Raw genomic sequence first — 56725 nt, forward strand, 5'->3', positions numbered from 1 at the left:
CCAGCCGGCATCGCCGATGTCGTCGTCGTGGAAATGGATCGCGCCCCAGAGTTTTGGCTCTTCCGTCCAGCGATGCGTCATCCCGCCGGTCCAGCGCGAGCCGGTCATCGCCCGCGTCGGCAGATTGACGCAGGTGCCGTGCGCCCTGGCGGGCCCGATATCGGTCGCAATGTCGGTCGGGATGCCGATGGAGAAATCCCATTCGGCGATTGCAGGCGACGCCGCACCAGAGGCCTGCGACGCGATGAGGCCGTCGAGGCCAGCGCCCCCCTCGGTGATGCGCGGCCGCTCGATCTTGCCGTTGAAATGGTGGACCACACGCTGGCCTTCGCGTCCCGCCGCAATCGCGGCCGTACCCGTACCGGCCAACGCGGCGCGCGGCGCGCTCGTCGATTTGGTCGCACGCTCGTCGTGGTCGAGCCTGATCTTGCGCGGCGCCTGGGCGATCGACAAAACTCCGCTCGCCGGATCGAACAGGCAGGCGATGTCGTGCCAGCCCCGCTCGGTGAGCGCGATGCCGGTTTCGACCTCGACGGTTCCCTCGCCGGTCGCAAGGCGCGCGAAAGCGCCCCTTTCGCCGACGCCAAGCATGAGCGAGCCGCCCGCGCCCGCCCAGTTCAGCACGGCCTGCTTGCCCGCGGCGAGCAAGGTCGGCCACACCGTCGCGGCAAAGCCGACCGGGCCGCCCGGCAGCGCGAGCGCCGGCACATCGACCCAAGATCCCTTCGCGATGGTCTGCTCGATCCCGTCGTGCTGGCCCTCAAGATCCCACTTGACCGGAATCTCGCGATAGCCGGGTCCCCTTGGGTTCGGATCACCGCAGATCACGCGGGCGATCCGCGCCGAATAGCGGCCGCCGCCCTTGACGGCGATCATGAAGCTGATGTCGTCGCCCTGGCGCACGCTCCAGCGGTCGGCGTAGCCGGTGATCGCAAGCATCGACAATTCCCTTCAGGCCCGACGCACGTTCCAGAACAGGGGCAGGCCCTTGAGCATGCCGGTCAGGTTCTTCTTGTAGGCCGTCGGCTGGTAAAACACACCCAGAGGCACATAGGGAACATCGATAAAACACTGCTTCTGCATCTCGACGCCAATCCTGGACTGCGCGGCGGCATCGGGCGCGGCAAACCAGGCATCGCGCAACTGCTCGAGCTTCTCGCTCTTGGCCCAGCCGAAGGTCGCCTTGTCGCCGCTGCCGCGAATGAAATTGTGCGCAGACGGATTGAGTTGCGTGACGCCGGCGGAATAGGTGCAGAAGGCGCTGTATCCGCCCTTGTCCGGTGTATCTCGGTTGCCCATACGCCGCAGCATCGAGCCCCAGTCCATCACCGCATAGTCGAGATTGAAGCCGAGCTTGCGGAACAAATCGGCAGTGACCTCGCTCATCTGGCCGATCACAGGGAAATCGCCCGGCGCGATCAGGACCACTTTCTCGCCCTTGTAGCCGGCGTCCTTGATCGACTTGACGGCAGCAGCGATGTCCCGGGGACCGGTGAGCGCCTCTATGCCGGCATCGTTGGCCATGTTGCCGCCCGGCGCGAAGTAGCCGATCTTGTCCCGCCAGAGACTGGTGTCCTCTCCCGCGATCGCGGACATGAAATCCTTCTGGTTGATGGCGGAGAGCACGGCCCGGCGGATCGCCGGATTGTCGAACGGCGGCTGGGTGTGGTTGAAGCGCAGCACGCCGACATTGCCGATCGGATCGAGCAGCTCGACATTGAGCGCCTTGTTGGCTTTCAGCGTCGGCAAGAGATCAACGATAGGCTGATCCCACCAGTCGATCTCGCCCTGCTGAAGTGCCGCCGCAGCCGTTGCGGGATCCGGGATCACCTGCCACTCCACCCTGTCGAAATTGGCGATCTTCGGACCGGCAAGCTGGCTCGGCGTTCCCTCCGGGCGCGGCACGTAACCATCGAAGCGCGTGTAGACCAGACGTGCGCCCGGCACGTGCTGATCGGCCTGGAATTTGAACGGGCCGGACCCGATCAACTCCTTGACCGGCGTGACGCTGTCCGTCTGCGCAAGACGTTCCGGCATGATGAAGGCGACGATGGCGCCGACCTTGCCGAGCGCTTCCGGCAACAGCGGGAACGGCGCTTTCAGACGCCAGCGCACGGTCTTGTCATCCGGCGCCGAGAGCTCGTCCACCAGATTGAAGAGCGAATTGCCGAAGGCATCGCGCGAGGCCCAGCGCTTCAGGCTTGCCACCACGTCGCGTCCGCGCACGGGCTCGCCGTCGTGGAATTTCAAGCCGTCGCGCAATGTCATGGTCCATAGCTTGCCGTCGTTCTCGATCGTGTGGCCGGCGACCATCTGCGGCTGAACTTGGAATTTCTCGTCAACGCCGTAGAGCGTGTCCCAGATCAGGAAGCCGTGGTTGCGATTGACGAGCCCGGTGGTGATCATCGGATCGAGGATCGCCGCATCGGCCTGCGGCACGAAGCGCAGCACGCGCGAACCTTGCGCGCTGGCGAGCCGCGGCATCGCGAGGGTCGACCCCAAGGCGGCGCCGAGACCGGCGCCCAGTGTGGAACGAAGCAGGTCTCGACGGCGCATGCTATAGTCTCCTCAGGGGTTACGCAGGTAGACGGTTCTCGGTGAGCCTGGTCTCGACGCTGAGCAAGGTTCGCGCGAAAAGATCGAGCGCCTCGTCGACCCCGGCTTCGTCGATGATCAGCGGTGGGCAGAACCCGATGGTGTCGCCCATGGCGCGGATGATCAGGCCGTTGTCGATCGCGAGCGCGTCGAACATCGCGCCGACCTTCAGCGCGGGACCGAACGCTTGTCGTGTCGCAGGATCGGCGACCAGCTCGACGCCGATCATCAGACCCTCGCCGCGCACCTGACCCACGATGCGCGAGTCGCGCGCGATCTGGTCGAGCCCGGCGCGGAGCCGACCGCCCATGCGGCGGACATGCGGCACCACATCCATCTCGTGATAGATCTTCAGTGTTTCGAGCGCGATCGCAGCGCCAACCGGGTGGCCGGAATTGGTGAAGCCGTGGCCGAACAGTTCCCCGCCTTTGTTCATCTCGGCGAGCGCGTCCCGGATCGGACGTCCGAGCAACACGGCCGACATCGGGAAATAGGACGAGGTGATGCCCTTGGCGAGCGCCACCATGTCCGGTGTCATGCCGACCGTCTGGCAGCCGAACCAATTGCCGGTGCGGCCGAAACCGCAGACGACCTCATCGCCAAGCACAAGGATGTCGTGACGGCGCAGCACTGCCTCGATCTTGGCAAAGTAGCCCTTGGGCGGCACGACGATGCCGCCGCCGGCATTGATCGGCTCGGCGATGAAGCCTGCGATGGTGTCGGGTCCCTCGGCCATGATCAGCGCTTCGAGATCGGCGGCGAGGCGGTCGACGAAGGCGGCCTCGCTCTCGCCCGGAAAACTGCCGCGATAGGCATCCGGGCAATGCGTGTGCAGGAAGCCATCGAGCGGAAGGCCGAATTCGCGGTGCATGCGCGGCAGGCCGCACATCGACGCCGCAACGATGGTCGAGCCGTGGAAACCGCGATCGCGGGCGATGATCTTGCGCTTGCCGGGCCTGCCGCGGACGGCGTGATAGACCCAGGCGAGCTTCACCATCGTCTCGGTGGCCTCCGAGCCGGACGTGGCGAAATAGGCCTGTGCATCCGGGATCGGCGAGATCTCGACCAGCTTCTCGGCGAGGTCGACCGTGTTGTCGGGCGTCTTGTGATTGAAGCTGTGATAGAAGCCGAACTTGTCGTAGGCCGCCGCCGCTGCCGCTTTCAGCCTCTGCTCGGAAAAGCCGAGCGAGGTGCACCACAGTCCGGCCATCGCTTCCAGATAACGCTTGCCGCCTGCGTCGTAGACATGGACGCCCTCGCCGCGCGCCATGATCAACGGTCCGATTTCTGCATGACGCTGAGGGTTGGTTTGCGAATGCAGGTGGAATGCGATGTCGCGCGCCTCGGCTGAATTCAGTCGTCTGTCGGACACGTGCGGACGCTCCGTCTTCCTGTCCCGGAGGCCATATGAGGCACCGGGCACCCAGATTGGTCAGTCCAAATTGGTATGACCAATTTGCCTTTGGCGCTGCGGCTTGTCAAACTCAAAAAAAGAGCTGATGAGCATCGCAATGTTGCCAGATCCCTCAAAGCCCGAACGCAGCTTCGAGATCGTCGCCCGGCGCATCGCCGCAATGGTCCAGGCGAGCTACGGAATCGGCCAACGCCTGCCGGCCGAACGCGACCTCGCCAAAACCTTTGGCGTGTCGCGGCCGACGGTGCGCGAAGCCATCCTGTCGCTGGCGATGGCCGGGATGCTGAAGGTGCGCAGCAACAGCGGCGTTTACGTGATCAGCCGTCAGGAAGCCCCGGACGTGCATGCCCTCGAAGGTTTCGGACCGTTCGAGAACCTTGAGGCGCGCCAGCTCATCGAGCCGCAGATCGCGGCGATCGCCGCGCAACGCGGGTCGGAGATGAGCTTTGCGCAGCTCGCCGAAGCGCTCGCCATGATGCGCTGGGAACACGCGCAGGGACGCGAGGCCGACACGTCAGACCACCGGTTCCACGTGGTGCTGGCCGAAGCGACGGGGAACGGCACGCTGGTGTCGATTTGCGATTCCCTGTGGCGCGCGCAGACCGAGTCCGGCATCTGGCAGGAGATCCACAACCACATGCAGATGGAAGATTATCGTCCCACGTGGCTCCGGGATCACGAGGCCATCTTTGATGCCGTCCAGGCGCGGAACCCGCGCAAGGCGAGCAGTGCGATGACGCGCCACCTCAACAATATCAGGGATGCATTGATGGGGGCTTCGAATGCCAAATCGATGGCGATGACCAAGTCGTCCGCGACGTCTGCCAAGAAGATCCGGTGAGACTTTCTGCGATCGAGGAAAGCTTTCGCAAACTCTGCGCTGCGAGACCGCACCAGCAACATCATCGAGTCAAATTGCCGCCGCATTGCTGATCGACCTTGGCACAGTCGATATTCGCCGCGTGGGGACAAATCGCGGTGAATACTCGAAGTGGGGTGTTCCGAGTAAAAACAATTGGCCGTCGGGTGTGCAGTGCGCACAACGATGAGTCACGCCCAAGTCTAGGGAGAAAACGGCATGAAGGAAGCCACCAAGGGGGCGGCCTCGGAAGCGCTCGCGCATATGCTGGCGGTGACGGCGATGCTCGTCATCGCCAGCATATTGTTCTACGGGCGGTAGTTAGAGTTTTAGAGCTTTCGTCATTCCGGGGTGGCTCTCGCACAGGCCAGGCCCAGAATACCCGTTCCAGGCTCGGTCCTTTGGACCGCCCCCGAATGACGGATCCGCTACTTTCCCTTCGTGAAGAACGGCACCAGCCTTCCAGCAAAGAGCTTGAAGCTCGCGGTGACCGCATCGCCGATGGCGAGATCGTTCTCACCATGGGCCATCATGCGAAAACCCTCGGCGCAATCGACCAGCAGGATGTTGTAGGGCACGTGGGCCCGCGTCTCCGGTGTAGCGGCGCGGCAGACCAGCGAGGTCGCATAGACCCTGCCCTTGCCGCTGGCGCGCGCCTCGCGCGGATTACTTGTTCCACAGGCGGCGCAGAAGGCGCGCCGGAAATACTGCACATGGCCGCATGCGGTGCAGGTCTGAAACGTGATCGCCTGCTCGCCTTTGGTCCAGTCTGCGATTCGTTCGCTCATCGCACACGCTCCAGAAACATGCTGACGTGGGACGACAACACGCCACCGTCGCCGTGCAGGAGCGCGATCGAGGCGTCGCGCACCTGACGATTCGCAGCGCGCTCCGTCATCTGCAAATGCGCCTCGACCAGATGCGCCATCGCGCCGCCGACGCCGCAATGGCCGTAGCTGAGCAACCCGCCATGGGTGTTGAGCGGCATCGCGCCGTCGCGGCTAAAATGGCCGGCACGCACGCGGGCCGCCGCCTCGCCGCGGCGGGCAAGGCCGAGATCTTCCAGCAGCATCGCGAGCGTGATGGTGAAACTGTCGTAGATCGCGGCGTAGCGCACATCGGAGATCGCCAGGCCCGTGACCTCCTTGGCGCGTGCGATGGAGATTTCCGCGCCGAGCTCACTCAATGCTGGCGCAGCCGTGACATGCTGGTGGGTGTGTGCCTGCGCGCAGCCGCGAATGCGCACGCCGGCCTCGCCCGTTCGTTCCCGGCTGATGACGAAGGCGGCGCCGCCGTCTGACACCGGACAGCAGTCGAGCAGCTTGAGCGGCATCGCCACCGGCTTCGAGGCCATGACGTCAGCAACGGTGATGGGATCGTGGAATTGCGCGCCGGGGTGGGAGCAGGCGTGCGCCCGCATCAGCACCGCGAATTCGGCGAGGTCCTCTTCGGTCACACCGTATTCGTGCATGTAGCGCGTGGCGACGAGGCCGTAATAGGCGGGAATGGTGGCGCCGAGCGGCACCTCGTAATCGGGATGGCCGACCTGCGCCAAAGCCTGTATCGAGGCATCGCGGCTCTGCCCGGTGAGGCGGTTCTCACCGGCCACCACGAGCACGTTGCGCGCGACGCCGGCGTCGACGAGATGATGCGCGAGCATGGTCATCGCGAGGCCGGTGGCGCCACCGACCTGAACGGCGTGGGCGTAAGACGGGCGGATGCCAAAATGCTCGGCGAAGACGGTCGCCAGCATGATGTGCGGCGAGACGGTGGAGTAGCCGCAGAGGATGCCGTCGATCTCGGAACGCTTCAGTCCGGCATCGTCGAGCGCGGCTCGCGCCGCTCTGCTCATCAGGTCGAGCGAGGACGAACCTTCGTGCTTGCCATAGGGCGTGAGGCCAACGCCGGTGATGAAGCTCATGGGGCCCTCCCTACTCCAGCGCCGAACGCGTGACGCCGTCGCGGACCATGGCCGCGATCTCGTCTGCGGAGTAGCCAATCTCGCGCAGGATCTCCGCGCCGTGCTCGTTGAGTCGCGGGGCGAGACGCACCGGCTCTGCTTCGGTCTCCGACCAGCTCGCGGTGACCTTCATGCTGCGGATCGGGCCCTCGGTCGGATGGTTTACGACCGGGAAGAAGTTGGTCGCCTCCAGATGTTCGTCGTGCAGGATCGACGCGAGATCGTGCATCGGCATGACCGGCACGTCGGCCTTGGTGAGGAGCTCGATCCATTCCGCCGTGGTGCGCGTCTCGAAGATGCGGGCGAGCTCGGCATAGACGACGTCGATGTTGGCGGCGCGGCCGGCGAAGGTCGCGAATTTGGGATCGGCGCGCAGATCGGCGCGTCTCGTCGCGTTGAAGAAGTTTTCCCATTGCTTGTCATTGTAGACGATGACGCTGAGATAACCGTCAGAGGTCTTGTAGGGCCTGCGATCGCGCGAGAGATGGCGGGCATAGCCGCCCTTGTCGAGCGGCGGCTCGTAGGTGAGCCCGCCCATGTGGTCGCCCATGACAAAGCCGGCCATGGTCTCGAACATCGGGATGTCGACGCGCTGGCCGCGCCCGGTGCGGTCGCGATGCACGAGGCTGGCGCAGATCGCGCCGACGGCAGTGAGGCCGACGATGCGGTCGACCAGCGCGTTCGGCACGTAGCGCGGCACGCCGTCGCCGGTCTGCGCCATCAGCGCGGGCAGCGCGGTGGCGCCCTGGATCAGGTCGTCATAGGCGGGCTTTGCGGCGTAGGGGCCGTCCTGGCCGAAGCCGAACACGCCGGCATAGACGAGGCGCGGATTGATTTTCGAGACGACGTCATAGCCGAGCTGGAGCCGCGCCATCGCCTGTGGACGGACGTTGTAGACGAGAACGTCGGCGTCCTTCAGCAGCCGCAACACGGCCTCGCGCCCCGCCGGCTTCTTCAGATCGAGGCAGATCGAGCGCTTGCTGCGATTGGTGTTGAGGAACACCGGACCCATGCCGGCGTGACGGGTCGGGCCGATCAGGCGGGTGACGTCGCCATCGAGCGATTCGACCTTGATGACGTCTGCGCCGTAATCGCCGAGCATCTGGGTCGCATAAGGCCCCATCAGCACGGTGGTCATGTCGATGACCTTGATGCCCTTCAGCGGCCCCATTCGTTCGCTCCCGATTGCGCGGGCTCGCATTGGCCCGCGATTTCGGTCCAGCTAAAGGCAGTGACGCCGCGCACGCAAGGGCGGCCAGCGTATGGCCGCATGCGCAGGCCGATGCTTGCTGCTATTTCTTCTGGCGGGATTCACGGACCTTGAGGAGACGGTCGAGCTCTTCGTTCTGCTGGTTGATGCGGTCGGCGATCCGCGACTCGTTCTGCTCGCCGGAGGCGGCCGCGGCCTGCTCGATGAGCTGGCGGATATTGTCCTCGAGGATCGCGATGCGATCGTTGAGGGCTTCCATGGAGAGTGAATCTTCGTAATCATTGCTCATGATGCATCCCCTGCAAATCAAAGAGCAGTAAGGTGGGCAAAGCGAAACGTACCCACCATGATCCAACGCAAAGAAAAAGGTGGGCACGGCGCATAGCGCCTTTGCCCACCCTACAAGGCTTACTTCAACGGCTCCAGAACGGAAACGTAGTTGGCCACCGCGGCACCGCCCATGTTGAAGATGCCGCCGAGCTTTGCGTTCTTCAGCTGCATGCCCTCGGGCGCTTGCCCTGCCAGCTGCATCGCGGTCATCACATGCATGGAGACGCCGGTGGCGCCGATCGGATGGCCCTTGGCCTTCAGGCCGCCGGACGGATTGACCGGCAGCTTGCCGTCCTTGAGCGTCCAGCCTTCCTTGATGGCGCGGGCGCCCTGCCCCCGCGGCGTCAGGCCCATCGCTTCGTACTCGATCAGCTCGGCGACGGTGAAGCAGTCGTGGGTCTCGACAAAGGAGAGATCGGTGAGCGCGACGCCGGCCTTCTCCAGCGCGCGCTGCCAGGCGACCGTGCAGCCCTCGAACTGGAGGATGTCGCGCTTGCTCATCGGCAGGAAGTCCTGGGCGTGCGCGGTGGCGCGGAAGCCGATCGACTTGCCCATGCCCTTGGCGATCTCGGCATCGGCCAGCACCAGCGCGGCGGCGCCGTCGGAGACCAGCGAGCAGTCGGTCCGCTTCAGGGGGCCGGCGACATAGGGGTTCTTCTCGCTCTCGGCGCGGCAGAACTCGAAGCCGAAATCCTTGCGCATCTGGGCGAAGGGATTGGCGACGCCGTTCTTGTGGTTCTTGGCCGCGATCAGCGCCAGCGCATCGGACTGGTCGCCGTATTTCTGGAAATAGGAGCTGGCGATCTTGCCGAACACGCCGGCGAAACCGCCGACCGTGTCGCCGTCCTCGGGCAAATAGGATGCCTTGAGCAGGTTCCTGCCGATCTCGGCGCTTGGCGTGCGGGTCATCTGCTCGACGCCGACCACCAGCACGATCTTGGCCGCACCGGCGTCGATCGCGCGCAGGCCCTGATGCACGGCGGCAGATCCCGTGGCGCAGGCGTTCTCGACGCGGGTGGTCGGCTTGAAGCGCAGCTTCGGGTCGGCCTGAAGCACCAGCGAGGCGGTAAAGTCCTGCGGCGAGAAGCCGGCGTTGAAATGGCCTAGCACGATCTCGTCAACATCGCCGGCCGATATGCCGGCGTCGGTCATCGCCTCGTTGGCGACGCGGGTGACGAGGCTTTCGACGGTTTCGGTGTCGAACTTGCCGAACGGCGTATGCGCCCATCCGACGATGCTGGCGGTCATGGTCATTCTCCCTAGTCTTGTCTGGCTCAAGTCTTAGCCCATAGATAACGAGACTTCACCCGGCTTTCAGGGCCTGGAGGGTGCGCTGGCAGATGGCAGTTATGCCGGCCCAGTTCCCGGCCCTGATCTCCGCCGTCGGGCACAGCCAGGACCCGCCGACCGCGACCACGTTGGGTTCGGCGAGCCAGGTCGCCGCATTGGCCTCGCCGACCCCGCCGGTCGGGCAGAACCGCACGTTCGGAAACGGCCCGCCAAGCGAACGCAGGCCTTTGATGCCGCCGGCCTGCTCGGCCGGGAAGAATTTTGCGACATCGAAGCCATAGGACAGCGCCATCATCAGCTCGGACGCCGTGGCAATGCCCGGCGCGAACGGCAAGGCGCTGTCGGCGGCGGCTTTGAGCAAATCGGGGGTCAGGCCCGGGCTGATGCCGAAGGCGACACCGAGCTTCTCGACACGGATGAAGTCGGCCGGGTTGATAATGGTGCCGATGCCAACGACCGCCTCGGGCACCTCGGCCATCATCGCCCGCGCGGCCTCGATCGCAACAGGGGTGCGCAGCGTCACCTCCAGCGTGCGGACCCCGCCGGCAACCAGCGCCCGCGCCAGCGGCACGGCATCCTGGATGCGCTCGATGGTGAGGACGGGAATGACGGTCGCGGCCTTGAACAGCGCGACGAGGTGGTTCTGTTGGGCAGTGGTGGTCATCTTGGCTTTCGTTTCACTTGGTCGCTTGACGCGTGGTCGCCGGCCGGTGCCGCTTCTTCGGCGGCATGGCATAGCCCGGAATGATGGCGCCGGGATAGCAGATCACGAGGCTCGCCAGCCGATGCCCGGCCTGGGCGGCCTCGACCGGATCGGAACCGGCGAGCCGGGCGGCGATATAGGCCGCGGCAAAGCTGTCGCCGGCCGCCGTGGTGTCAACCACGGGTTTGGTCATTGGTTCGGCGCGGACCTCGCGGGTCCCGCCCGGGAAACGCAGCAGGCTCACCGGCTCGGCCAGCCGGAACACCAGTTCGGGCGTCGGGATGCGCGCCATCAACTGGTCATGGCTCTCGCCGGGATAGAGCGCGTGCAGATCCTCGGTCGAGGTCAGCACGATGTCGGCGACCGCGAAGGCTACGGCAAACACCTCGCGCGCGACATCGCGGTCGGGCCAGCCGCGGGCGCGGAAATTGGTGTCAAAGACAAAGCGCGTGCCGAGCAGGCGCGCGCGCTTGATCGCCGCGAACAGGCGCTCGCGCCCGGCCGCATCGTAGATCGAGAGCGTGATGGCGGAGAGATAGACGATGTCGTAGCTCATCAGCGAGTTGAGCAGCTCGTCCGTCTCCGGCAGGCTCATCAGCTGGCGCGCCGCCGCACTGTCGCGCCAGTGGAAGAACTGGCGCTCGCCATTCGCGTCCGTCTGGATCATGTAGAGGCCGGGCAGCTTGCCCGGCAGACGTACCACGCGCCTTGTGCCGACGCCTTCCGCATGCCAGGCCGCGATCATCTCATCGCTCAAGGCATCGTCGCCGAGCGCGGTGAGATAATCGACCTTGACCTCGAGCCGCGCCAGATACACCGCCGTGTTGAGGGTGTCGCCGCCGAAGCCGCGCGAGTAGAGGCCACCGCCCTGCCCGGCCTGCCCACCTTGGGCCTGCCGGAGCTCGACCATACATTCACCGATGCAAGCGACGCTCGCCATCGTCCTATCCACGCTGTTCATCTGGTACGTCAGGCGACGAAATTGCCGCCGAGCTCGTCGTCGATGTGAATACGGATGATATCGTCAAACGTCTTCTCGGCGGTGGTGAAGCCGAGCTCGAGCGACCGCTTGGCGTTGAAATTGCGCGGCCAGCCGCCGACGATGCCGACGATGAAGGGATCGGGCTCCCGCTTGATGCGGGCTGCGACCTTCTCGCCCGCGACACGCTTCAGCGCCGCGATCTGCTCGCCCACCGTTGCGGAGAGGCCCGGCATGGTCAGGTTGCGGCGCGGGCCGACGGTCGCGAGATCCATGGTACCGGCGTGGAGCAGGAAGCCGACGGCGGAGCGCGGCGTGGCGTGCCAGTGGCGGACGTCCTCGGACACCGGCAGGACCGCTTCCTTGCCGGCCAGCGGCTCGCGCAGGATGTTGGAGAAGAAGCCCGATGCCGCCTTGTTGGGCAGGCCCGGCCGGATGCAGATGGTCGGCAGGCGGATGCCGATGCCGTCGAGAAAGCCGCGGCGCGAATAGTCGGCGAGCAGCAATTCGCCGATCGACTTCTGGGTGCCGTAGCTGAGCAGCGGCGTGTGGAAGAACTCATCTCCAATCGCCTCCGGGAACGGCGCGCCGAACACCGCGATCGAGGACGTGAAGACCACACGCGGCTTGTAGCCGCCGCCGGCGAGCCTGACAGCATCGAGCAGCATTCGCGTGCCGTCGAGATTGATGCGGTAGCCTTTGTCGAAATCGAGCTCGGCCTCGCCCGAGACGATCGCGGCGAGATGGAAGATCACGTCGGGACGGCCGGCGATCAGCTTTTCGGCGGCGCCGGCGACAGCGAAATCGCCCGACACGGTTTCGACGGCGAAACCGGCCTTCTCCGGCTTCTTGGGCTCGACCACGTCATGCATGGTCAGCTTGGTGATGTCGCTCTTGCCGAGCCGGCCGTCGCGCAAGAGACGTTCACACAATTTGCGGCCGACCATGCCGGCAGCGCCCAGAACCAGAATGTGCAAGAGCCTACTCCTTGTTGTTGTCGGAGCGCCTCAGGCCTTGACGTTCTCCCGGGCGCTCTCATGGCGGCCCGTGATCACTCCTTCACGGCGCCGGTCATTGCCGACACATAGTACTCTACGAAGAAGGAATAAAGGATAACTACGGGGACCGAGCCGGTCAGGGCCGCCGCCATCAGGGCGCCCCAATGGTAGACGTCTCCATTGACGAGCTCGGTGATGGCGCCGACCGGAATGGTCTTGTTCTCCGACGAGGAGATGAAGGTCAGCGCGTAGATGAACTCGTTCCAGGACAACGTGAAGGCGAAAATGCCGGCCGAGATCACGCCGGGAAGCGACAGCGGCAGCGTGATCTTGGTCAGGATCTGGAGCCGCGTCGCGCCATCGATCAGGGCGCACTCCTCGAGCTCATAGGGGATGGTGCGGAAATAGCCCATCAAGAGCCAGGTGCAGAACGGGATCAGGAAGGTCGGATAGGTCAGGATCAGCGCCAGATTGCCGTCGAACAGGCCGAGCTGGAACACGATCGCCGCCAGCGGAATGAACAGGATCGAGGGCGGCACCAGATAGCCGAGGAAGATCGCGAGCCCGACATAGCGCGAGCCCTTGTAGCGCAGACGCTCGATCGCATAGGCCGCGCAGACGCTCGCAAACAGCGAGATGAAGGTCGAGGACACCGAGACGATCACGGTGTTCCACATCCACAGCGGATAATCGGTGTCGAAGAACAGCTTCTTGATGTGCTCCAGCGTCGGATGCGCGATCAGGAACGGATTGTATTTCTCGTAATCGTACATCTCCGCATCCGGCTTGAACGTCGTCACCGCCATCCAGTAGAACGGGAACAGCAGGAAGACCATGATCAGGCCGAGCGGGAGATAGACGCGCAAGAATTTCCGCGGAAAGCTCTCGAGGTAGGACATGCCCTCGGTTTGGTCGATGGTCGTCATGGTCAGTCCCTCCCGCCCTGCTGCCAGCGCGAGCGCTGAAGCCCGAAGAAGCTGAGCAGGATGGCTGCGACCAGGAACGGGATCATCGCGTTCGAGATCGCCGCGCCCTCACCGAGATTGCCGCCGGTGATGGCGCGCTGGAACGACAGCGTCGCCATCAGATGCGTCGCGTTGATCGGCCCGCCCCGGGTGATGGTGTAGATCAGCTGGAAGTCGGTGAAGGTCATCAGCACCGAGAACGTCATCACCACGGCGATGATCGGCGACAGCATCGGCAGCGTGATGTGGCGGAAGCGCTGCAAATTGGTGGCGCCGTCGAGATTGGCGGCCTCGTAGAGCGACGGCGAGATCGTCTGCAATCCCGCCAGCAGCGTGATGGCGACGAAGGGCACGCCGCGCCAGATGTTGGCGATGACGACGGACCAGCGCGCGTTCCAGGGATCGCCGAGGAAATCGATGTAGTGGGTCAAGAGGCCCGCCTTGATCAGCACCCAGGAGATGATCGAGAACTGGCTGTCATAGATCCACCAGAACGCGATCGCCGAGAGCACCGTCGGCACCACGAATGGCAGCAGCACGATGGCGCGGACCATCGACTTGAATGGCAGCCGCTCGTTGAGCAGCAAAGCCAGATAGAGTCCGATCGCGAATTTCACGATGCTCGCAAACACCGTGTAGAAAATGGTGTTGAACACCGACAGCCAGAACACCGAGTCCTTCGACAGCGAGACGAAATTCCGGAAGCCGATGAAACGTCCGACGCCGCCGATCTTGGTGTCGGTCATGCCGAGCCAGAATCCGAGCGCCAGCGGATAGGCCAGAAATAGCACGAGGATGGCGATCGCCGGCACCATGAACATGGCGCCGAGAAAGTTCCGGCTTTCGAACGCCCTGGACCACAGGCTGCTGCGCTTGACGTGCGCCGCGACGGGCTCGGCGATGACCGCCATGTCGAACTCCCCTCAAAGAACAGAAGCGGCGTCCGGAGAACCGGACGCCGCGCAGATTGAAGCTGATCAGACCTGGTAGTAGCGCTTGGCGCGCTCGGCGGCGCGGGCGGCTGCTTCCTTCGGCGTGGCCGAGCCGGAGGCCGCCTCCGCGAACATGTCGACCACGACGAAGTCGCCCATGACGGCGGCCGAGGCGTAGCCGAGATCGCCGGCATAGCCGTTGTCGCGGCAGCGCTTCAGACAGTCGCGGTACGGCGTGATCTTGGGATCGGAGGTCCAGACCGGGTTGTCGTTGTAGGCCGGCAGCGGCGGCGAGACGTAGCCGTTGGAGGCGACCTCCCAGGCGTCGTAGTTCTCCTTGTCCATCATGAACTTGATGTATTCCTTGACCGCCTTCGGATACTTCGAATGCTTGTAGCCGTAGTAGACAAGCACGTTCTGCTGCTCGGTCGAGACGCCCACGGGCCCGATCGGCATCGGCGCGTGGTTCATGTCCTTGGCGATCTCCTGCTGCTTGGGATCAGGGGAGTTCTTGCCGACGGTCCAGATCGAGATGCCGTTCAGGGTCAGGCTGAGCTCGCCGTTCAGGAAGGCCTTGTTGTTGTTCGAGTCGTTCCACGACAGCACGCCGGGGATGAACGTGGCATAGAGCTGCTTGACGTATTCGATAGCGGCGATCGTCTCGGGCGAGTCGATCACGACCTCGTTCTTGTCGTTGACGACCTTGCCGCCGAACGCCCACAGCGCCCACTGGCACCAGCCGTTGGCATCGCCCGTGGCATGGCCGAGCGCAAAGCCGGCCGGCGTGTTGTTCTTCTTCAACGCTTGGCACAGCTTGAGGAAGCCGTCGGTGTCCTTGGGGAATTCGTCGAAGCCCGCGGCCTTCACGTGGCTGATGCGGTAGTTCAGGCAGCCGCCGGTCGCGCCCTGCGGAATGGCGATCCAGCTATTGCCCTTCTTCCCGTAGCGCTCGGCCACCGGATACCAGCCGCCATACTGGGCGCCGAGATAGGTGGCGACATCGGTCATGTCGATCAGCTTCTCGGGGAATTTGAAGGGATCGTCGAGCGTTCCGACGATGAGATCGGGACCCGCGCCGACATTGGCGGCGACCGCGGCCTTCGGCCGGATGTCCTCCCAGCTCTCGGCCTCGAGCTTCACCTTGATGCCGGTCTTCTCGGAGAACTTCTTGGTCTGCTCGGCGAACTTGTCGAACTCGGCCTGGATGAACTGCTTCCAGCGCAGGACGCGAATGGACGCATTCGGCTCCGGCGTGTTGGTCCACTCCGCCGCGCGGACCGGAACAATCCCCGGGCCGGCGAGCAGGGCTGCGCCGCCCAAGCCGGCTTTAAGCACACTTCGCCTGTCGAAATCGCTCATCGTTCTCTCCCTGATTTTTTAATTGTATTTGGCAGTCTTACGTCACGAAACGCCGCTAAATGCGTTTGCCTGTCGCCTCGTCGAACAAATGCACCAGCGCCGGGTCCGGCTTCAGCTTGACCTTGTCGCCCGGATTGAACTGGTGACGCTCGCGGAAGACGGCGACGACCTGCTCGCCGCCGACCTTCGCAAACACCTGCGTCTCCGAGCCGGTCGGCTCGACCACGATGATCTCGGCATCGGCGCCATCATCGGCAATGGTGAAATGCTCGGGACGGACGCCGTAGACCACCGGCTTGCCGTCGGACGCAGCCGGTGCGTTCTTGAGCGGCAGCTTGACGCCGTTCGGTCCCTCGAAGGTCGCAACGCCATTGACGCGCACATGCCCTTTCAGGAAGTTCATGGCCGGCGAGCCGATGAAGCCCGCGACGAACTGGTTCTCCGGCTTGTCGTAGAGCTCGAGCGGCGTGCCCATCTGCTCGACGATGCCGTCGTGCATGACGACGATCTTGTCGGCCATGGTCATGGCCTCGATCTGGTCGTGGGTGACGTAGACGGTCGTGGTCTTGAGCCGCTGGTGCAGCTCCTTGATCTCGGTGCGCATGGCGACGCGCAGCTTGGCGTCGAGGTTCGACAAGGGTTCGTCGAACAGGAACACCTGGGGATCGCGCACGATGGCGCGGCCCATCGCGACGCGCTGGCGCTGGCCTCCGGAGAGCTGGCGCGGATAGCGCTCGAGCAATGGCGTCAGTGCGAGGATTTCGGCGGCGCGCTTGACGCGCTTGTTGATCTCGTCGGAGCCGGCGTTGCGCAGCTTCAGCGAGAAGCCCATGTTCTCGCCGACCGTCATGTGCGGATAGAGCGCGTAGTTCTGGAACACCATCGCAATGTCCCGCTCCTTGGGCTGGACATTGTTGACGACGCGGTCGCCGATCGAGATCGTGCCGGAGGTGATGTTCTCGAGACCTGCGAGCATGCGCAGAAGCGTCGACTTGCCGCAGCCGGAGGGGCCAACCAGGACGACGAACTGGCCATCCTCGATCGGGATCGACACGCCGTGCAGGACTTCAAAATTGCCGAACGATTTCCGCACGTCGCGGATTTGCACAGACGACATCTAGCTCCCTCCTCCGACAAAAGGCGACGCACCTGTCGCGCCGCCACCGTCTTGTTTTTCTGAACTTCGCCGAACCGAAGCCCGCTGTTAGCAGGCGACATTGTCGGCAGTTTGTGCGGCTTTGGCAATTTGTCTTTGGTTAGTCGTTGCTGGTAGCGCTGTCAACGTTCCTTTGTTTGCGGGAGTGACTGTGTTAAGAGCAACAAATGGGTCGAAAGCGCACCAAGTCTGGCAAGATTCGGCTGGCAGAAGTCGCCGAGCTCGCCGGCGTCAGCCCGATCACGGCGTCCCGCTTCTTCCGTAATCCGGAGGCGCTGTCGGTCGCCAAGCGGACGCGGGTCGAGAGCGCGGCCAGGGAGCTCGGCTATGTGCCCAACCTTGCGGCACGGGCACTCGCCTCGCATCGCACCGAGGTGATCGGTGTCTTGATTCCGTCATTGACCAACAACGTGTTTTCCGACGTGCTGCGCGGCATCTATGACTCCTCCGAAGGCAGCCGCTACTCGATCCAGCTGTCCAACACCCGTTACAGCATTCTCCAGGAGGAGAAGCTGCTCCGCCTGTTTCTTGCGCAGAAGCCGGCCGGGCTGATCGTGACCGGGATCGACCAGACCGCGGAATCGCGCGCGATGCTGGAGGCGGCCGACTGCCCGATCATTCAAATCATGGAGATCGGGCCGAACCCCGTCGACATGATGATCGGCTTTTCACACTATGACGCAGCGCGTGCGGCGATTGCGCATCTGTTCGCCCAAGGCCGCCGCAGAATCGGCTTCGTCGGCGCGCGTATGGACCCGCGGGTGCAGCGCCGGCTCGACGGCTACGTCTCCGCCATGAAGGACGCCTCCCTGTTCGAGCAGCGCCTGATCGTCACGACGGCGACGCCGACCTCGGTGACGCTCGGCGGCGCGCTGTTCACCGATCTTGTGGCGCAGGTGCCGGACATCGACGCGGTGTTCTGCGCCAATGACGACCTTGCGCTCGGTGTTCTCTTCGAATGCCGCCGCCGCGAGATCGCGGTGCCCGAGCAGATCGCGATCGTCGGCTTCAATGATCTCGAATTCATGGCGTCGGCGGTCCCGACGCTGACCAGCGTGCGCACCAACCGTTACGAGATGGGCCGGACGGCCGCGACCATGCTGATCGAGGCCATCGACGGACGTCGCCCAGAGCGGCCGGTGCTCGACCTTGGCTTCAAGGTGATGGAGCGCCAGAGTTCGTCGCAGCATCGTTCGGACAGCAGGCCAGCCGTTTCCGGCGCCGGTGCATCGAACAAAATGATAGCGTTACCAAGTGGCCATGACTAGTATCGCACTTGTGAGGAAACGACCCGCCAACGGGCAGGCAGACCATCGCTCACGCCGTTGGGCATCGCACAAGCCGACAACCAAGACCTACGCCGGTGACCGACGCCAGTGCGTTTGCATTGCAGGAGAAACCAATGACAAAAAAGCCAACCAATGGGCATGCGCCCGCCGGTAACGGCACCCGCCGCCACCTTCGCTCGCAGGAATGGTTCAACAACCCGCACAATCCGGGCATGACCGCGCTCTATATGGAGCGCTATCTGAACTACGGCCTGACCCGCGCCGAGCTCCAGTCCGGCAAGCCGATCATCGGCATCGCGCAGACTGGTAACGACCTCTCCCCCTGCAACCGCCATCACATCGAGCTCGCGCACCGGGTGCGCGAAGGCATCCGCGAGGCCGGCGGCATTGCGATGGAATTCCCGACCCATCCCATCCAGGAGACCGGCAAGCGCCCGACCGCGGCGCTCGACCGCAACCTCGCCTATCTCGGCCTGGTCGAGATCCTCTACGGCTATCCGCTCGACGGCGTGGTGCTGACCACCGGCTGCGACAAGACCACGCCGGCCTGCATGATGGCGGCCGCGACCGTGAACCTGCCGGCGATCGTGCTGTCGGGCGGCCCGATGCTCAACGGCTGGCATGCCGGCGAGCGCACCGGCTCCGGCACCATTGTTTGGAAATCTCGCGAAAGACTCGCCGCCGGCGAGATCGACTATGAAGAGTTCATGGAGATCGTGGCGTCCTCGGCACCCTCCGTCGGCCATTGCAACACCATGGGCACGGCGTCGACCATGAACGGGCTTGCCGAAGCGCTCGGCTTCTCGCTGCCGGGCTGCGCGGCGATCCCCGCGCCCTATCGCGAGCGCGGCCAGATCGCCTACGAGACGGGAAAACGCGCCGTCGAGATGGTCTGGGAAGACCTCAAGCCGTCGGACATTCTGACGCGCAAGGCGTTCGAGAACTGCATCGTGATCAATTCGGCGATCGGCGGCTCGACCAACGCGCCGATCCACATCAACGCGCTGGCCCGTCACATCGGCGTCGAGCTGTCGATCGACGACTGGCAGAAATTCGGCCACGACGTGCCGCTGCTGGTCAACATGCAGCCGGCCGGCTTCTATCTCGGCGAGGAATTCCACCGCGCCGGCGGCGTGCCGGCCGTGGTGCGCGAATTGATGAAGCACAAGCGCATCCATGAGGACGCGGTCACGGTGAACGGCCGCGGCATCGGCGAGAACTGCAAGGATGCGCCGGTGCCGGACAACGACGTGATCCGGGCCTACGATAAGCCGCTGGTGAAAGACGCCGGCTTCCTGGTGCTGAAGGGCAATCTGTTCGATTCCGCGATCATGAAGACCAGCGTGATCTCGAAGGAATTCCGCGACCGCTATCTCAGCAATCCGAAAGACCTGAACGCCTTCGAGGGGCGCGCGATCGTGTTCGAGGGTCCGGAAGATTATCACGAGCGAATCGACGATGCTTCGCTCGACATCGACGAGCGCTGCGTGCTGTTCATCCGCGGCACCGGCCCGATCGGCTATCCCGGCGGGGCCGAGGTCGTGAACATGCAGCCGCCGGCAGCGCTGATCAAACGCGGCATCCACTCTCTGCCCTGCATCGGCGACGGCCGCCAGTCCGGCACCTCGGGCTCGCCGTCGATCCTGAACGCCTCGCCGGAAGCCGCCGCCAATGGCGGGCTCGCGATCCTCAGGACCAGCGACAAAGTGCGCGTCGACCTCAACAAGGGCAGCGCGAATATCCTGATCTCGGACGACGAGGTGAAGAAGCGTCACGCCGAGCTGATGGCCAACGGCGGCTTCAAGCATCCGCCGAACCAGACGCCGTGGCAGGAGATCTACCGCAACACCGTCGGCCAACAATCGACCGGCGCCTGCATGGAGCTCGCCACGCGCTACCAGAACGTCGCCGGCACGTTTGGTGTGGCGCGGGATAATCACTAGGAAAGATCGTCATTCCGGGATGCGCCGTAAGGCGCAGGCCCGGAATCCATACTCCCGATCGTGGTTATGGATTCCGGGCTCGCGACTACGTCGCGCCCCGGAATGACGACAATAAACAAAAGGAGAAAAACAACATGGCAGATCGCCTCAAGGGAAAGCGCGCCGTCATCACGGCTGCGGCAGCCGGTATCGGCCGCGCCTGCGCCGTCGCGTTCGCGCGTGAAGGCGCAACCGTCATCGCGACTGACATCAACGAAGCCGGGATTGCGGGCCTGACCAAGGACGGCATCGCTGAAGTGGCAAAACTCGACGTCCGCAACACCGCCGACGTCAACGCGTTTGCGAAACGAATCGGCAAGATCGACATCCTGCTCAATGCGGCCGGCTTCGTGCACCACGGCACCATCCTGGAGTGCTCGGAAGAGGATTTTGACTTCTCGTTCGACCTCAACGTCAAGTCGATGCACCGGACCATCAAGGCCTTCCTGCCCGAGATGCTGGCTGGCGGCGGCGGCAGCATCGTCAACATCTCGTCCTGCGCAGCGCTGCGGCCGCCGGCGAACCGCTATGTCTACAGCTCGTCGAAAGCAGCCGTGTCGCTGCTGAGCCGGGCAGTCGCGCTCGACTTCATCACCAAGGGCATCCGCTGCAACTCGATCTGCCCCGGCACCGTCGAGACGCCGTCGATGCTCGACCGCGCCGCGGCGCAAGGGCCGCAGGGCAAGGAGATGTTCATCTCGCGCCAGAAGATGGGCCGGCTCGGCACCGCCGACGAGATCGCCTCCATGGCGGTCTATCTCGGCAGCGACGAGAGCGCCTTCACCACCGGCGTCGACCTCGTCGTCGACGGCGGCTACATGCTCTGACGCCAGAGGCCAGCATGAACAGGATCGACCTCAACGGCCGCGCGGCAATCGTCACCGGCGGCGCGCAGGGCTTTGGCCGCGCCATCACCGAGCGCTTCGTCGCCTCCGGCGCCAAGGTCGCGATCTGGGATTTTGACGCTACGCTGGCCGAGAGAACCGCCAAAGAAATCGGCGGCGAGACCAAGGTCTTCAAGGTCGACGTCACCGACACCGCGGCCGTCGAGCAGGCGCGCGATGCGACACTCGCCGCGTTCGGCAAGATCGACATCCTCGTCAACAACGCTGGCATCGCCGGCGTCAACAAGCCGGTCTGGGAGACCGATCTGGAGGAATGGCGCAAGGTGCTGCGCATCAACCTCGACGGTCCCTTCATCGTCTGCAAGGCGATCGTGCCCGTGATGCTCAAGCAGAAATACGGGCGGATCGTGAACATCGCCTCGATCGCCGGCAAGGAAGGCAATCCGAACGCCTCGCATTATTCGGCCTCCAAGGCCGGCCTGATCGCGCTGACGAAATCGCTCGGCAAGGAATTGGCCGCACATGACATCCTCGTGAATGCGGTGACGCCGGCTGCCGCCAAAACCGCGATCTTCGACCAGATGACGCAACAGCATATTGATTTCATGCTGTCGAAAATCCCCAAGGGCCGCTTCGTGCTGGTGGAAGAGCTCGCGGCGATGGTCGCGTGGCTTTCATCCCAAGATTGTGGCTTCTCCACCGGCGCGGTGTTTGATATTTCCGGGGGACGGGCGACCTACTGAAGCATGGCCGCCCAAGGGGGCGGCCATGGACTTCAGACGTCGGGATATTGTGAAGCTCGCGGCCGGGGCATGTGCGCTGCCGCTGGTCTCGCGCGGCGCATTCGCGCAGCTCGCGCCCAATCCGCCGAGCATCCGCCCGCCCTCGCCGGCCGAGCGCGGCGCGATGGGCGGGCTCGCGCGCGCCTTCATGGACAAATACAGCGTGCCGGCGCTCTCCTTTGCGATCGGCTATGCCGGCGCGATCGTGCACCAGGCCGCCTTCGGCGTGGCCGATCGCGAGCAAAACGAGGCGGCGACGCCGCAGCATCTGTTTCGCATCGCCAGTGTCAGCAAGATGATCACTTCGGTGACGCTGTTCCGGCTGATCGAGGAGAACCGCCTCAAGCTCACTGATCGCGTGTTCGGCCCCGACGCGCTGCTCGGCACCGACTACGGCGCGCCGCCCTACTCGCCCGGCATCGACCAGATCACGCTCGAGCATCTCCTGACCCATACCGGCGGCGGCTGGAGCAACGACAACCGCGATCCCATGTTCACGCATCCGCACATGGATCATGCACAGCTGATCTCATGGACGCTCGCCAACCGGCCGCCGGGCCAGCATTACGCCTACTCGAATTTCGGCTATTGCGTGCTCGGACGGGTCATCGAAAAACTCACTGGCCAGCGTTATGCCGAGCATGTCCGCGCCGAGGTGCTGGCGCGCTGCGGCGTCACCGACATGACGATTGCGGGCAACACGAGCGACCAGCGCCAGGCCGGCGAGGTCGCCTATTACGACCGGGTCGAAAACCCCTATGAGATGAATGTCAGGCGGATGGATTCCCATGGCGGGTGGATCGCGACGCCGACCGACCTCGTACAATTCCTGATGCATGTGGACGGATATGCGCGCCCCGCCAACATCCTGCGGCCGCACACGATCCAGACCATGACCACCGCGCCGAGCTACAGCCCGGACTACGCTAAGGGTTTTTGCATCAACAATTCGGGCAATTGGTGGCACAATGGCAGCCTGCCTGGCACCTCTACCATTGCGGTCAGGACCCATGGCGGCTTCTGCTGGGCTGCCTTCACCAACACCAGGCGGCCGAACACCAAGATGGACGACGAACTCGACGAGCTCAACTGGAGCATGGCGCGCCAGGTCAGCGAATGGAAGGTGGCCTGAGCCATGATCCGGGAAGGTGGATGCCTGTGCGGCGCGGTGCGGTTCAAGGCGGAGGGCGAGCCGCTCAACGTCCGCGTCTGCCATTGCCGACTGTGCCAGAAGGCGATGGGCTCGCCCTACTTTGCGCGTGCGCAGTTCGACCAGAAAGCGCTGACCGTCGAGGGCGAGACGGGGCGCTATGCGTCATCCGAAAACATCGACCGCGTGTTCTGCAAGCAGTGCGGCACGCGGCTGTTCTCCTGGCGCCGCAACGGCACGCTGGCGGGCGTCGCACTCGCGACTTTCGATGACCGCAACGCCTTTGCACCGACCGAGCATATCTGGGTCAGCGAGAAGATGGCGTGGGTCGAGATCGAGGACGGCATGATCCAATATCCCGAAACGATTCCTGCCTGATGAGAACGGACGAGCCGTGAACATCTCCCTCTACGACCTCTCCGTCTGGGTGCTGCCGGTGCTGCTCGCCATCACCTTCCACGAAGCGGCGCATGGCTTCGTGGCGCACCGTCTCGGGGACAACACGGCCTGGCAGCTCGGACGCGTCAGCTTCAATCCCCTCCGCCATATCGATCCGTTCGGCACCCTGATCCTGCCGGCGATGCTGCTGTTTGCGCATTCGCCGTTCCTGTTCGGCTATGCCAAGCCGGTGCCGGTGAATTTTCGTAATCTCAACAATCCGAAGCTCGACATGGTCTGGGTGGCGCTGGCCGGTCCACTCACCAACATCCTGCTGGCGCTTGCTACGGGCCTGGCATTCCATGCCTTGCCGCTTGCTCCGGCAAGCTCGGCGCAATGGATCGCGAACAACCTTGTGAATTCGCTCCGGATCAACGCCGTGCTGGCGGTCTTCAACATGATGCCGATCCCGCCGCTCGACGGCGGACGGGTCGCGGTCGGGCTGCTGCCCCGGCCGCTCGCTTTGCCCCTGGCGCGGCTCGAGCCGTTCGGCATGCTGATCCTGATCGCGCTGCTGATCGTGCTGCCTTTGGTCGGTTCCCGGTTCGGTCTAAATCTTGATGCTATTTCAGTAATACTGGGAACGTTGACCGATTATGTGATTCAGGCTGTTCTCTTGCTGACCGGCAATGCGTACTTGATGCAATACGCTTGACGATCCTGACGATCCTGCACCTGAAGACAAGCCGAAGGGCTCGAGGCCAATTTGGTCAAAGCTGCCGATATGCTGATCGCGCGACGCGCGGACACCCGTGCCCGCGCCGATTTTGCCACTTGGAAGATGATGGCCAAGCTGAATGGGTTATCGGCCCTGCCCGAGGACGCACAGGGCTTCCTCGCCGGTTACAAGAAGCTTCTGGAGCGGATGAGTGAGGGCGAGGCGACCGAGGCGGCCATCGCCGAGGTCTACAAATCCTACTATCTGGAGATGGGCGGCGGCGGGAACCCGCCGGACGTCCGCACCCGGCAGGCCGAGCCTGCGAAGGACAATGTTACCGCCTTCCGGCGCCCGGCGCCTAAGGCGAAGAAGGCCGGCTTCTTCGGGATGGCAGCGGTCAGCGGAACCCAGAAGCGCCCCCTCCCGGTGGCGCTGATCTTCGCCTGCCTGGTCGTGGTCTATGTCGGGATCAAGTTCTACTGGCGCTGACGGACACGCCGCTACTTTGGCGGCTTCTTGAAATTCACCGGCAGGCTGAAGGAGAACTGATCGTCCGTCAGCTCGGCCGGCGGAACCGGCACGGGATCCGAACGGCGCACCATGGCGATGGCCTCGTTGTCGAAAACGGAATCACCCGAGGATTCCGTCACATCGACGGAAACGACGTTGCCGCGGCGGTTCAGGACCAGGCTGAGCTTGACGGCCGTCGTCTTGTTCTTGTCCTTGGGGTAACGCTTGTGCAGCTCGAAATAGGCGCTGATCCGCTTGCCCCACTCGGCCGTCAGCTTGCTGATGTCCTTGCCGATGCCCTGGTGCGGTGCCGCCGCCTTTTCATCCTCGCGCGCGTTTTCGTTGAGCGTCTGCCTCGCCGAATCCTGGGCGTTCGGTGTCTCCTCGACCGCCTGGCTCTCGACCTTGGCCACCTTCGTGGTCTCCTCGACCGGCTTCTTGGAGTCGTTTTCGGTGACGAGGCGGTCCGGGTCCTCGGCTTCGTGAGGTATTTCCTTCGGCAGATCGGTTTCTTTGACCTCGGCCTGCTGCTGCATCTGCTGTGGCTGGTACTGCTGGGCTTCACTATCCGGCCCCGGCGGCAAGTCTGTCTCCGGAAGCTTCGGCGAGGTCATTTCGACGGCGAACTCGGCACCGTTGGCCCCAAGACCGTCGTCTGCCTCATCAGTCTGCAAATGCGACAGCGCCCATGCGGCACCGCCAAGATGTAGCCCGAGCGCCGCCGTTCCGGCCAGGACCCACAGCACAGCCAGGAGCCACAGCCGGGATCGTTTCACTTCGAGAACAGGATCGGACATCGCGCCGCCGTCAGGGTTTGACCGTATCCGGCGACGGCGCAGCCGCCGCAGGAGGCGCCTCCAGCGCCACCAGCTTGACCCGAGAATAGCCGCCGGAGCGCAGGATTTCCATCACGCTCATCAGCTCGCCATAGGGCACGGCGCGGTCGGCGCGCAGGAACACGTACTTGTCCTTGCTCATGTCGGCGAGCGCATCGAGCGAGCTGATCAGCTCGGTGCGCTTGACCGCGTTTTCCCCGATCGCCAACGTCAGATCGGGCTTGATGCTGACATAGGTCGGCTTGTCCGGCTTCTTCTGCGGCATTGCGCTCGACGTCGGCAGGTCGATCGGCAGATCGACCGTCGACAGCGGCGCGGCGACCATGAAGATGATCAGCAGCACCAGAATGACGTCGATGAACGGCGTGACGTTGATGTCATGCGTCTCGGAGAAATCGTCGTCGTCATCATTGTCTGTGAGCGAAACGGCCATGGTTCACTCCGCCGCGCGCGAATGCGCGCCACCGTGGGTGCGGTCGAGATCGCGCGAGAGCAGCCGCGCCGCCGCGCCCGAGGCGCGGTTGACGAGCTCGAGATAGCTCTTCGTCACGCGCGAGAAGTGGTTGTAGATGATGACCGCAGGGATCGCGGCGACGAGGCCGATCGCGGTCGCCAGCAGCGCTTCGGCGATGCCGGGCGCGACGACGGCAAGGTTCGTGGTCTGCGACTTCGAGATGCCGATGAAGCTGTTCATGATGCCCCACACGGTGCCGAACAGGCCGACGAAAGGCGACGTCGAGCCGATACTGGCGAGCACGCCCATGCCGATGCGGATGCGCCGCGCTTCCGCCCGCGTGATCTCCGAAAAGCTCGATGCCGCGCGCTCCTTGATGCCGGTGTCGCTGGACAGGCCGGCCGACATCCGCGCCTCACGCAACGCCGCCGTCAGGAACGATGGAAGGATTCCCTCCCTGGCGCCAAGCGCCATCTGCGCTTCGGCGAGCGAGCGCGCCTCCGCGATCTTCTTCAGCGCCGAACGCAGCTTGCCGGAAACGACCGAGAGCTCGATCGACTTGGCGATGAAGACGGTCCAGGTCATCAGCGAGGCGAACGCAAGCCCGATCATCACCGCCTTCACGATGATGTCCGCCGACATGAACATCACCCAGGGCGACAATTCCTTCATGGCCGGCGCGATGCCGGGTGTCGCATCGGGCTTCGCGGCCACTGGCGCGGCCGTGACAGACGCGGTCGGCGCGGCGACAGCGGTTGCCGACGGTGCAGCTGCCGGAGCCGGCGATTGTGCCGGCGCCGCCGGCTGGTTTGGTGTCTGGGCAGAAACAGGAGCTGCGAGCCAGGTCGCCGCCAGAACGACGGCTGCGGCGAGGCTTGCTTGGAAAGTTGTCTTCTTCATACTTCGGCCCAGTAGCGAATGAGGTTGTGATAGATACCCGTCAATTTGACTGTTTCGGGATCGTCGCGCCCGAGACGTTGCACCAGCGCCTGGATGGCGGTGTCGAGATCAAAGATCATGCTGCGGGCTTGATCGTCCCGTATCATGCTCTGGAGCCAGAAGAAAGACGCAACCCGCGCCCCCCTCGTCACCGGGGTGACGAGATGCAGGCTCGTGGAGGGATAAAGCACGCAATCCCCGGCTGGCAACTTGACTTCGTGCGAACCGTAGGTGTCCTCGATCACAAGTTCGCCACCGTCGTACTCCTCGGGCTCGCTGAGGAACAGCGTGACCGAGAGGTCGGTGCGGATGCGAAGGCCGGTCAGGCGATCGCCCCGGATCGCGTTGTCGACATGCAGGCCGAAATGGTGGCCGCTATCCGCCGCATAGCGGTTGAACAGCGGCGGGAAGATCTGGAGCGGAATCGCGGCCGCCAGGAACCGCGGATTCGACGTCAGCGCCGAAATGATGCGGTTGCCGAGCTTGCGCGCAACCTCGCTGTCCGGCGGCAACTGCTCGTTGCGCTTGACCATTGCTGACTGCGCGCCCGCGGTGGAACGGCCGTCCTCCCATTCGCTGGCGTCCATGATGCGGCGGAACTCCGCCACATCATCCTTGCTCAGGACGCCGTCTATGCATGTCAGCATGGCACCTCGTTATGTCTCCATCAGTAGCGCGCGGAAAGAACCAGATAAGCGGCGCGTCCCGGTGCCTCGAGCACGAACGGTGCCGCGCTCTGGTACAGCGCGTCGTAATAGCGTTTGTCGAAGATGTTGTTCACGAACAACTTCGCGGTCCAATGCTTGTCGATCTTCGCCTCAGCAAAGGCGTCGAAACGCCAGTAGCTCGGAATCGACGTGCCCTGGTTTGCCGCAAGCAAGGTGCCGCCGTAGATCTTGGAGCGGTACACCGCCTGCCCGCCCAGCTCCCACATGTCGGTGAGCTGGTACTTGGTCAGCATGCTGAACGACTGATGTGCAATGTTCGCGAGGGGCAACCCGACGTTCGACGCGTACAGTGTCGTGTTGGCCGGCGGCGCCATCGACTTCGTGACCTCCGACTGCATCAGCACGAGACCGCCGGTCACACTCCACTTGTCGGTGATCTTGCCACCCACGCCGAGGTCGATGCCGCGGACACGATAGGCCGCGCCGGCAGTAATGCACGAGACGGTCGTCGCCGGAGCCACGGGAGCATACGTGCAACCAAGCGCGCCAGCCGCGCTCACACTGCCGACATTCTGCGCCTCTCGCGCATTGTCCTTCGTGGTCTGGAACAGCGCGGCGGTCAGGAGCAGATGGCGGTCGAACAATTCCCACTTGGTGCCGAGTTCGATCGACTTGTTCTTCTCGGGCCCGAAGATCTGGGTATTGCCGCCGGCCAGGGTCGGATTGATGCCGCCATAGGCCGTGCTGGTGCCGTCGAACTCCGAGCCAACAGGGTTGGCGGATGTCGCATAGGCCACATAGACGCTGCCGTTCGGCAACGGCTTCAGGGTGAGGCCGAGATTGAAGTCCGGAACAAGGAACTGCGCCGACTGCTGGCCGAACGCTCCGGCCGCTGAATAGCCAGACGTCTTGATGCTGTAGTCGTCGTACCGGAAGCCGCCGTTGAGAATCACGAGGTCGCGGTAGTTGGCACTGTCCACCACATAGCCGCTGACGGTCTCAATTCCGATCTTGGTCGGCCTGCCTGTAAGACCTCCCGGTATCGGGAATGGAATGTCATTGAATTGCGGCCAGTAGACGCTAACGCCCGGCAATGAACCGGTGCCGGTAAAACTTGTCGTGCCCGTGGTGATCTCGGAGCCAAGGCCTGTATAGCTATCGATCGACGATCGCTCGTTGTCGTATTCGATGCCCGCAAGCAACGTATGACGGAAGCCGGCACCGTCGTTGAACTTATACGTCGCTTCCGTCTGATTGGCGAAAACGTCTGTGGCCTGATACCGGCTCTGCGGATTGGCCGACAGGGTCCACAATGCCGGACTGTTGCTGGTGATGACCGGCGATTCCGGCAGCGTGCCGATGTAGTTCTGCGTCGAGCGCGAGTCCCGGATCTTGTTGGTGAGCAACAGATCTGGCGTGACCTGGACTTCCGCATTGATCGTGCCGATGTCCTGGCCGGTCCTGTAAAAGTCGCGATTGACGAAGCCGTAGAAATTGTCGCGCTTGACGCCGAAGTCGGGGAACGGCCCGCCGGCGGCGCTTGTGGTGCTCGGCCGGTAGTAGGGCACGCCGAAATCAGGGATGCCGGTCAATTCCGTGTGGATGTAGTTGCCCGTAACCTTGATCGCGTCGGTCGGCGTCCAGGTGGTAGCCACAAAGGCGCCATCGCGATTGTCCTTGATCCGGTCTCGGCCCGCGACGTCCGCATCCTGGAAGAGGCCGCCTGCACGTATTGCGAGCGTCGGATTGATGACCTGATTAACATCCAGGGTCACCCGCTTGGTCATGTCGGTGCCAAACGTGGTGTCCATGTTGTAGAAGCTCTTCTCCGTCGTCGCCTGCTTGGTCACGATGTTGATCGCGCCGCCGGCGGTGCCGCGGCCGGCAAACGACGAGGCCGGGCCGCGCAGGATCTCGACCTGCTCGGTGAAGAAGTTTTCGCGCACGCTGACGCCGGCGTCGCGAACACCGTCGATGAAGATGTCGTTACGCGCATCGAAGCCGCGAATGAAGAAGCGGTCGCCGAAGGCGTTGCCGCCCTCGCCTGTGCCCAAGGTGACGCCGGCGGTGCTGAGGATCGCCTGTTTCAACGACGTGGCGTTCTTGTCTTCGAGCACCTCTTTCGACAGCACCGTCACCGACCTCGGCGTATCAACCAGCTTTTCCGGGAATTTTCCGGACGCCTGCATGTGGTCGACCTTGTACGGCGCAGCCGGATCCGCATAGGGATTGCGGTCCGCGGCCGGCGCGTTCGCGTCGACGACCGGGGCCTGCGCGGCCTGCTGGCGCTGCTGCGCCGCCCGGCGCAACGCGTTGCGGGCGCGGACCTGTTCGGGCGTGGGCTTCGAGGCCACGGGCCGCGGCCGTTCGACCGGCGCATCGACCGTCACCGGTGGCAGGTTCGACTGCTGCGCCTGCGCGCCGCTCGAGACTGATGCGACGGCAACAAGGCTTGCGACGGCAGAAACAGTCTTGCCGGTTGCCGAGTCGAAATTGTTGACCAATGATGTCCGTGCCGCGGTCGAACGCAACGACTGCGGTGCCCGTGCCATGCCCATCCTACGCCCCACTTCATTTCTATAATGTATCGCATTGCGACAATGCGACACATGGGTCGTATCGAGCGGGGCTAACTGGGTCAACGCAATCACGGCAATCGCATGTTTGAATCGGTCCAGATCAAAACGATTCTAAACTCAAGTTTGAAACGGTTCTAAACTCAAGTTTGTAAGCGTTCTAAACAGATCCGATGTTCTTCCTCGAGATGCTGATGGCACGCATCGCGATCGGTTGCTTGAGTAGCGGGATGTCTGCCATGGCAGACATCCCCGACGCGGAACAGAGCAATCAGAATTTGGCCGTCGTGATCAGATAGAATGCCCGTCCGGGCGCGACCGCCACGAACGGCACGGCGCTGCGATAGAGCGTGTCGTAGTAGAGCTTGTTGGTGAGGTTCTGCGCGTAGAACTTCATGGTCCAGTTCTTGTCGATCTTCTTCTCGACGAACGCATCGAAGCGCCAATAGCTCGGCAGCTCGTTGCCGGTATTGGCCGCGAACGTGCCGCCATAGACCTTCGAGCGGTACACCGCCTGCCCGCCGACTTCCCAATCGCCGTCGAGCTTGTACTTGGTCAGCATGCTGAACGACTGGTGCGCGACATTGGCAAGCTGCAGGCCGAGATTGGAAGCGATGTTGCTCTGCGTAACCTTCGATTGCATCAGCACCAGACCGCCGAAGATGCTCCAGCGCTCGGTGATCTTGCCCTCGGCCTCGATGTCGATGCCCTGGATGCGGTAGGCCGCGCCCGAGGTGAGCAGGCCCGCAGCATTGGTCTCGCGCGCGTTGTCCTTCGTGGTCTGGAACAACGCCGTCGAAACCAGCAGGTGGCGATCCGCAAGCTCCCATTTGGTGCCGACCTCAGCCGCCTTGTTCCGCTCAGGCCCAAGCAGAACGGTCGTGTTGGCGGGAACGCCGCCGTAGTCGGTGCCGGTCGCGTCGAGCTCCGAGCCGAACGGATTAGCCGAGGTCGCATAGGCCGCGTAGATGCTGCCGATCGACATCGGCTTGTAGACCAGGCCGACATTGTAGTTGACCAGATCGGAATTCATTTTCAGATAGGCCGTGTTGGTCGACGAGCTCATGTTGTAGCCGTCGTAACGCACGCCGCCATTGACGATGATGGTGTCTTGCCAGTTCGCGGTGTCCATGACGTAGACACTGCTGGTGTTGACGCCATAGCGCGTCGGATTGCCCGTCAGCGACGGCGTGCCGAAGCCGGAGACATAAGTGTACTGAGGGGAATAAAGATTGACGCCCGAGATGGCTCCGTTGCTCGTGAAGCCGGAGCCGGCCAGCTCCGATGCGAGACCCGAATAGCGGTCGATCGAGATGTCCTCGTTGGTGTATTCGACACCGAACACCGCGGTGTGCTTGACCCCGCCGGTGTCGAGCTTGAACGTCGCCTCGTTCTGGTTGGCCCACACGTCCACGGTCTGGTAACGGCTCTGCGCGCTCGCCGTCGTGGTCCAGAGCAGCGGATTGACGTTGGTCGTGACCGGATTCTGCGGCAACGTGCCGATGTAGTTGAGCAGCGAATGCTCGCCGCGCACCTTGCTGCTCAGCGTGATCGCTTCGTTGACCTTGTACTCGGTCGTGGCCGTGCCGAAGTCCTGCCGTGCGGTCTGGAAGTCGCGGTTGAGGAAGCCGTACCAGGTCCCGCGCGGAATGCCGGCCGAGGTCACCGGCACGTTGCCCTGCTTGTAATAGGGCACGCCGAAATCCGGCAGGCCGCTCAGATCGGTATGGACATAGTTCGTCGTGATCTTGATGTCGTTGGTCGGGGTGTATTTGGTCGAGAGGAAGGTGCCCCAGCGATCGTCGGTCACGTAGTTGCGGCCGGCGACGTTGGCATCCTGGAACAGGCCACCGGTGCGCACCGAGAAGGTCGGATCCACGACCTGGTTGACGTCGAGTGTGACGCGCTTGGTCATGTCGGTGCCGAACTCGGTATCCATCCGCTTGAAGTTGACGTCGCCGGCCTGCTTGGTGACGATGTTGATGGCGCCGCCGGCGGTGCCACGACCGGCGTAGGACGATGCCGGTCCGCGCAGGATCTCGATCTGCTCGGTGAAGAAGTTCTCGCGGATCGACACGGCGGGATCGCGGATGCCATCGATGAAGACATCGTTGCGGGCGTCGAAGCCGCGGATGAAGAAGCGATCGCCGAAGGCGTTGCCGCCCTCGCCCGATCCCAGCGTCACGCCGGCGGTCGAGCGGCCGATCTCCTTCAGCGTCGTGGCGTTCTTGTCTTCCAGCACTTCCTTGCTGAGCACCGTGATGGTCTTCGGCGTGTTCAGCATCGGCTCGGGAAACTTGCCCGAGGCCTGGACGTGATCGACCTTGTAGGGCGCTGCCGGATCGGCATAGGGATTGCGGTCGACGGCGCCGGCCGGGCTAGGTGCGACGGCGGCGGCGGCCTGCTGCTGCGCCTGCTGGCGCTGCGCGGCGCGGCGAAGCGCGTTGCGTGCGCGGATCTGCTCGGCCGTGGGCTTTGATGCTGCGGGGCGCGGGCGCTCGACCGGCGCATCCACCGTCACCGGCGGCAGGTTCGACTGCTGCGCCTGCGCTCCGCTCGACACCGATGCCACCGCGATCAGGCCGGCGACGGCCGAAACCGCCTTGCCGGAATTTCCATCGAGCTTTTCTTCAATTGAATTTCTTGCCGCGATCGAACGCAACGATCGCGGAGCTACTGCCAGCCCCATTCCAACGCACCCCATGTCGAATTCGTCGATACGCAACATGCGCGACGAACGATGAGGCGGTGCTATCGATCGCAAAAAATCAGGTCAATGCAGCGTGGCCCGCGAGAGCACTTGAATCCATCTAGATCAAATCGATTCTAAACTTTGCATTTGGAATCGCAGAAATGTCGCGCGACAAATGGAAGCAATCAGACACAGGCGCGCTTGTGTTCGTGCATCATCTTGCGCAGCCATCAGTCGCCGCTCGGCGGCTTCATCAGTGAGAACAATTCGTCGACGGTGCGCTGTGCAGTCGCACGCACCCGATCGGTGTTCTCCATGCCGGCGATGTTGACGCCGTTGACGACCGCCTTGATCTCGTCGCGGAAGTCGGTGAGGAAGCGCAACGGATCGCGCTGCTCATTGGCGACGCGCGCGATCAGCCCCGTGATCAAAATCTGGCACGCGATCAGCTTGCCGTTCAGCTCGTCCATTCCCGCACTCCCATTGTGGCGGCGCTGATATGGACGAGGTCGATTTTCCTGACAACCGAAACGCCGCGCGGAAGGCTTAGAACCGCTCTCGGCACGGTAAATCCGAAGCCCGCTGGGGCTGGCTCCCGAGGCCCGGAGCACCGCACGCGCGGGCCACCGTCCACGCGGCCTGCGAGCGCTGCCTAACTTTTGCACGTTCCTCGTTTGCTCCGGGAAAATGCAGCACTGCACACCGGCGCGCCAACCGGTTGCCTACGGGGTGCAAAGCTTTCCAATTGTTTAGGATTCTCAACCGATAGTGCTGTTTACACTCGAACTTGGCGTGTATTATACAAGCCTTGGTGGAACCCTTTGATAGCCCCGCAATTCGTTGTTTTGGGCCTACAAGCCGATACGCTCACATATGAAAAAGTCACGGCCGATCCTGTGGATTGTCATCATCGCAGCTGTGGCCGGTGGCGGCTATTACGGCTGGCAGCGATTCTCCGCGCCTGAGGCCGGAAAAGCCCAAACCGCTCAGAAGGGTCCGCCGCGGGCCCCCGCTGTGCCCGTGAGCATCTCGCCGGTCCAGAAGGCCGACTTTCCGGTCTACCTGACCGGTCTCGGCACGGTTCAGGGCTTCAACACCGTACAAGTCCGGACCCGGGTGGACGGCCAGATCGACAAGATCGCCTTCACCGAAGGCCAGATCGTCAATCAAGGCGATCTCCTGGTCGAGATCGATCCTCGCCCGTTCCAGGCCGCCCTCGATCAGGCCAAGGCCAAGAAGGCGCAGGACGAGGCCAATCTCGCCAACGCCAATCTCGATCTTCAGCGTTATACCAAGCTCGGCGAATTCGCGACGCGGCAGCAGACCGATACCCAGCGCTCGACCGTCGCCCAGCTCACCGCCCAGATCGCGGCCGACGAAGCCGCGATCGCCAACGCCCAGACCCAGCTCGATTACACTCAGGTCAAGGCGCCGATCACCGGCGTCGCTGGCCTGCGCCAGGTCGACATCGGTAACATCGTCAACGCCTCGACCCAGACCGGCATCGTCACCATCGCTCAGGTCGAGCCGATCACCGTGATCTTCACGGCGCCGGAAGACCAGCTGCCCTATGTCAGCGAGGGCCAAAAGGCCGGCGCGCTGAAGGTGATCGCCTTCACCACCGACGGCAAGAAGACGCTGGCCGAGGGCAAGCTCGCGGTCATCAACAACCAGGTCGATACGACCAGCGGGACTATTCGGCTCAAGGCGGTGTTCGACAACAAGGAACACACGCTGTGGCCGGGACAGTCGGTCTCGACACGCCTTTTGGTACGGACCCTGAAGGATGCGATCGTCGTTCCCGATGACGCGGTCCAGCATTCGACCAACGGCCTCTACGCCTATACCGTCGGCGCAGATAACAAGGCTGAGGTTCGCAAGATCAAAGTGAGCTATTCTATCGATGGACGTTCGGTTGTCGACGAGGGGCTCAGCCCCGGTCAGCAAGTGATCACCGGCGGTCAATACAAGGTGCAGCCAGGAAGCCTCGTCTCGACGGCCGTGGCGAGTTCGGATCCGGTGCAGAAAAACAAGGTTCAGCAGGAATGACCGAGGGCGGGATTTCGGCACCTTTCATCCGTTATCCCATCGGCACCTCGCTGCTGATGGCCGGCATTCTCTTTGTCGGTCTCGTCGCCTATCCCCTGCTGCCGGTCGCGCCGCTGCCGCAGGTGGACTTCCCGACCATCCAGATCACGGCCAACCTGCCGGGCGGTAGCCCGGAGACGATGGCCTCCTCCGTCGCGCAGCCGCTGGAGCGCCAGTTCGCCCAGATTCCCGGCATCGCGCAGATGACCTCGACGAGCTATCTGGGCACCGCGTCGATCACCATCCAGTTCGACCTCAACCGCAGCATCGACGGTGCGGCGAACGACGTGCAGGGCGCCATCAACGCCGCCAGCGGCCAGTTGCCGAAGAACCTGCCGTCGCCGCCGACCTATCGCAAGGTCAACCCGGCAGACTCGCCGATCCTGCTGCTGTCGGCGACATCGGACACGCTGCCGCTGACCACAGTCAGCGATTCGATCGACGCCCAGCTGGCCCAGCAGATCAGCCAGATCTCCGGCGTGGCGCAAGTGTTCATCGGCGGCCAGCAGAAACCCTCGGTCCGCGTCCAGATCGACCCGGCGAAACTCGTCGCCAAGGGCCTGTCGCTGGAAGACGTGCGCAGCGCGATCGCCATCACCACAGTCGACAGCCCGAAGGGCAATATCGACGGCGAGAAGCGTGCCTATACGATCTACGCCAACGACCAGTTGCTCCAGTCCAAGGACTGGAACGACGTCATCATCGCCTACCGCAACGGCGGCCCCTTGCGGATCAAGGACATCGGCCAGGCCGTGACCGGCCCCGAGGACGCCAAGCAGGCAGCCTGGGCCAACGGCAAACGCGGCGTGTTCCTGGTCGTGTTCAAGCAGCCGGGCGCGAACGTCATCGAGACCGTCGACCGGATCAAGGCGACGCTGCCTCGCCTCGTCGCGGCGATCCCACCCGCGGTCAAGATCGAAGTCATCAGCGACCGCACCACGACCATCCGCGCCGCGGTCGAGGACGTCCAGTTCACGCTGCTCCTGACCATCGCTCTCGTTGTTATGGTCATCTTCGTCTTCCTGCGCAGCTTCTGGGCCACCATGATTCCCACCATCACGGTTCCGCTCGCGCTGTTGGGCGCCTGCGCGCTGATGTGGGTATTCGGCTATTCGCTCGACAATTTGTCGCTGATGGCACTCACCATCGCGGTTGGCTTCGTCGTCGACGACGCCATCGTGATGCTCGAGAACATCACGCGCTACATCGAAGAAGGCGAAAAGCCGCTCGCCGCCGCGTTCAGAGGCTCCAAGGAAATCGGCTTCACAATCGTGTCGATCAGTATCTCGCTGGTCGCGGTGCTGATCCCGCTCTTGCTGATGGGCGGTATCATCGGACGCCTGTTCCGCGAATTCGCCGTTGTGCTGGCGATGACGATCTTCGTCTCGATGTTCGTGTCGCTGACACTGACGCCGATGATGGCCTCGCGCTTCCTGCGCTCGCACAGCGAAGTCACGCACGGCAAGTTCTATCAGTGGAGCGAGAGTGCGTTCGACGCGATGCTGCGCGGTTACGAATACGTGCTCGACCACGCCATGGCATGGCGGCGCACCACACTGGTGATCTTCTTTGCCACCCTTGCCCTGTCGGTCTATCTCTTCATCCTGATCCCGAAGGGCTTCTTTCCGCAGCAGGACGTCGGCTTGATCACCGCGACGTCGGAGGCCTCCCAGGACATCTCCTTCGCCGAGATGCAACGCCGTCAGGTCGAGCTCGGCAAGATCGTGATTGACGATCACGACGTCGCGTCGGTCGCGATGAACATCGGCGGCAGCGGCCGCGCCGGCAACAACGGCAACATGTTCATCACGCTGAAACCGCGCAACGAGCGCGACGCGTCCGCGCAGCAGATCATCGCGCGGCTGCGCCCCAAGCTCGAGAAGGTGTCCGGCGCCCGCCTCTATATGCAGGCCGCCCAGGACGTCCGCCTCGGCGGCCGTCCGACCCGCACGCAGTTCGAGTTCACCTTGCAGGACGCCGATCTCGGCGAACTCAATTCCTGGGCGCCGAAGATCCTCGCCAAGATGCAGACGCTGCCGGAGCTGCGCGACGTCGCCACCGACCAGCAGACCCAGGGCACCACGGTCCAGCTCAAGATCAACCGCGACACGGCCTCGCGCTATGGCATCCAGCCGCAGCTGATCGACGATACGCTTTATGACGCCTTCGGCCAGCGCCAGGTCGCTCAGTATTTCACCCAGCTCAACAGCTATCACGTGATCCTGGAAATCCTGCCGGAAATGCAGGGCAACCTCGATTCGCTGAACAAGCTCTACCTGAAGTCGCCGCTGACCGGCGACCAGGTGCCGCTGTCGACCTTCGCGACCTGGACCACCGATCCGGTTCGGTCGCTCTCGATCAGCCACCAGGGCCAGTTCCCGGCGATCACGATCAGCTTCAACCTCGCCCAGGGTGTGGCGCTCGGCCAGGCGACGGAGTCGGTGCAGAAGGCGATGGCCGATCTCGGCGCGCCGGCAACGCTCAATTCGAGCTTCCAGGGCACCGCGCAAGCGTTCCAGCAATCGCTCGGCACCGTGCCGCTCCTGATCCTAGCGGCGCTTGTCGTAGTCTATCTGATCCTCGGCATCCTCTACGAGAGCTACATCCATCCGATTACGATTCTGTCGACCCTGCCCTCGGCCGGCGTCGGCGCGCTTGCGATCCTGATGGCAGCCGGCTTCGAGTTCAGCCTGATTGCCTTGATCGGCGTCATCCTGCTGATCGGCATCGTGAAGAAGAACGGCATCATGATGGTCGACTTCGCCATCGCCGCCGAACGCGACGGCAAGACGCCGGAAGAATCGATCCGCCAGGCCGCGCTCTTGCGCTTCCGCCCGATCATGATGACAACGATGGCCGCACTGCTCGGCGGCGTGCCGCTGATGCTCGGCCACGGCACCGGCGCCGAGATCCGTCAGCCGCTTGGCTACGCCATGGTCGGCGGCCTGATCGTCAGCCAGGCGCTGACGTTGTTCACCACGCCGGTCGTCTATCTCTATCTCGACAAGTTCTCGAACCTGTTCAAGAGCCATCCGGCCGTGGACGAAGGGCACGAGGCGGCCGAGCGCGGCACCGTCAAGGAAGCCGCCGAGTAGGCTTGCGCCGCAGGTCTCGCAACGCTACAGCGAGCCCCCCGGTTCACGCCAACGCGGTCACGCCATGCCCATGCAATCCAGACTTGTCGCCCTCGCCGCCATCGTCCTGTTGTCGACGGGCGCCGGGTATGCCCAGCAGGGCGCCAAGAAAAACGCAGCTCCGCCGGCCCCGGCCGCACAGCCCGCGCCTGCGCCGACACAGCCGCAGGCCGATAGTGCAGGCGCGCAGCAACCCGGCTGGATCGCGCGCTGCACAAGCGCCAGTCGCGACGCCCCGCTCGAATGCGCGATCGAGCAGAACGCGGTCCTGACCAAGACCGGCCAGACCATCGTCCTGATCAATATCCGCATCGCGCCCGACACCCGCACACCGGTGGCGCTGCTGCAGCTGCCGCTCGGCCTCAATCTGCCGGTCGGCGCCAAGCTTCAGGTCGACGAAGGCAAGACAGTCGACCTCCAGATCCAGACCTGCGAGAACCGCGGCTGCTACGCGTCGACACCGATCGCGCCGGACCTGCTGGCGAGCCTGAAGTCGGGCAAGCAATTGAAGGTCTCGTTCCAGAACATGGCTAAGGAGACGATCGCGATCCCGATGCCGCTGAACGACTTTGCCGCGGCCTACGACAAGATCAAGTAGCGGGCGCTTCTTTAGGTCGGAAGATCGCTCACCCGACTCCGAGATAGGCCTTCTGCACCTGCGGATCCTCCGCGAGCGCTGCGGCCGTGCCTGACAGCACGCTCTTGCCGACCTGGAGCACGGTCGCGAAATCCGAGACTTCCAGCGCGAGCTCGATCGACTGCTCAGCCAGCAGGATGGTCAGGCCCTCGCGATGCAGGCGGCCAAAAGTCTCGTACATGGACTCGACCACCGCGGGTGCGAGGCCGAGCGACGGTTCGTCCAGCATCAAGAGCTTCGGGTCGCTCATCAGCGCGCGGCCGACCGCAAGCATCTGCCGCTCGCCACCGGACATGGTGCCGGCGCGCTGGTTGCGGCGCTCCTTCAGGCGCGGAAAAATCTCGTAGACGCGCTCGAGCAGCGTGGCCTGGCGCGACTTGTCGTGCAGCGGGGTTGCACCGAGCATGAGGTTGTTCTCGACGCTCTGCTGCACGAACAGCCGCCAGCCCTCCGGCGACAGCGCCAGACCCTTGCGCACGATCGCAAACGCCTTCCCGCCGGCGATCTCCTCGCCGCGAAAGCTGATCGATCCGGAGTGCACAGGAATGAGGCCTGCGATCGCGTTCAAGGTCGTGGTTTTACCGCCGCCGTTGGACCCGAGCAGTGCGACCACGCTGCCTTCGGGCACCTCCAGCGAGACGTCGGACACGCCGATCAGGTCGCCATAGCGCACCTCGAGATGCTCGATCCGCAGCAAGGGCCCGCTCATAGCTCCGGCCCACCCAACAGCTCGACTGGCGTGTGGCCGGCGGCGGCCTTCGCGGCGCGGGTGCCGAGGTACGCCGCGATGACGGCCGGGTTGGACGTGACCTCACGCGGCGAGCCGCGCGCGATCTCCTTGCCCTGGTGAAACACCATGACGCGGCTTGCGAGCGACATGATCACTTCCATGATGTGCTCGACGATGACGAGCGCGATGCCGGAGCGATGGATGTCGCGCACCAGATCGATCGCGAGCTTCACCTCATGCGCGTTGAGGCCGGCCATGGCCTCATCGAGCAGCAGCACCTTTGGCTCGGTAGCAAGCGCCCGCGCGATTTCCAGCCGCTTGCGGCCGGCCGTGCCGAGCGAGCGCGCCGGCGCATACGCAAGCCGGCTCATGCCGACGCGCGCGAGCACCGCGCGCGCTTTCGCTTCGGCCTCCTTGCGATGCGCGGTGCGCAGGAAGGCGCCGATCATGACGTTTTCGAGCACCGTCATGCCTTCAAAGGTCTGCGGCACCTGGAAGGTACGCGCGAGCCCGAGCCCGGCGCGATGCTCCGGCGTGAATTCGGTGATGTCGTGGCCCTCGAACAACACGTGGCCCGAGGTGGTCTTGAGATCGCCGGTGAGGCAATTGAAGAAGGTGGATTTTCCGGCACCATTCGGACCGATCAGGCCGAGGATGTCGCCCTGCTCCAGGGTCGCGGAAGCATCGTCCACTGCCTTGAAGCTGCCGAATGCTTTCGTAATTCCGCGCGCCTCAAGGAGCATGGCTTGCTCCTGTGTCGGCGGCAGCTTTCTTCCTGCGCATGACCAGGCTGAGCAGGCCGCCCGGCTGGAAGCGCGCGATCAACACGATGATGGCGCCGTAAGCCACAAAGGTGAGCCCGGCGCCCTTGCCGCCGAGCCAGCTGTTGGAAATCTCCTCCAGCGGCACCAGGATCGCGGCACCGACCAGCGGCCCGAACAACAGCCCCGCGCCGCCCAGAGCCGCCATGATCAGGATTTTCACCGAGATCAGGATGCCGAAACCGGACTCGGGATCGACGAAGCCGAACATCATCGCATAGAGCGCGCCGGCGACGGCGGTCAGCGCCGCGCTGAGCATATAAGCATAGAGCTTTGTGCGGCTCGCGGGCGCACCGAGCGAGCGCGCGGCGCGCTCGGAATCCTTGATCGCACGCAGGTAAAATCCCATCCGGCTGTTGGTCATCCACCAGGTGATGAGCAGCGTGATCGCGAGGACGGAGAGGAAGAGATAGTAATACGGCAGCGACGACAGGAACGAGAGATCGAAGATGTTGCGCGGCACCGTCGGCCCCGAGAGGCCAACCGCTGCGCCCAACCATTCGGTGTTGGTGACGATCAGCCGCATCGTCTCGGCCACCGCGATCGTCGCCATGCTGAAATAATGGCCTGATAGCCGCAGCGTCGGCACGCCGATGATGGCGGCGAGCCCCACCGCCAGCGCGATGCCGCCGGGAATGCCGAACAGCGGCGACAGGCCGAACTTTGCGTAGGCTCCCATCGCGGCATAGGCGCCGCAGCCGAAGAACACGACATGGCCGACCGAAACCTGGCCGGCATAACCGCCGACGATGTTCCAGGCCGACGCCGCAATCGCATAGAGCAGCACCAGCGCGCCCAAACGCTGCTGGAACGGCGAGGACAGCAGCAGCGGATAGGCGATCGCAACGGCTGCGACGACCGAGAGCCAGACCAGGCGGCGCATCACATCTTCCCCATCAGGCCCTGCGGCCGGAACCAGAGGAAGAACAGGAACAGGACGTAGACGACGATGTCCTTGTAGATGGCGCCGATCAGATAGCCGGACAGCGATTCGATCACGCCGATCAGAAGCCCTGCGGCCAGGGCTCCCGGCACGCTGCCGAAGCCACCGAGCGACACGGTGACGAAGGCGACGATGCCGAGCGTTTCGCCGACGGTCGGCACGATGTAGAAGAAGTTCGCGATCAGCGCACCGGCTAGCCCAGTAGCACCGGCTGCAATGGCCCAGGCGATCGCCTGCATGGTGTCGGGCCGGATGCCCATCAGCTGCGCCGCCGTCTGGTCCTCCGCCACCGCCAGCATCTTCGAGCCGAGCGAGGTGCGCGTCAGGAGCAGATGCAGGCCGAGCGTCACCAGCAACGCGACGACGCCGGCGAGCAGCCGGGAGGCCTCGATACGCAGGCCGGCAAAGGCATAAGTGCCGCCGACGATGTCCTGCGGCATCGACAGGAAATTGGCACCGAACCACCAGAACACGGAATAGCGTAACAGCAACGCAAGGCCGAACGTGCCGAGGATCTGTGCCAGCATCGGCCCCTTCATGACGTCGCGGATCAAGGCGAAGTAGATCACGACCCCGACGGTCGCGAGCACCAGCGTCGCCAGCGGCGCGCCCAAGATCGGCCCTCCCCCCATCAGCGTGTAGACGACATAGGCAACGTACATGCCGAGCATGACGAAATCGCCATGTGCGAAATTGACGATGTTCATCATGCCCCACACCAGCGTGAGGCCTGACGAAAACAGGGCGTAGACGGCGCCAAGCAGAAGCCCGCCGACGATCACCTGCACGAGAACAAAAGACATGAGCTGCGTTGCTCTGATAGCTGCGTTGCTCTGATCAAATCAATTTGGCGAAGGCGGGGTGCACGGCCCCGACTTCAATATCTCACCAGGCCTTGTAGGGCAGCACCGGCGACTTCTCGGCGTTGGCCTTAGGCCAAACCGACACATAATTCTCGCCGTCCTGGAGCTGGATGATGTAGGCCGACGCCAGGATGTTCTGGCCCTTCTCGTCGAATTTCACACCCTTGTAGCCCATGATCAGCTGTTCGGTCTTGAGATCGGTTGCCTTGAGCGCGGCCTGGATCTTTGCCGGATCGGTCGAGCCCGCGCGGTCGATCGCGTCGACCAGCACGAAGAAGCCCTGCATCTGCCGTCCGACCGTGTCATCCATCTCCTCGCCGCTCTTCTTCTTGTACATGCCGGCAATGATCGCCGAGGGCGAACCGGCCGGACCGACCGCCCAGGACGAACGGTTGAAGACGCCTTGCGAGAGCTTGCCGACCGCCTTGATGAAGGATGGATCGGAGTAGCCGGCATCGTCCGCAAGCAGAAGCGGCGGCTTGTAGTCCTGCGACTGCATGGTCTTGGCGAACAGGATCGCATCCGAGGTGTAGCTGATCATCAGCACGACGTCGGGCTTCTTCTCCTTGAGCTGGAGTACCTGGGCCTGCACGTCGGTGGCGTTGACGGCATAGGCGACGTCGATCACGCCGCTCCGCCCCTTGTCCTTGAAGCCGGTGGCGATCGTGTTGGCGACCGAGGTGCCGTATTCGGTATTGTCGTGGACCAGCGCGATGCTGTCGGTCTTGGCGCCGGCCGCCTTCATGTCGGACAGGAATTCGTCGTAGATCCGGACGAAGTCCGGCGCGATCGGCGTGGTGCGGAAGAACCATTTGAAGCCGCGCTCGGTGAGATTGGCGGCAACCGATTCCGGCGTCAGGTAGGGAATGCCGTATTTCTCCGCGATCGCGCTGGAGGTCAACGTGATGCCGGACTGGTAGGCGCCCAGCACGGCTGCGACCTTATCCTCCGTGATCAGCCGCAACGCCTGGTTCTGCCCCGTGGCCGGACTACCCTGGTTGTCGGCGAACACAATCTCGACCTTGGCGCCACCGAGACCGGCAAGCCCCGCGTTTTTCGCCAGCGGCAGATTGCCGAGTTCGGGATGGGCGTTGTTGATGATATCCATGGCGACTTCGAGCGCCGCCTTGGCGTGTGCGCCGATCGAGGCGGTGCCGCCGGACATCGGCAGGATCGCGCCGATCTTGACGACCTTGTCCTCTGCTTTCGCGCCCGCAGTGAGCGCAATGGACATCGCGGCTGCGCAAAGCAGCCTGGTGACATGCCTCAACGCCATGAAATCAGACCTCCCAAGAGGTTTCCCCGACCAAGATTTTTGGAAGCCTAAGTGCCCGCTTCCGTTTGATTATGCCTGGCGGCGAGAGGATGGCATGCCAGAAGTTCACCGGCAAGGTGAAACGGATTGCGACAATGCTGCATGAGGAAGCAGCGATGCCGGACGGCGCGGGCGGACTCAATCTCGCCGCGACTGGCGTGAACGAGACAACCGGTGTTTGCCTCGATCGGTGGGTTAGCCGTAGGCGTAACCCACCGATCGTGCGTTCAACCAACTACGTCGCTCGCCCGCAGCAGCGTCGTGAAGCCGCCATAGATCATGCGCTTGCCGTCGAACGGCATGTCGGCGGCCTTGAGGCGTGGGTCCGCCATCACCTTCGCGTTGACGGCATCGCGCGCCTCCCGGTCGCGGTAGACGATCCAGGAGAACACCACGACCTCGTCCTCCGTCGCCATCACCGCGCGCGGAAACGATGTCAGCTGGCCATAGGGCACGTCGTCGCCGATGCATTCGACATAATCGAGCGCGCCATGCTCCAGCCATACCGCACAGGCCGTCCTCGCCAGCGCGCGGTAGGCGTCGATCTTGTCCTTTGGCACGGCCAGCACGAAACCATCGATATAGGGCATTTGCGAATCTCCTTGGTTGTATGTCCCAAGGACGAAGGCGCGCGTGGCAATCCGACCGGAGCGCGCGATTTTCGGGTGAGGCAAAACGCCCGGAATTGGCTGGGGAACCTGGATTCGAACCAAGACAAACAGAGTCAGAGTCTGTTGTGCTACCGTTACACCATTCCCCAACGGAATAGCCGAACAAATCCAATACTTTACTGATCTGTTCGACTGCGGCCGGAAGCGCGTTTGGCGCAAATCACGGCTCGGGCGTGGCAGCGTTCTACCTGCTCGCACCTGGGCTGGCAAGCGCTGCGGCGCATGGGGGGCGGTCGGCCACCCGAGGACTGGCGGTACGCCTATTCCGGTACGAGCGTTGCGAGCCCGGCTTCGATGACCGTGATTTCCTGGCTGACCTGCGCGATCGCCTGCTTCGGGTCGACACCGGTGACGGACGTCAGCTGCCGCAGCAGATCCTGCCGATGCGCCAAAATATCCTCAAGCGCGTGGCGGTCGTTCAGCCGCACATATCCTTCGACGATCAATTCAAGGGAACGAGACATCGTGCTCTCAATTCAAATGCTATTTTCTGGACGCTGAAAATATCCCGATCGCACGCCGCGCGCGCGAACGATATGCGGTAAACCTTGATCAGTAAGATTAACGCGCGGCCCAGGCGATGCCGCAGCACATCAGATGGATCAACTCGTTTCACGATCTTCGGAGAGCGGATGCCTTGGGCATATCGACAAAGCCATCTGGCATCAGTCGCCGCACCTAGATCACGATGCGGTCGAGGTCTGAGGCGATCCGGGTGTTTGGAAATATTCGTGTCGCCTCGGCCAGGATCTCGTCGTCCTCATAGCGACCCGACACATGATTGAGCACGAGCTGCCCGACATTGTTCGCGGCAGCAAACGCGGCCGCCTCTGCCGCAGTGAGATGGCCGTAGTCCCGGGCGGTCTGCGCATCGCGGTCGAGAAAGGTTGCCTCGATTACCAGCAGGTCGGCGTTCGCAACATATCTGGAGAGCCCCTCGGTGCTCTCGGTGTCGCCGATCACCGCCAGCTTCCTGCCACCGCCCGGCGGCCCCAGCACATCTTCCGGATCGATCGTCCTGCCGTCGGCGATCACGACCGGTCGTCCTGCGGCCAACTCTCCGCGCATCGGACCGTCGGGGACACCGAGCGCCACGAGGCGGTCGGGCCTGAGGTGACGACGTGCAAGACTTTGGAAGACGAAGCCGAAACTGTCGGTGTCGCGATGGTGGACCGGAAAGCAATCAATGGTGAAGTCGCCGGCATCGATGACCTCGCCTTCGGTCAACGCTGCGAACTCGACCGGGATCGGCGCCCGGCCCTCGCCCCAGAGCCCCGCAAGCATCCGGATCACGATGTCGATCGTGCCGGACCCGCCATGGATGGTCATCACGTCGGACGTCTGGCGCAACCCCAGCGTCGAAAACAGGCCGGGGATGCCGAGCACATGATCGAAATGACCATGCGTCAGCAGGATGCGGTCAAGGCGCCGAAAGCCGGCGCCGCTCCGCAACAGCTGACGCTGCGTGCCCTCACCGCAATCGATCAGGATGCGCTGGCCCGCGGCCTCGACGAGAAGGGCGGGATGATTGCGTTCGGCGGATGGAACGCTGGCGGAGGTCCCGAGAAATGTCAGGGCGAACATTGTGACCACGTGTCCTGCAGATCGGCGCGTTCATCCGCTCGCGATAAGCGGAACCTTACTGGCGCTCCGACTGCGCCTCAACGGCCTGCACCGCCACGGTCGCCACCTGCCGCAGCGCCTCGCGGTCGGAGCCCGATGATGCCATCACGCCCATGCCGACCGAGACCGCCGAGACATAGCGCGCGAGTGCGGCTGGGTCCGCGCTCTCCTTGAGATCGCCTTCCGCCTTGGCGCGGACGAAACGATCGCGCAATTGATCTTCGTTCTGGGCGCGACGCGCGGCGAGCTCGAAGGGGACGTTTTCGGAGCCGGTGCCGCAGGCGATGCCGCCCTGCACGAGCAGGCAGCCGGGCGGATTGGCCGGATCGGTCTGCTTGTCGGCGATCCCCATCAGCATCCGCTCGGCGACATCGCGGGCGGTGGATGCGGCGACCACCTCGTCCATCCAGACGCTGCGCAACTTGGTGTAGCGGTCGAGCGCGGCCTTCAGCAGGCCTTCCTTATTACCGAAGCAGGCATAAAGGCTCGGCGGGTTGATGCCCATGGCTTCGGTGAGTTGGGCAATGGTGGCGCCCTCATAGCCGTGGCGCCAAAACACTTCCATCGCCTGATCCAACGCGATTTCGGCGTCGAATTCGCGGGGGCGTCCCATGCCCATCTGCCTGTCCTCCTCGGAATTGGCGTCGTCCCCCACCTTAACGCCTGACTCTATCTGCTTGTTCTAGCTTTATTTTCGCTTCCGCCTTCCAATTCTTGCGGTAAGCGGCTACAATTTTCTTAGCAATCAGTACATAAGTATCTTGCGCTGCGATATCCAGCTCCACATCTGTAGTGAACACTACATTTCTGGAGCGCGCAAATGCCCCCCTCCCAAGACACTTCTCGCCCTGGCCGCATCCGTCGCCTTCTCGGCGGCGTGGCCATCGTGGGCGCCCTCGCCGTGGCCGGCTCGATCGCGACCGGCCACTACTTCCGTGCCGCGCAGGCAACCGCAACAGCTGCGGCAGCCGAACAGGCCGTCCCCGTCACCGTCGCAATGATCGAACCGCGACGGACCGTGTTGTGGGATGATTTCTCCGGCCGTCTCGAGGCCATCCAACGCGTCGAGCTTCGCCCGCGCGTGGCAGGCGCGGTCCTGTCGACCAATTTTACGGAGGGCACGCTGGTGAAGGCCGGCGACGTGCTGTTCAAGATCGATCCGGCGCCCTACGCCGCCGAGGTCGACAAGGCCGCGGCGCAGCTCGAGGCCGCCAAGGCACGCGTGGTGTTCACCCAGAGCGAGCTCGAGCGCGGTGCCCAGCTCGTGGGCAACGCCGTCGTCACCCGGCGCGACTACGACCAGCGCGACAACGCCAATCGCGAAGCGATTGCCAATGTGAAGGCGGCCGAAGCGACGCTCCAGACCGCAAAGCTCAATCTCGACTACACCGAGGTGCGCGCGCCGGTCGACGGCCGCGTCGGCAAGATCGAGATCACCGTCGGCAATCTCGTCGCCGCCGGCACCGCTTCTCCGGTGCTGACCTCACTGGTCTCGGTCAATCCAATCTACGCGTCCTTCGACGCGGACGAAGAAGTGGTGCTGCACGCGCTGAACTCGATCGCGGACGTCTCCGGCAAGCGTGGCGATCTCGACCAGATCCCGGTGGAGATGGCGACCTCCGGCGGGCTCTCGGCGAAAGGCCACATCCAGCTCATCGACAACCAGGTCAACGGCCAGAGCGGCACTATCCGTGTCCGCGCGGTGTTCCAGAACGAGGACGGGCGTCTCATCCCCGGCCAGTTCGCCCGCGTGCGCATGGGCCAGCCGAAGCAGCAGACGCTGGTGATGATCGACGAGCGCGCGATCGGCACCGACCAGGACAAGAAGTTCGTGATGGCGGTCGGCGACGACAGCCGCGCGGTCTATCGGCCGATCACGCTGGGCGGCTCAGTTGATGGCCTGCGCATCGTCACGGCTGGCCTGAAGCAAGGCGACCGCATCGTGGTCAACGGGCTGCAACGCGTGCGTCCCGGCGCCCTTCTCAAGACAGAGGTCGCCGCAATGGGCGCGCGCGGACAGCAGGCCTCCAACCACAGCAACCAGGACGTGGTGCAACGCTAGTCACGACCGGGGCGCGCATGGCGCGCTCCGGAATTTCGACGTCAGACTTTCGAAGACATCGTTTCCACACTCCGGGTTCGTGGGCGTCGCCCGCGTCCCGGGGTGACGGAAAAACTGTCTCTCGCGCAGGGGCAAGGCCATGAATCTCTCAAAGTTCTTTATCGACCGTCCGATCTTTGCCGGCGTGCTGTCGGTCCTGATTTTCCTCGCGGGCCTGATCTCGCTGTTCGCGATGCCGATCTCGGAATACCCCGATGTGGTGCCGCCTTCGGTCGTGGTGCGTGCGAGCTACCCCGGCGCTAATCCCAAGGTGATTGCCGAGACCGTGGCGACGCCGATCGAGGAGCAGATCAACGGCGTCGAGAACATGCTGTACATGTCGAGCCAGGCCACCACCGACGGCGCCATGACGCTGACGGTGACGTTCCGCCTCGGCACCGATCCCGACAAGGCGACGCAGTTGGTGCAGAACCGCGTGCAGCAGGCCGAGCCGCGCCTGCCGGCCGTGGTGCGCCAGCTCGGCATCATTACCAAGAAGTCGTCGCCCGACCTCACCATGGTCGTGCATCTGTTGTCGCCGAACAACCGCTACGACATGACTTACTTGCGCAACTACGCGGTGCTCAACGTCAAGGACCGGCTGGCGCGGATCGACGGCGTCGGTGACGTCCAGCTCTATGGCGCTGGCGACTATTCGATGCGGGTCTGGGTCGATCCGCAGAAGGCGGCCGAGCACGGCCTGACCGCCAGCGACATCGTCAAGGCGATCCAGGCGCAGAACGTCGAGGCCGCGGCCGGCGTCGTCGGCTCCTCCCCGAACGTCAGGGGTATCGACCTGCAAATGTCCGTCAATGCCGAGGGTCGGCTTGCGAACGAGGAGCAGTTCGGTGACATCGTCGTCAAGACCGGCACGCGTGGCGAAGTCGTACGCTTACGCGACGTCGCGCGCATCGAGCTCGGTGCGTCCGAATACGGCCTGCGCTCTCTGCTTGACAACAAGCAGGCGGTGGCGATCCCGATCTTCCAGGCGCCGGGCTCGAACGCGCTGGAGATCTCCGACCACGTTCGCGCCACCATGGCCGAGATCAAGAAGAACATGCCGGAAGGCGTATCCTATCAGATCGTCTACGACCCCACCCAATTCGTGCGTTCCTCGATCGAGGCTGTGATCCACACTTTGCTGGAGGCGATCGCGCTGGTGGTGCTGGTGGTGATCCTGTTCCTCCAGACCTGGCGCGCTTCGATCATTCCGCTGCTGGCGGTGCCGGTGTCGATCGTCGGCACCTTTGCCGTGATGCACCTGTTCGGCTTCTCCATCAACGCGCTCAGCCTGTTCGGCCTGGTGCTCGCGATCGGCATCGTCGTCGACGACGCCATCGTCGTGGTCGAGAACGTCGAGCGCAACATCGAGGGCGGGCTGTCGCCGCGCGACGCCACCTATCAGGCGATGCGCGAGGTGTCCGGTCCGATCATCGCGATCGCGATGGTGCTGATCGCGGTGTTCGTACCGCTCGCCTTCATCTCCGGCCTCACCGGCCAGTTCTACAAGCAGTTCGCGCTGACGATCGCGATCTCGACCGTGATCTCGGCCGTCAATTCGCTGACGCTTTCGCCGGCCTTGTCGGCGCTGCTGCTCAAGGGCCATGACGAGCCGAAGGACCGGCTGACGCTGATCATGGAGAAAAGCCTTGGCTGGTTCTTCCGTCGCTTCAATCGGGCGTTCACCTACTCCTCGGAAAGTTACAGCGGCACCGTGACCAAGGTGATCTCGGGCAAGGCCGCGGTCATGGGCCTTTACGTGGTGCTGGTTGGCATCACCGCCTTCCTGTTCCAGCAGGTGCCGAGCGGCTTCGTGCCGGGCCAGGACAAGCAATACCTTGTCGGCTTCGCTCGCCTGCCCGACGGCGCGACGCTCGACCGCACCGAAGAGGTCATCCGCAAGATGAGCGACATCGCGCTGACCCAGCCCGGTGTCGAGAGTTCGGTCGCCTTCCCCGGCCTGTCGATCTCAGGCTTCACCAACTCGTCCAACGCTGGCATCGTGTTCTCGACGCTCAAGCCGTTCGACGAGCGCAAGGACCCATCTCTCAGCGGGCCTGCGCTTGCGGCCGAGCTGAACAAGAAATATGCCGGCATCCAGGAGGCCTTCATCGCCATGTTCCCGCCGCCGCCGGTCAACGGCCTCGGCACCATCGGCGGCTTCAAGCTCCAGATCGAGGACCGTGCCGGTCTCGGTTATGAGGCTCTGAACGAGGCGACGAAGGCGTTCATGGCGGCGATGCAGAAGGCGCCGGAGATCGCCGGCGTGTTCTCGAGCTTCCAGGTCAATGTGCCCCAGCTGTTCGCCGACATCGACCGCACCAAGGCGCTTCAGCTGGGCGTTCCCGTGACGGAGGTGTTCAACACGCTCCAGATCTATCTGGGCTCCTACTACGTCAACGACTTCAACAAATTTGGTCGCACCTACTCCGTCTACGTCCAGGCCGACGCGCCGTTCCGTGCGCGGGCCGACGACATCAGGCAGTTGAAGGTCCGCTCATCCTCGGGCGACATGGTGCCATTGTCCGCGCTGCTCAAGATCCGCCAGAGCGCGGGGCCGGAGCGCGCGATCCGCTATAACGGCTTCCTGTCGTCCGACATCAACGCAGCCGCCGCGCCCGGTTATTCTTCGGGTCAGGCGCAGGAGGCGGCGACGCGGATCGCGGCGGAGACCTTGCCGCCCGGCTTCGCCTTCGAATGGACCGACCTGACCTATCAGGAGTTCATCGCCGGCAATTCCGGCCTGTGGGTGTTCCCGCTGGCGATCCTGCTGGTATTCCTGGTGCTGGCCGCGCTCTACGAGAGCCTGACACTGCCGCTGTCGATCATCATGATCGTGCCAATGGGGCTGCTGGCCGCAATGTTCGGCGTCTGGCTCTCGAAGGGCGACAACAACGTCTTCACCCAGATCGGCTTGATCGTGCTGGTCGGCCTCTCCGCCAAGAACGCGATCCTGATCGTCGAATTCGCGCGCGAGCTCGAGTTCGCCGGGCGGACGCCGATCCGGGCCGCGATCGAGGCGAGCCGCTTGCGGCTTCGACCGATCCTGATGACGTCGATGGCCTTTATCATGGGGGTGCTGCCGCTGGTGCTCTCGACCGGCGCCGGCTCGGAGATGCGGCGGGCGATGGGCGTTGCCGTGTTCTCCGGCATGATCGGTGTCACCGTGTTCGGCCTGTTCCTGACGCCGGTGTTCTACGTGCTGCTCAGAACCGTCACCGGCAACAAGGCGCTGGTGCATCACGGCAGCGACATCAGCGCGGCGCCGGTGCAGGGTCTCGGACACCAGGGCTCGGGTCACTAGATCAGGGAAATCCCCGATATCAGCAACAGAACGAGCACGGTCTTGCGAAAGATCGTCTCGTTCACGCGATGAAACGCAATCACGCCCAGCGCAGAGCCCGCAAACAACGCCGGCAGGCTGACCGCGAGGTCGACGAAGACCTGTGACGACAGGTCCTGGTGTCCGACCAGCAGCACGATCGCAAACAGCTGCATCGCGGCGATGAACGGCTGCACCAGACCGCGCTGCTCGCTCTTGGGCATGCCGCGCATATCGCACCAGATCGTCGGAATCGCGCCAGGCATCGCCGTCAGCCCGCCGACCAGCCCACCGCCGAATCCGATCAGGGCAACCCAGTGCCGGCCGACGGCCTCGCCGGCCGTCACCAGCGTCGGCCGCAGCAGCATGTAGGCGGCATAGAGTGCGACGACGACGCCAAAGCCGCGCCGGAGCAGATGCGTATCGGTCGACTGCAACAGCGAGACCGCGATGGGAACGCCGATCAATCCGCCGACGATCAGGAGCAGACTGCCCTCCCAGCGGATGCTGCGCCGAAGCGCCCACAGATTGGTCGCCTGCACGCCGATGCTACACGCCATCATCAGCGGCACGGCTTCCAGCGGCTTGAACACGCGCAGCAGGATCGCGCCCGCCACCGCCGAGAATGCAAAGCCCGAAAGTCCGGATACGAAGGCTCCGGCGAACACGGCAAGGCTGAGTAGCAGCAGGGTGGAGATATCAGGCACGAGCCGTCCTCCGCTCAATCATACGGAATCACCGGCGCCGGAGCGGCAGCGCGTTCCGTGCAGGCCGCAGGCTCGCGCGGAAACGACACCTGCATCGCATGCGCGTGCGATCGCTCAAGCATCATGAGACCGACCAGCTGAAGTGCGACGAGCGCGGCGGTCAACGCCATCGCGACAATATTGACGTTACGCGCGTTTGAGCCTGGGGTGGCCGGCCGCGCGCTCGCGCGCATCAGATCGGTGGGCATTTTCTGAAGTATCCTTTTCATTGCGGACAGAAATCATTTCATTCAAAGGCGGTGCGTCATGCTGCTGGTCGAGCAGATGGCGGTAACGGTGCAATATTCGCCGTGCCTCGATTTCCCGCTGCTGATGCAGCGCTGCGATCATGCGAGCGATGACGTCGTGGAACTTGTCAGCCAGGCTCCGTGACACCGTTCGCATGACGACCTCCTCTCAACCTGGGCGGGAGATTGCTGAGATTCACTGCCACTCGGTATGAGATGCTTCACACAAGGATCGAAATCGTGTGCGCTTTCGTAGAAGAGAACGCAGCCAATCGCGTCACCCAAACGGATGACGGCCGATAACTTTCTGATGATGAAATTGCGGGCGTCATACTGACGATGTTCGCGGCACGATGGCGCGTCAATGAACAAGCGGGTTGGAAAATCCTGCCGCGAGCTTGACGAGATCAGCCTGCCGGTTCGTGCCGGTCTTGGCGAACACACGATGGAGATGTGTCTTCACCGTCGTCTCGGCGAGCAACGCGCCGACAGCGTCGAGCCCGCGTTCGCCGCCGTTACGGATCACGGATGCCAGGGGCAGAATATGCGCGGCGAAGCCAGCGCGCAGCACCTGATTGGCCCGGAATCCGTGTACGGCGCAAAATAGCTTCTGTGATCAACGCCGGGAAACATAGCACAACCAAGGCACGCGGCATCGGACGAGGCGCCGCAGCGGGCGGACGGAAGGGAGCTGACAGGCGCTGCACTCGCGCCTTGACGCAAGTACCTGGACGCAAGTACCTGGCGCTGCCCGGCCGATTTTATTTCCGGTTCTCCTCGCAGAACTTCAGCGCGGCAAGTGCCTCGCCGGCGCGCGGAATCTGCATCTCGATGCTGTCGTCGTCATCATCCTCGAAATCGAGCGTGAGGCGCTTGGCTTTCGACAGCCGGTCCATGATGGATTGATCGTACTCGAAGATGCCGCGCACGGTGGTCTTGTCCATGACCTCCCACTTGGCCTTCGACATGATGTCGGAATCATCGGTGCCGACATCGGCACGCAGGATCTCGCCGACCTTGTCCCACTCCCAGCCGTCGTAGATCATCACGATCACGATGGCCTTGTCGGAATAGGTGATCACGATGACGTAGTCGCGGTTCTCATCATCCTTGTCCTTGTAGCCGCGGCTCGCGTTGCAATGTGTGTCCTGGGTTCGTTTCTCGATGGTCCAGTCGCCGACCTTGGATTGCTGCGCCAGAGCCGGCCCCGCGCTCAAGGCGCCTGTGAGCAGCGCAGCCGCAAGAAGGGTCCGTTTCATGTCAGCCTCCAGCGTTTCCCCGGCTGGAGATGACCACCTCTCCTGAAAGCCCGCAAGGGCTTCAGCCGGCCACCCCGGGGCCGATGGTGAACGGCGCGAACAGCCCTAGCTGCGGCGCGGCACGATCGCGATCGGTGTGAAGGTGTAGACCTCCTCGCCGTTCTGGTTGAACATCGTCCATTTCACCAAGGCGATACCCTGCGGCTTCGATTTCGACGGGGTCAGGCTCATGACCTCGCCGACCAGATGCAGGCGGTCATTCGGCCGCACCGGAATTGTCCAGCGCAGGCCGTCGACGCCCGCGCCGATCAGCGGATGCGGGCCGAACGGACGGGTCTGGATCGCGAGATTCATGGCGATGGCAGCGGTGTGCCATCCCGAGGCGGCCAGGCCCCTGAACAGTGTGTCCTTGGCGGCCTCGTGGTCGAGGTGCATCGGCTGCGGATCGAACTCGGCCGCAAAGCGCTTGATGTCGGCCTCGGTGATCTCAATCTCGGGGGATTTGAAGCGCATCCCGACCACGAGATCATCGAACCACTCAACCTGTGCCATTGTTCTGCCCCGAAATATGATGCGCCGCCCGCGCGATGCGTACGGCCAAAGGAATGGACTGAGAGCCGGATGTAGCGGGTCCGCTGCGCATAAACCAGCCTCGGTTCCCCGCGAAACCCCTTTCCCAAATCGATGAAACACGCCTGAAACAAACGGCCCGTTATGCTGTTGTCAAAATTAAACAGGGACGGCCGCCATGCAGTTTCTCCTCGACCTGATCTGGGATTATTCCTGCTGCCAGAATGTTGTCATCCTCCGGTCAGAGGAGGACGGGCTATGATCGAGCTGATCTCCGCCCTGCTCGCCTTGTGCAGCGTCGTCGTGTTTGCTGCACACGCGCTGGACGCCTATCGCACCACGCACACCTGACCGGCCGGCGCCGCCGGCCCCACGGCTAGAATGGCCGCCGGTAGAAGTGCTCCGAGTGCGTCGCCGGCGGAAAGCGATTTGCGAGCGCGAGCGCCCCCTTTTCGTCCGTCTCGAGCGCGATCTTCTGCGCCAGCATGACGTCGCCGGGCACAAGGAAGCCTGACGGGACGAAGCACCACCCCATCGTTGCAAGTCCGGCCTCGTCTACTTCGTGGACGTTGGCCGCGGTGCCGTAGTGAATGCGATATCGCTTGCCGGTGTCACAACCGATCACGTCGAAGTGTCGATGCTGCTCGAATTGCGCACGCTGCTCGGGCGATAACCATTCAGACAAAAGCCTACGGCCGCGAGCCTCGGGCGTGTTCTCGCCAAAGAAGCGCCGGTAGAGCTCGCGGAGCGCGTGCAGGCGCGCTCGCGCCGGCGCGCGGAGCCTGAATGCCGCCAACATGAGCAGTTCAGATCAGCCGCCGACCAGGCGGGGATAGAACAGCGTTTCCTTCGCGGTCGGGTCGAACGATCTGATCCGGGTGACTTCGCCGGGCCCGGTGCGGAGGGCGGCGGTGAAGCCTATTCCGGTCAACTCCCGAAAGCGTTGTTCGGCTCGCGCCAACGCTTCGGCATTTTCGGGATCAAACTCGTGGCGCGTATCGCCAGTTTGGTCCATCACGATCTGGGTAGCCATGTCGAGTCTCCTCATGCCCAGCCCTGAACTTGATCTAAGCAAACCTCATGCCGTCAGTTCCTGAAAGCAACAACTTTCTCGCTTATCGTCGGATCACACCTTGCGGCGCGACTCACCGCGCCGCGGCCGCTCCGCCCTGGTCGATCTGCCGTCCCATCAGCGCAATTGCCTTTTGGTACACGCCGGCCGCATTCCAGGCCTCGATCGCGGCGAAGTTCGGCTCGCCCGGCTGGTAACCGGCTCCCGCACGCCAGCCATGAGCTTTCAGGAAATTGGCGGTCGAGCTCAGTGCGTTGGCGGCGACATCGAGATTGCCGGTGCCGTAGGCCAGGATGTTCTTGGGCATGAACTGGGTCTGGCCGACCTCGCCATGCATCGAGCCGCGGGTTGACCCCGACAGCACGCCGCGGTCGACGAGCTTCAGCGCGGCATAGAGCTGGTCGGTAAAGAATTCGGGACGGCGGCAGTCATAGGCGAGCGTCGCGATCGACGACAGCATGTTCTGGTTGCCGCGCTGGCTGCCAAAGCCGGTCTCCATGCCCCAGATCGCAATCAACGGCCCCGGCGGCACGCCGTAGCGCTGCTCGATCGAGGCGAACATCGCGGCCTGCGACTGCTTCAGCGAGCGGCCGCGGGCGACGATGGTGGTGGCGCCGCGCTTGGCCAAAAACTGGTCGAGCGAGAGCGAAAAACTGTGCTGGCTGCGATCGGCGGCAATGGTGGCGCTGGCGTAGTTGGTCTGCATCAGCGCCGCGATCGCGGCCTGGCCGATGCCCTTGCCCTGCACCTCCGCACTGAACTCGCGCTTCCAGCCTTCAAATCCGGCGGCCGAGCTGCCGCACTGCGCGGCATCGGCCGTGTGCATCAGGGACAGCAGCAGCGCGGTCGCGCCGATCATGGCCGTCGCAACGGTCCTGCCCTTGGTCATTCCGCATTCCTCTCCCTGGGTGCGCGACCGGCTCGCGCGCGCGCATGATCCTACGCCCGGGACGATCGCTCAAGCCCCGACGGGAACAATCGGTCCAAGTAACGCGCTTGACACAGGCCGGTCAGGTGCCGTCCGTTCCGAGCAGGAAATCCACCATGATGCTCTGGTGCTGCTGGTACATGTCGGTGCCGGTCGCAGTGACGCAGCCGCGCTTGCGGGCTTCCGCGATGAACGGCGAGATTTCAGGCTTGGTGATGACGCAACCGCAATAGGCCCACGGCGCCAATCGCGTGACATCGACCGGCAATGGGTCGCCGTCCTTCATTCCGGCTGGCGTGGCGTTGGCGACGAAATCGAAGCCCGCGGGGTCAGCCGTCCCGACCTGTACGGATGCCTTGCCGAGCCTGTCGAGCTGGCCGATCAGCGCGTCACGGCGCTCGACCGCACTGTCGTGGATGGCGAGCTCGCTGACGCCTGCCTCGACCAACGCAAGGGCGATCGCGGAACCTGCGCCGCCAGCCCCGACAAGCAGCGCGCGCATCCCCTTGGGATTGATCCCCTTCGCCCGCGCGGCGCCGACAAAACCGAGGCCGTCCACCATGTCGCCATGCCACGCGCCGTCGGCGCGACGGCACATCAGGTTCACCGTGCGCAGGAAGTGAGCGCGCTCGGTCGCACTGGTGCAGGCCTGGTAGCAAGCGAATTTGTGCGGGATGGTCACGACGATGCCGTCGAGGTTTTTCAACCGGGTAACCAGCGACAGGAAATCGGGCAGATCGGCGGCCGAGACCTGCACCGGAACGAGGATGCCATCATGACCGCGCGCGGCAAAGGCAGCCGACACACCCGCAGGCGAGCGCACCTGCGCAATGGGATCGCCGACGATGATATGGAGCCGCGTAGCGCCTGATGGAGCCGGGATCATGGAGGTCACACCGGGACGGCTGCGCCGTCTGCCGCGCCAGCCCGATAGGTCAGTTCCAATCCGTCCAGGCTCCCCTCCTTGCGCCACTTGGCGAGCAGCCGCAGGAATGCCACCGGCCCGCGCCAATACTGGCTGTTGCGCGCCGCGATCGGATCGAACACGCCCTCATTGTTGTAGTAGCCGGGCGTGCATTCGGCGA

General features: G+C 63.7%; 55 protein-coding genes, 1 tRNA gene and 1 pseudogene (2 of these 57 running past the window's edge). 15 read left to right on the top strand and 42 right to left on the bottom strand.

The genetic code is table 11. The annotated features are described in order from the left end of the window. The 3 genes in view from IC761_RS21500 to IC761_RS21510 are tightly spaced (at most 19 nt apart) and all read right to left on the bottom strand, a layout consistent with a single transcriptional unit that may run on beyond the window. Positions 1-939, bottom strand: partial view of a N,N-dimethylformamidase beta subunit family domain-containing protein gene (locus IC761_RS21500; protein ID WP_195798630.1) — the 5' end (the start) only. Its footprint begins 1290 nt before the window's first position; only the first 939 of its 2229 coding nucleotides appear in the window; it begins with the start codon at positions 937-939; the stop codon falls past the left edge of the window. A gap of 12 nt (positions 940-951) precedes the next feature. Then, entirely contained in the window at positions 952-2556 is a 1605-nt protein-coding gene (locus tag IC761_RS21505) for an ABC transporter substrate-binding protein (RefSeq protein ID WP_195798631.1), read from the bottom strand. Between the two features lie 19 nt (positions 2557-2575). Continuing rightward, positions 2576-3967, bottom strand: a complete 1392-nt coding sequence (locus IC761_RS21510) for an aspartate aminotransferase family protein (protein WP_195798632.1) — start codon at positions 3965-3967, stop codon at positions 2576-2578. Positions 3968-4169: 202 nt separating this feature from the next. Between IC761_RS21510 and IC761_RS21515 the strand changes: the two genes are divergently transcribed. Continuing rightward, the gene (locus tag IC761_RS21515) at positions 4170-4850 is read left to right on the top strand and encodes a FadR/GntR family transcriptional regulator (RefSeq protein ID WP_246791295.1); all 681 of its coding nucleotides are present in this window, start codon (positions 4170-4172) and stop codon (positions 4848-4850) included. Between the two features lie 446 nt (positions 4851-5296). Here IC761_RS21515 and IC761_RS21520 read toward each other — a convergent pair whose 3' ends face one another. From IC761_RS21520 to IC761_RS21575, 12 genes are all read right to left on the bottom strand, one after another. Next, positions 5297-5656, bottom strand: a complete 360-nt coding sequence (locus IC761_RS21520) for a Zn-ribbon domain-containing OB-fold protein (RefSeq protein ID WP_195798634.1) — start codon at positions 5654-5656, stop codon at positions 5297-5299. Next, the gene (locus tag IC761_RS21525) at positions 5653-6789 is read right to left on the bottom strand and encodes a thiolase family protein (RefSeq protein WP_195798635.1); all 1137 of its coding nucleotides are present in this window, start codon (positions 6787-6789) and stop codon (positions 5653-5655) included. The genes IC761_RS21520 and IC761_RS21525 overlap by 4 nt, the downstream gene beginning before the upstream one ends. Before the next feature lie 10 nt (positions 6790-6799). Beyond that, the gene (locus tag IC761_RS21530) at positions 6800-7999 is read right to left on the bottom strand and encodes a CaiB/BaiF CoA transferase family protein (RefSeq protein WP_195798636.1); all 1200 of its coding nucleotides are present in this window, start codon (positions 7997-7999) and stop codon (positions 6800-6802) included. A gap of 121 nt (positions 8000-8120) precedes the next feature. Beyond that, a complete protein-coding gene (locus tag IC761_RS21535) occupies positions 8121-8327 on the bottom strand; it encodes a hypothetical protein (RefSeq protein ID WP_195798637.1) in 207 nt (68 codons plus the stop codon). A 119-nt stretch (positions 8328-8446) separates the two neighbouring features. Beyond that, positions 8447-9616: an acetyl-CoA acetyltransferase gene (locus tag IC761_RS21540; RefSeq protein ID WP_195798638.1), complete on the bottom strand. Its 1170-nt coding sequence runs from the start codon at positions 9614-9616 to the stop codon at positions 8447-8449. Between the two features lie 55 nt (positions 9617-9671). After that, positions 9672-10322 carry a bifunctional 4-hydroxy-2-oxoglutarate aldolase/2-dehydro-3-deoxy-phosphogluconate aldolase gene (gene eda / locus IC761_RS21545; RefSeq protein WP_195798639.1) on the bottom strand — a complete coding sequence of 217 codons (651 nt, stop codon included), beginning with the start codon at positions 10320-10322 and terminating at the stop codon, positions 9672-9674. Positions 10323-10335: 13 nt separating this feature from the next. Beyond that, positions 10336-11301: a sugar kinase gene (locus IC761_RS21550; RefSeq protein ID WP_195798640.1), complete on the bottom strand. Its 966-nt coding sequence runs from the start codon at positions 11299-11301 to the stop codon at positions 10336-10338. Between the two features lie 29 nt (positions 11302-11330). After that, positions 11331-12317, bottom strand: coding sequence for a D-erythronate dehydrogenase (gene denD / locus IC761_RS21555; protein ID WP_195798641.1), 987 nt, complete (start codon positions 12315-12317; stop codon positions 11331-11333). Between the two features lie 74 nt (positions 12318-12391). After that, positions 12392-13264, bottom strand: coding sequence for a carbohydrate ABC transporter permease (locus IC761_RS21560; protein WP_195798642.1), 873 nt, complete (start codon positions 13262-13264; stop codon positions 12392-12394). Between the two features lie 2 nt (positions 13265-13266). Beyond that, complete coding sequence (locus IC761_RS21565; protein WP_195798643.1) at positions 13267-14214, bottom strand: carbohydrate ABC transporter permease; 948 nt, start codon at positions 14212-14214, stop codon at positions 13267-13269. Positions 14215-14280: 66 nt separating this feature from the next. Further along, positions 14281-15594, bottom strand: coding sequence for an ABC transporter substrate-binding protein (locus IC761_RS21570; protein WP_195798644.1), 1314 nt, complete (start codon positions 15592-15594; stop codon positions 14281-14283). A gap of 55 nt (positions 15595-15649) precedes the next feature. Continuing rightward, entirely contained in the window at positions 15650-16711 is a 1062-nt protein-coding gene (locus IC761_RS21575; RefSeq protein ID WP_195798645.1) for an ABC transporter ATP-binding protein, read from the bottom strand. Positions 16712-16917: 206 nt separating this feature from the next. Here IC761_RS21575 and gntR point away from each other — a divergent pair, with 206 nt between their 5' ends. The 8 genes from gntR to IC761_RS21615 all read left to right on the top strand — a co-directional run bounded on the left by gntR (position 16918) and on the right by IC761_RS21615 (position 24383). Beyond that, entirely contained in the window at positions 16918-18018 is a 1101-nt protein-coding gene (gene gntR / locus IC761_RS21580) for an HTH-type transcriptional regulator GntR (RefSeq protein WP_195798646.1), read from the top strand. A 134-nt stretch (positions 18019-18152) separates the two neighbouring features. Next, the gene (locus IC761_RS21585) at positions 18153-19982 is read left to right on the top strand and encodes an IlvD/Edd family dehydratase (protein ID WP_195798647.1); all 1830 of its coding nucleotides are present in this window, start codon (positions 18153-18155) and stop codon (positions 19980-19982) included. Positions 19983-20116: 134 nt separating this feature from the next. Then, positions 20117-20848: an SDR family oxidoreductase gene (locus tag IC761_RS21590; protein WP_195798648.1), complete on the top strand. Its 732-nt coding sequence runs from the start codon at positions 20117-20119 to the stop codon at positions 20846-20848. Between the two features lie 14 nt (positions 20849-20862). Beyond that, complete coding sequence (locus tag IC761_RS21595) at positions 20863-21609, top strand: SDR family NAD(P)-dependent oxidoreductase (protein ID WP_195798649.1); 747 nt, start codon at positions 20863-20865, stop codon at positions 21607-21609. 25 nt (positions 21610-21634) lie between these two features. Further along, positions 21635-22780, top strand: a complete 1146-nt coding sequence (locus tag IC761_RS21600) for a serine hydrolase domain-containing protein (protein WP_195798650.1) — start codon at positions 21635-21637, stop codon at positions 22778-22780. A 3-nt stretch (positions 22781-22783) separates the two neighbouring features. Beyond that, positions 22784-23176, top strand: coding sequence for a GFA family protein (locus IC761_RS21605; protein ID WP_195798651.1), 393 nt, complete (start codon positions 22784-22786; stop codon positions 23174-23176). Between the two features lie 16 nt (positions 23177-23192). Then, the gene (locus tag IC761_RS21610; RefSeq protein WP_195798652.1) at positions 23193-23891 is read left to right on the top strand and encodes a site-2 protease family protein; all 699 of its coding nucleotides are present in this window, start codon (positions 23193-23195) and stop codon (positions 23889-23891) included. A gap of 69 nt (positions 23892-23960) precedes the next feature. Then, the gene (locus IC761_RS21615) at positions 23961-24383 is read left to right on the top strand and encodes a hypothetical protein (protein ID WP_195804734.1); all 423 of its coding nucleotides are present in this window, start codon (positions 23961-23963) and stop codon (positions 24381-24383) included. A gap of 11 nt (positions 24384-24394) precedes the next feature. Here the strand turns inward: IC761_RS21615 and IC761_RS21620 are convergent, their stop codons facing one another. The 7 genes from IC761_RS21620 to IC761_RS21650 all read right to left on the bottom strand — a co-directional run bounded on the left by IC761_RS21620 (position 24395) and on the right by IC761_RS21650 (position 33039). Next, complete coding sequence (locus IC761_RS21620; RefSeq protein WP_195798653.1) at positions 24395-25201, bottom strand: TonB family protein; 807 nt, start codon at positions 25199-25201, stop codon at positions 24395-24397. Between the two features lie 10 nt (positions 25202-25211). Then, entirely contained in the window at positions 25212-25673 is a 462-nt protein-coding gene (exbD, locus tag IC761_RS21625; protein WP_195798654.1) for a TonB system transport protein ExbD, read from the bottom strand. 3 nt (positions 25674-25676) lie between these two features. After that, positions 25677-26594 carry a tonB-system energizer ExbB gene (gene exbB / locus IC761_RS21630; protein WP_195798655.1) on the bottom strand — a complete coding sequence of 306 codons (918 nt, stop codon included), beginning with the start codon at positions 26592-26594 and terminating at the stop codon, positions 25677-25679. Then, positions 26591-27280, bottom strand: a complete 690-nt coding sequence (locus IC761_RS21635; protein ID WP_195798656.1) for a Fe2+-dependent dioxygenase — start codon at positions 27278-27280, stop codon at positions 26591-26593. Before IC761_RS21635 ends, exbB begins: the two co-directional genes overlap by 4 nt. 20 nt (positions 27281-27300) lie before the next feature. Beyond that, positions 27301-29859 carry a TonB-dependent receptor gene (locus IC761_RS21640; protein WP_195798657.1) on the bottom strand — a complete coding sequence of 853 codons (2559 nt, stop codon included), beginning with the start codon at positions 29857-29859 and terminating at the stop codon, positions 27301-27303. A 289-nt stretch (positions 29860-30148) separates the two neighbouring features. After that, the gene (locus tag IC761_RS21645; protein WP_195798658.1) at positions 30149-32566 is read right to left on the bottom strand and encodes a TonB-dependent receptor; all 2418 of its coding nucleotides are present in this window, start codon (positions 32564-32566) and stop codon (positions 30149-30151) included. A 233-nt stretch (positions 32567-32799) separates the two neighbouring features. Continuing rightward, the gene (locus IC761_RS21650; RefSeq protein ID WP_195798659.1) at positions 32800-33039 is read right to left on the bottom strand and encodes a hypothetical protein; all 240 of its coding nucleotides are present in this window, start codon (positions 33037-33039) and stop codon (positions 32800-32802) included. Between the two features lie 403 nt (positions 33040-33442). On the opposite strand from IC761_RS21650, the gene IC761_RS21655 reads away from it, so the two are divergent. The 3 genes from IC761_RS21655 (at position 33443) to IC761_RS21665 (ending at position 38389) form a co-directional block, all read left to right on the top strand. Continuing rightward, positions 33443-34618 carry an efflux RND transporter periplasmic adaptor subunit gene (locus IC761_RS21655; RefSeq protein ID WP_195798660.1) on the top strand — a complete coding sequence of 392 codons (1176 nt, stop codon included), beginning with the start codon at positions 33443-33445 and terminating at the stop codon, positions 34616-34618. Continuing rightward, on the top strand, positions 34615-37752 hold the full coding sequence (locus IC761_RS21660) for an efflux RND transporter permease subunit (protein WP_195798661.1): 3138 nt from the start codon (positions 34615-34617) through the stop codon (positions 37750-37752). Before IC761_RS21655 ends, IC761_RS21660 begins: the two co-directional genes overlap by 4 nt. 64 nt (positions 37753-37816) lie before the next feature. Further along, entirely contained in the window at positions 37817-38389 is a 573-nt protein-coding gene (locus IC761_RS21665; RefSeq protein ID WP_195798662.1) for an invasion associated locus B family protein, read from the top strand. Positions 38390-38417: 28 nt separating this feature from the next. Here the strand turns inward: IC761_RS21665 and IC761_RS21670 are convergent, their stop codons facing one another. The 10 genes from IC761_RS21670 to IC761_RS21715 form a co-directional block, all read right to left on the bottom strand. After that, positions 38418-39137, bottom strand: a complete 720-nt coding sequence (locus IC761_RS21670; protein ID WP_195798663.1) for an ABC transporter ATP-binding protein — start codon at positions 39135-39137, stop codon at positions 38418-38420. Further along, entirely contained in the window at positions 39134-39901 is a 768-nt protein-coding gene (locus IC761_RS21675) for an ABC transporter ATP-binding protein (RefSeq protein WP_195798664.1), read from the bottom strand. Before IC761_RS21675 ends, IC761_RS21670 begins: the two co-directional genes overlap by 4 nt. Further along, positions 39891-40862 carry a branched-chain amino acid ABC transporter permease gene (locus IC761_RS21680; RefSeq protein ID WP_195798665.1) on the bottom strand — a complete coding sequence of 324 codons (972 nt, stop codon included), beginning with the start codon at positions 40860-40862 and terminating at the stop codon, positions 39891-39893. The genes IC761_RS21675 and IC761_RS21680 overlap by 11 nt, the downstream gene beginning before the upstream one ends. Further along, positions 40862-41725: a branched-chain amino acid ABC transporter permease gene (locus IC761_RS21685; protein WP_195798666.1), complete on the bottom strand. Its 864-nt coding sequence runs from the start codon at positions 41723-41725 to the stop codon at positions 40862-40864. Before IC761_RS21685 ends, IC761_RS21680 begins: the two co-directional genes overlap by 1 nt. Before the next feature lie 82 nt (positions 41726-41807). Then, positions 41808-43061 carry an ABC transporter substrate-binding protein gene (locus tag IC761_RS21690; RefSeq protein WP_195798667.1) on the bottom strand — a complete coding sequence of 418 codons (1254 nt, stop codon included), beginning with the start codon at positions 43059-43061 and terminating at the stop codon, positions 41808-41810. Positions 43062-43327: 266 nt separating this feature from the next. After that, positions 43328-43690 (bottom strand): DUF1428 domain-containing protein, encoded by a 363-nt coding sequence (locus tag IC761_RS21695; RefSeq protein ID WP_195798668.1) that lies wholly within the window; start codon positions 43688-43690, stop codon positions 43328-43330. Between the two features lie 96 nt (positions 43691-43786). Then, a tRNA-Gln gene (locus tag IC761_RS21700) sits at positions 43787-43860 on the bottom strand. A 171-nt stretch (positions 43861-44031) separates the two neighbouring features. Next, complete coding sequence (locus IC761_RS21705; RefSeq protein WP_195798669.1) at positions 44032-44235, bottom strand: hypothetical protein; 204 nt, start codon at positions 44233-44235, stop codon at positions 44032-44034. 214 nt (positions 44236-44449) lie between these two features. Further along, positions 44450-45355, bottom strand: coding sequence for a ribonuclease Z (rnz, locus tag IC761_RS21710; protein ID WP_195798670.1), 906 nt, complete (start codon positions 45353-45355; stop codon positions 44450-44452). A 55-nt stretch (positions 45356-45410) separates the two neighbouring features. Then, positions 45411-46013, bottom strand: a complete 603-nt coding sequence (locus IC761_RS21715; protein WP_195798671.1) for a TetR/AcrR family transcriptional regulator — start codon at positions 46011-46013, stop codon at positions 45411-45413. Positions 46014-46214: 201 nt separating this feature from the next. Between IC761_RS21715 and IC761_RS21720 the strand changes: the two genes are divergently transcribed. Continuing rightward, the gene (locus IC761_RS21720) at positions 46215-47456 is read left to right on the top strand and encodes an efflux RND transporter periplasmic adaptor subunit (protein WP_195798672.1); all 1242 of its coding nucleotides are present in this window, start codon (positions 46215-46217) and stop codon (positions 47454-47456) included. A gap of 139 nt (positions 47457-47595) precedes the next feature. Continuing rightward, positions 47596-50799: an efflux RND transporter permease subunit gene (locus tag IC761_RS21725; RefSeq protein WP_195798673.1), complete on the top strand. Its 3204-nt coding sequence runs from the start codon at positions 47596-47598 to the stop codon at positions 50797-50799. Here the strand turns inward: IC761_RS21725 and IC761_RS21730 are convergent. Together IC761_RS21730 and IC761_RS21735 are read right to left on the bottom strand one after the other, a co-directional pair. Then, entirely contained in the window at positions 50796-51524 is a 729-nt protein-coding gene (locus tag IC761_RS21730) for a sulfite exporter TauE/SafE family protein (protein ID WP_195798674.1), read from the bottom strand. The two genes, IC761_RS21725 and IC761_RS21730, sit on opposite strands and share 4 nt — an antisense overlap. Positions 51525-51538: 14 nt before the next feature. Further along, positions 51539-51772 (bottom strand): hypothetical protein, encoded by a 234-nt coding sequence (locus tag IC761_RS21735; RefSeq protein WP_195798675.1) that lies wholly within the window; start codon positions 51770-51772, stop codon positions 51539-51541. 58 nt (positions 51773-51830) lie between these two features. On the opposite strand from IC761_RS21735, the gene IC761_RS36095 reads away from it, so the two are divergent. Then, positions 51831-51956, top strand: a complete 126-nt coding sequence (locus tag IC761_RS36095) for a hypothetical protein (RefSeq protein ID WP_283814445.1) — start codon at positions 51831-51833, stop codon at positions 51954-51956. A gap of 216 nt (positions 51957-52172) precedes the next feature. On the opposite strand, the pseudogene IC761_RS36245 reads toward IC761_RS36095, so the two are convergent. The 8 genes and pseudogenes from IC761_RS36245 to IC761_RS21775 form a co-directional block, all read right to left on the bottom strand. Further along, a pseudogene (locus IC761_RS36245) lies at positions 52173-52367 on the bottom strand (LuxR family transcriptional regulator); the annotation flags it as partial. A 205-nt stretch (positions 52368-52572) separates the two neighbouring features. Beyond that, positions 52573-53070 carry a hypothetical protein gene (locus IC761_RS21745; RefSeq protein WP_195798677.1) on the bottom strand — a complete coding sequence of 166 codons (498 nt, stop codon included), beginning with the start codon at positions 53068-53070 and terminating at the stop codon, positions 52573-52575. Between the two features lie 105 nt (positions 53071-53175). Then, positions 53176-53622 carry a MaoC family dehydratase gene (locus IC761_RS21750; RefSeq protein WP_195798678.1) on the bottom strand — a complete coding sequence of 149 codons (447 nt, stop codon included), beginning with the start codon at positions 53620-53622 and terminating at the stop codon, positions 53176-53178. A gap of 394 nt (positions 53623-54016) precedes the next feature. After that, a complete protein-coding gene (locus IC761_RS21755) occupies positions 54017-54439 on the bottom strand; it encodes a hypothetical protein (RefSeq protein WP_195798679.1) in 423 nt (140 codons plus the stop codon). 12 nt (positions 54440-54451) lie between these two features. Further along, positions 54452-54673, bottom strand: a complete 222-nt coding sequence (locus IC761_RS21760; RefSeq protein WP_195798680.1) for a hypothetical protein — start codon at positions 54671-54673, stop codon at positions 54452-54454. Positions 54674-54785: 112 nt separating this feature from the next. Continuing rightward, positions 54786-55601, bottom strand: coding sequence for a lytic murein transglycosylase (locus IC761_RS21765; RefSeq protein ID WP_195798681.1), 816 nt, complete (start codon positions 55599-55601; stop codon positions 54786-54788). A gap of 121 nt (positions 55602-55722) precedes the next feature. Continuing rightward, positions 55723-56526 carry a shikimate dehydrogenase family protein gene (locus IC761_RS21770; protein WP_195798682.1) on the bottom strand — a complete coding sequence of 268 codons (804 nt, stop codon included), beginning with the start codon at positions 56524-56526 and terminating at the stop codon, positions 55723-55725. 5 nt (positions 56527-56531) lie between these two features. Next, positions 56532-56725, bottom strand: partial view of a flavin-containing monooxygenase gene (locus IC761_RS21775; protein ID WP_195798683.1) — the final stretch only. The gene runs 1663 nt beyond the window's last position; only the last 194 of its 1857 coding nucleotides appear in the window; the start codon falls outside the window, past its right edge; it ends in the stop codon at positions 56532-56534.

Source organism: Bradyrhizobium commune (assembly GCF_015624505.1).
Classification (GTDB): domain Bacteria; phylum Pseudomonadota; class Alphaproteobacteria; order Rhizobiales; family Xanthobacteraceae; genus Bradyrhizobium; species Bradyrhizobium commune.

Bases quoted from the DNA above. Each gene is read 5' to 3' on its own strand.
- IC761_RS21660 (WP_195798661.1), top strand. From the start codon at position 34,615: ATGACCGAGGGCGGGATTTCGGCACCTTTCATCCGTTATCCCATCGGC.
- IC761_RS36095 (WP_283814445.1), top strand. From the start codon at position 51,831: ATGCTGCTGGTCGAGCAGATGGCGGTAACGGTGCAATATTCGCCGTGC.
- IC761_RS21745 (WP_195798677.1), bottom strand. From the start codon at position 53,070: ATGAAACGGACCCTTCTTGCGGCTGCGCTGCTCACAGGCGCCTTGAGC.
- IC761_RS21650 (WP_195798659.1), bottom strand. From the start codon at position 33,039: ATGGACGAGCTGAACGGCAAGCTGATCGCGTGCCAGATTTTGATCACG.
- eda (WP_195798639.1), bottom strand. From the start codon at position 10,322: ATGACCACCACTGCCCAACAGAACCACCTCGTCGCGCTGTTCAAGGCC.
- IC761_RS21690 (WP_195798667.1), bottom strand. From the start codon at position 43,061: ATGGCGTTGAGGCATGTCACCAGGCTGCTTTGCGCAGCCGCGATGTCC.
- IC761_RS21520 (WP_195798634.1), bottom strand. From the start codon at position 5,656: ATGAGCGAACGAATCGCAGACTGGACCAAAGGCGAGCAGGCGATCACG.
- IC761_RS21515 (WP_246791295.1), top strand. From the start codon at position 4,170: ATGGTCCAGGCGAGCTACGGAATCGGCCAACGCCTGCCGGCCGAACGC.
- IC761_RS21655 (WP_195798660.1), top strand. From the start codon at position 33,443: ATGAAAAAGTCACGGCCGATCCTGTGGATTGTCATCATCGCAGCTGTG.
- IC761_RS21665 (WP_195798662.1), top strand. From the start codon at position 37,817: ATGCCCATGCAATCCAGACTTGTCGCCCTCGCCGCCATCGTCCTGTTG.
- IC761_RS21600 (WP_195798650.1), top strand. From the start codon at position 21,635: ATGGACTTCAGACGTCGGGATATTGTGAAGCTCGCGGCCGGGGCATGT.
- IC761_RS21695 (WP_195798668.1), bottom strand. From the start codon at position 43,690: ATGCCCTATATCGATGGTTTCGTGCTGGCCGTGCCAAAGGACAAGATC.
- IC761_RS21760 (WP_195798680.1), bottom strand. From the start codon at position 54,673: ATGGCTACCCAGATCGTGATGGACCAAACTGGCGATACGCGCCACGAG.
- IC761_RS21755 (WP_195798679.1), bottom strand. From the start codon at position 54,439: ATGTTGGCGGCATTCAGGCTCCGCGCGCCGGCGCGAGCGCGCCTGCAC.
- IC761_RS21635 (WP_195798656.1), bottom strand. From the start codon at position 27,280: ATGCTGACATGCATAGACGGCGTCCTGAGCAAGGATGATGTGGCGGAG.
- IC761_RS21715 (WP_195798671.1), bottom strand. From the start codon at position 46,013: ATGGGCATGGGACGCCCCCGCGAATTCGACGCCGAAATCGCGTTGGAT.
- IC761_RS21645 (WP_195798658.1), bottom strand. From the start codon at position 32,566: ATGGGGCTGGCAGTAGCTCCGCGATCGTTGCGTTCGATCGCGGCAAGA.
- IC761_RS21605 (WP_195798651.1), top strand. From the start codon at position 22,784: ATGATCCGGGAAGGTGGATGCCTGTGCGGCGCGGTGCGGTTCAAGGCG.
- IC761_RS21540 (WP_195798638.1), bottom strand. From the start codon at position 9,616: ATGACCGCCAGCATCGTCGGATGGGCGCATACGCCGTTCGGCAAGTTC.
- IC761_RS21595 (WP_195798649.1), top strand. From the start codon at position 20,863: ATGAACAGGATCGACCTCAACGGCCGCGCGGCAATCGTCACCGGCGGC.
- IC761_RS21585 (WP_195798647.1), top strand. From the start codon at position 18,153: ATGACAAAAAAGCCAACCAATGGGCATGCGCCCGCCGGTAACGGCACC.
- IC761_RS21560 (WP_195798642.1), bottom strand. From the start codon at position 13,264: ATGACGACCATCGACCAAACCGAGGGCATGTCCTACCTCGAGAGCTTT.
- IC761_RS21620 (WP_195798653.1), bottom strand. From the start codon at position 25,201: ATGTCCGATCCTGTTCTCGAAGTGAAACGATCCCGGCTGTGGCTCCTG.
- IC761_RS21590 (WP_195798648.1), top strand. From the start codon at position 20,117: ATGGCAGATCGCCTCAAGGGAAAGCGCGCCGTCATCACGGCTGCGGCA.
- IC761_RS21570 (WP_195798644.1), bottom strand. From the start codon at position 15,594: ATGAGCGATTTCGACAGGCGAAGTGTGCTTAAAGCCGGCTTGGGCGGC.
- exbB (WP_195798655.1), bottom strand. From the start codon at position 26,594: ATGAAGAAGACAACTTTCCAAGCAAGCCTCGCCGCAGCCGTCGTTCTG.
- rnz (WP_195798670.1), bottom strand. From the start codon at position 45,355: ATGTTCGCCCTGACATTTCTCGGGACCTCCGCCAGCGTTCCATCCGCC.
- IC761_RS21765 (WP_195798681.1), bottom strand. From the start codon at position 55,601: ATGACCAAGGGCAGGACCGTTGCGACGGCCATGATCGGCGCGACCGCG.
- IC761_RS21550 (WP_195798640.1), bottom strand. From the start codon at position 11,301: ATGGCGAGCGTCGCTTGCATCGGTGAATGTATGGTCGAGCTCCGGCAG.
- gntR (WP_195798646.1), top strand. From the start codon at position 16,918: ATGGGTCGAAAGCGCACCAAGTCTGGCAAGATTCGGCTGGCAGAAGTC.
- IC761_RS21725 (WP_195798673.1), top strand. From the start codon at position 47,596: ATGAATCTCTCAAAGTTCTTTATCGACCGTCCGATCTTTGCCGGCGTG.
- IC761_RS21675 (WP_195798664.1), bottom strand. From the start codon at position 39,901: ATGCTCCTTGAGGCGCGCGGAATTACGAAAGCATTCGGCAGCTTCAAG.
- exbD (WP_195798654.1), bottom strand. From the start codon at position 25,673: ATGGCCGTTTCGCTCACAGACAATGATGACGACGACGATTTCTCCGAG.
- IC761_RS21770 (WP_195798682.1), bottom strand. From the start codon at position 56,526: ATGATCCCGGCTCCATCAGGCGCTACGCGGCTCCATATCATCGTCGGC.
- IC761_RS21530 (WP_195798636.1), bottom strand. From the start codon at position 7,999: ATGGGGCCGCTGAAGGGCATCAAGGTCATCGACATGACCACCGTGCTG.
- IC761_RS21685 (WP_195798666.1), bottom strand. From the start codon at position 41,725: ATGTCTTTTGTTCTCGTGCAGGTGATCGTCGGCGGGCTTCTGCTTGGC.
- IC761_RS21505 (WP_195798631.1), bottom strand. From the start codon at position 2,556: ATGCGCCGTCGAGACCTGCTTCGTTCCACACTGGGCGCCGGTCTCGGC.
- IC761_RS21750 (WP_195798678.1), bottom strand. From the start codon at position 53,622: ATGGCACAGGTTGAGTGGTTCGATGATCTCGTGGTCGGGATGCGCTTC.
- IC761_RS21535 (WP_195798637.1), bottom strand. From the start codon at position 8,327: ATGAGCAATGATTACGAAGATTCACTCTCCATGGAAGCCCTCAACGAT.
- IC761_RS21565 (WP_195798643.1), bottom strand. From the start codon at position 14,214: ATGGCGGTCATCGCCGAGCCCGTCGCGGCGCACGTCAAGCGCAGCAGC.
- IC761_RS21680 (WP_195798665.1), bottom strand. From the start codon at position 40,862: ATGCGCCGCCTGGTCTGGCTCTCGGTCGTCGCAGCCGTTGCGATCGCC.
- IC761_RS21720 (WP_195798672.1), top strand. From the start codon at position 46,215: ATGCCCCCCTCCCAAGACACTTCTCGCCCTGGCCGCATCCGTCGCCTT.
- IC761_RS21735 (WP_195798675.1), bottom strand. From the start codon at position 51,772: ATGCCCACCGATCTGATGCGCGCGAGCGCGCGGCCGGCCACCCCAGGC.
- IC761_RS21640 (WP_195798657.1), bottom strand. From the start codon at position 29,859: ATGGGCATGGCACGGGCACCGCAGTCGTTGCGTTCGACCGCGGCACGG.
- IC761_RS21670 (WP_195798663.1), bottom strand. From the start codon at position 39,137: ATGAGCGGGCCCTTGCTGCGGATCGAGCATCTCGAGGTGCGCTATGGC.
- IC761_RS21615 (WP_195804734.1), top strand. From the start codon at position 23,961: ATGCTGATCGCGCGACGCGCGGACACCCGTGCCCGCGCCGATTTTGCC.
- IC761_RS21705 (WP_195798669.1), bottom strand. From the start codon at position 44,235: ATGTCTCGTTCCCTTGAATTGATCGTCGAAGGATATGTGCGGCTGAAC.
- IC761_RS21575 (WP_195798645.1), bottom strand. From the start codon at position 16,711: ATGTCGTCTGTGCAAATCCGCGACGTGCGGAAATCGTTCGGCAATTTT.
- IC761_RS21525 (WP_195798635.1), bottom strand. From the start codon at position 6,789: ATGAGCTTCATCACCGGCGTTGGCCTCACGCCCTATGGCAAGCACGAA.